Origin of the sequence: Bradyrhizobium sp. (assembly GCF_016219575.1) — a bacterium.
In the GTDB taxonomy this organism is placed as follows: Bacteria; Pseudomonadota; Alphaproteobacteria; order Rhizobiales; family Xanthobacteraceae; genus Bradyrhizobium.
Genome location: NZ_JACRMG010000009.1, coordinates 509,606 through 563,634 on the forward strand (window position 1 = coordinate 509,606; position 54,029 = coordinate 563,634).

Consider the following 54,029-nt stretch of genomic DNA (forward strand, 5'->3'; position numbering starts at 1 on the left):
ACCGATCCTGATCGGTCCGGGGCGTCCCGTGCACATCCTTACCAAGTCGGTGACGGCGCGCGGCATCCTCAACATGACGGCGGTTGCCGCGGTCGAGGCCCAGGAGCGGGCCGGGCGTCAGCAACCGAGCCTGTTTGGCTAAAGAGGGCCGGGATCGGGGAAGGATTGCGGATTCTATTGATGATTTGAAAAGCGGGGACGGAACGCCCATAATCGCCGTCGCGACATCCGCTTTTTTGCATTTGAGGGGACGGTCATGCCAGCGTTGATTATTTTCGGGCGGATATTGTTTGCCGTGCTGTTCATTTACACCGGGGCGAGCAAGCTCGTTGGCATCCAGGCCACCGCCGATTTCATAGCCTCCAAGGTGACGGTTCCGACATTGCTTGCGCCCTATGCGTCCCAGCTCGAGAGCCTGGCTGGAATGAGCACGCCCCAATTGCTGGCGATCGGCGTCGGGGCCTTCGAGGTCATCGCCGGCTTGATGATCGCGGTGAATTTCGGCGCGCGGTTCTTCGCGATCCTGCTCGTCATCTTCGTGATGGCGGCGACCTTCTATTTCCACGATTTCTGGAGCCAGACGCCGGCCGATCCCAAGGCCATCATCGATGCGCTGAAAAATCTCTCGCTGATCGGCGCCCTGTTCATCATCGCCGGCTACGGCAAGGGCCCGCGCTCGGTCGAACCGGCCTACGGGGACGTGTAGCGATCAGCTGCGCCGCCACGGCGTGACACTGACGCCGTCGGCGGGATCGAGCATCGCGGCTTCACCCGGCTTCATTCCGTGCAGGCCAAGAACTTGCTGCGGCGTACGCGGGCCGACGCCGGGAAAGCAGGGCTCGCCGCCCGGCAGGCGCACCCTGGGCGCCACCGACAGCCAGAACGTGTCGTAGCGGTCCATGAACATGTCGAACACGCTGGGGCCGCCGATAATGGCGATGGTTCCGGAAGTGACGCCGGCGCGGGCGCAGGCCGCCTCGAACGGCGCGCGCGCGGGGTTCCAGAGCAGGGCGTTCGGGTTCGACGGATCGGGCTCGACCCCGGCAACCCGGCGGGTCAGGACGATCCGCTTGCGGCCGGGCGAGTTCGGCTGGTCCTCGTGGGAGTTTCGGCCGTGAACGATCAGCGCGGCGCGGTCGAGGGCGGCGGTGAAGAAGCGCTTGTCGCCCTCGAACTTCAGCGCTGCCGGCATGACGTTCTGCGCATCCGCCAGCATGCCATCGTCGGAGACGATGACATAGCCTTCGAAACGCAACGCCGGCACCGCCGTGTTGGTGCTAGTTCGAAACGTCCGTCACCACGCTGCTGAGCGGGCGGGAGCTCATGGTCGGCAGCTTGAGCTCCTTGATGACCGCTTCGTCATATTGTGCGATCGTCTGCACCGGCGCCTTGGCGCGCATCGCGACCACCTTGTAGCCGCCGGCCTTCAGGCGCTTGAGGAGTTCGGGTAGCGTTTCCGCGGTGTTCTTCTGATAGTCGTGCATGAGAAGGATGCCTTTGCCCTTCTTATCGAGCCCCTTCATCACGAGATCCAGCGGCTTCGTGCCGCGGTACTTGAAGTCGAAGGAGTCGATGTCGCAGGAGAAGCTCGCAATGTTGCGCTCGCCGAGATAGGTGAGCATTTCCGGCGGATGCTGCAGCGCCGGGAAGCGGAAGAACGGCGCGGGCGCGACACCGCCCAGCGCCCATTTCACGGCGCTGAAGCCCTTCTCGATCTCCTCCTTGCGCTGGTCCTCGCTCAGCTTCTTGTTGACCAGCGGGATATGCGACCAGGTGTGGGTGGCGATCGTGTGGCCTGCCGCGTACACCTGCTTGATGATTTCCGGGTAGTAGGTCGCGTGCTTGCCAATGGTGAAAAAGATGCCGGTCGTGCACTCCTCGGCAAGCGCCTTCAGCACCGCGGGCGTGTTGTTGAGCCACGGTCCGTCGTCGAAGGTCAGCACCACTTCCTTCTCTTTCAGGAAGTCGAGCTCCTTGAAGTGCTCGAAGCCGAAGCCGGGTCCGCCAGTCGTGTCGATTTCGACGGTGCGGGCGACACCGAGCGCATTCGGGTTGGTGCAAGCCGCGCGCGCAGGCTGTGGCGGTTGGGCTGCTGCTGCGGGAGGAGACGCGGCGGCCGCTGCTGCTGCCGGAGCGGCGGCTGACTTTGCCGGTGGCGTCTGCGACCACGCTACGCTGGAGGCGAGCAGCGAGACCGTGCCCGCAACAATAAGACCTGCCGCAATACGCATGTTCTGTTCCCTGTAGTTTTCCCTGTACCCGTGACTGGCCCTGAAGCCCCGTCCGGGTCAATTCGTGCCCCGTCGGATGATACCCTAGTTGGGGCGGCCCCGCCAACGCAACGACGCCGGGGACACACCGGCGAAATTGTCGCCGGACCGGTTAATTACGGGGCTCTCACGAGGCAGCCAGGGCGCGGGCGATCGCGGTCTTCACGCGCGTGTCCGTTGGCTCGACGCTCTCCGGGAAGGCCTCGGAAATATATCCCCCGCGGCCGATCAGGTATTTGTGGAAGTTCCAGCGCGGAACCTCCTTGGGCCGCGCTTCCGCCGCCCATTTATAGAAGGGATGGGCGTTCGGCCCCTTCACCGCGACCTTGCCAGCCATCGGGAAGGTCGCGCCGTAATGATGTTGCGCCGTCTCCGCGATTTCCTTGGCGCCGCCCGGCTCTTGTCCGCCGAAATCGTTGGATGGCACGCCGATGATGACGAGGCCGCGGTCGCGAAATTCGCGCCACAATTCCTGCAGGCCTGCATATTGCGGGGTGTAGCCGCACTGCGAGGCGGTGTTGACGATCAGCATCGGCCGGCCGGTGAATTCGACAAGCCTGATGTCGTCGCCGGACAGCGCCGGGAAGGAGAACGCGTAGGCCGAGATCTTGCTCATGGCAGCACCTTGCGCCCGCGCTGCGCGGGAGGAACAGCCGGCAACCGCGACCAGCGTTGCCGCCAGGAATATCCTGCGGTCGATCATGGTCATCCCCTTTGGATCGATCGGGCCGGAGCATAGCGCCATCGCCAGGGCGGCGCTTTCAACAAGCCGTTATGACTTGAAGCCGTCAGGATTTGGCCGGGCACCAGGGCAGGGCGAGCAAGGGCATGTAGTAGGTATTCCACTCGCAGATCGACTGCGGGCCAGTCCGCTTGAAGGCGTATTTCACTGGCTCGGCCTGGCCGACGGCGAGATGGAGGCCGAACAGGGTCATCGCGGCGGCGTACGTCCATCTGGCGAGCCGCAGGTCGGACAGGCGATCGAGCAGGATCGCGCCGGACAGGATGATCAGGGGATCGGTGAAGATGAAATATTCCGACTTGAGGCCGCGCCGGACGCCCAGCGTGTCGATCCCGATGGAGGCTAGCAGCAAGGTCAGGGCCTGGAGCGCGGCCAGCCGTTCGCCGCGCCGCCATGCCATGACGATGCCGGGCACGATCAGCCAGGTCAGGAAGACGGTCGGGCGCGGCGAGGAATGCAGCACGAATGTGTAGCGCGCGAGCACCGAGCCGATGCCCTCGACCAGCAATCCGAGGATGCCCAGAATTCCCGGGCCGTTGGCGACATCGCTGGTGACCGTGTCGGCGAAGGTCAGCATCTTCTCGAGGGGATTGGCGATCGCGATGACGTTGCGGCTGTCGTATTCGAGATAAAGCAGGAGCAGCGTCAGCGAGGCGCCGGCCATCATCGCAAACATCGAGGCCAGCGTCTCGGCGGCGCTGACGCGCCAGATCGCGGCATAGGCGATCATGCAGCCACCGATCAGCGCCATCAGGGCCAGCTGGTACACGCCATAGCGTCCCATCACCAGCGGGCGGAATTGCGTGGCGTCGATCAGCGCGCGATCAAAGCCCGTGGCGATCAGCGGCCAGGCCATGCCCACGGCGGCGCCGGCGATGACGGCGGCCGCGGCAGTGACAAGCCATGCGGCCGGGCTGCCGCGCCAGAACGCGATGCTTGCGCTTGCTGAGCTGCCGAATGGCAGGATGACGAGCGGCAGCGTGCCGATCAGCAGGATTGCCTGTACCTTGTTCTCGAGGCCCAGCACGCACAGCACCGCGGCAAGCCCCAGTGCGAGCGGCCGGGCGAGGCTGGCGCGCCGCCCGGCGATGATGAGGATCATCAGCGCGAACACCACCGGAAGAGCGGCAACCAGCTCGCTGCGCAGGATTCTCGAATGCACGGCGATGCCGCCGGAAAACGCGAATGCCAGCACAGCCAGCACCGCAACGCGCCAGTCGCGCACGATGGCGCGCACCAGGCCCGCGAATACGAGCACGCTGCCCGCCGCAATCAGGAACGCGAGGACGCGGCCGGCACGTATCGCATGCGTCATCGCCGTGTCGAAGGCCACGACATCGGAAGCCGCCGGCATCGACGACAGCGACCACGCATCGAGCAGGCCAAGCCCGTGCAGCAGCTTGAACCAGTGCTTGACCGTGAGGATGGTCAGATAGGCGGTGTGGTCGAAGAAGTGCTGCGGCTTGCCGTCGTTCATGGCGAGCGCGTTGTAGATCACCATGAAATCCATGTCGGCATTGCGCCAGTAGATCACGGCGTAACCGAACAGGAAGAACGACAGCGCAAGGCCGGCAATGATGGCGGCCAGTCCCCCGCGCCAGCCGAGGGAGGTCAGCCGGTCGAACGCATCGCGGCGCGGTGAAGCCGTCAGAGCGGGAGAGCGAAGTTCATCCATGGCGGCGGTTTAGCACAGAAGCCGTTGCCGCCGGACGGTGGCTACCGCAGCCTGACGATGAAATCGGTGCCTTCGCCGGTTTCGCCCTGGTTGATGCCCTGATCGGACACGACGATCGAGCCGCCAGTGCTCAGCACTTCCGCGATCCTTGTCAGCGCGTCCTGCGGGATGGTGATGCGGTCGAGCGCCTCGGCCGCGCTGTTGGCAGTCGGCAGGGGCGCCGGCTTGACCGCGGCCGGAACGCTGCCCGCGCCCTTGCGCCGCCGCGTCGCGCGCTCGTCCTCGTCGTTTCTCGGCGCGTAGCGCGCGGTGATGGGCAACGACACCGCAGACCAGCGCAGCGCGTTCGGATCGTTCTTGTCGACTTCGGCGGTGAACACATGCGTGCCGAGCAGCTTGTCGCTCGGCGCGATGGTCACGGGCACGTCGAACACCGGCTTGAAGTTCTGCCGGACATAGAGCTTGCCGTCCTTGCGGCTGATGAAGACCGCGACCTGGCCTTCACGCTTCAGTTCGGGCTTTGCCTTTTCGAGACCCGGCAGGCGGGACACGTCCTTCTTCGCCGGCGTTTCGGTGGCAGCCTTCTCGGTGACAGCCTTTTCAGGAGCAGCCTTTTCAGGAGCAGCCTTTTCGGCGACGGGCTTGGCAGGCTCGGCCGGCTTGTCGGCGGCCTTCTCCGCTGCCTTCGGCTCGTCGGCCTTGACGGCATCTGCCTTCGGCGTGTCTGCCTTCGCAGTCTCCGCCTTGACGTCGGCTGGCTTGGCTTCCGCCTTTGCTTCGGCGCCCGGCTCGACAACGCTGTCCTCGGCCTTCGCACTCACCGAGGTCGGGCTGGACTTGACCTCGCCGGTGACGATGTCATCGGACCCGGATTCTTCCGCCTTGTCGCCGGTTGCCGCCGCTGCCGCCGTGGCAGGCGCGATTTCGGCTTCGGACCTGGTGGGCTCAGACTTGCTGGGTTCAGATTTGGCGGCGGTTTCCGGCTTTGCTTCCTCGGCCTTTAATTCCTCCGCCTTGGCAGCTTCCGCCTTGATCGCCGTCTCGGCGACGCCGGATGCGGCCGCGGGCGAAGCATCCGACATCGTGACCGCCGCGTTGACTGGCAGCACGCCGCTGGCGTCCGCCGTGTGGGTGCGCGCGTGGCCGACGGTGGAGCGGAGCTCGAGCTTCGCCTCGGTCGTCTCGGCGGACTTGCCGACTTCGCGCGCAGCGTCTGCGCCCTTGTCGGATTTGACGCCGAGCGGCGCGTCCACCTGCGGGGTTTCGTCGGCGACGGGCTGCGGCACGGCCTTCTGCGCGACCAGCAGCGGGTGAGAGAAGGGCGCCGGCGTCATGTCGCCCGGCGTGACCAGGACGCGCGCGCCCATCTTGGTCCAGTTCCACATCTTCTGCGCAAACGCCATCGGCATCCGGATGCAGCCATGCGAGGCCGGATAGCCCGGCAGCACACCCTGGTGCATCGCGACACCCGACCAGGTGATGCGCTGCATGTAGGGCATCGGCGCGCCGCTATAGATGTTCGAATGGTGCATCTTGTGCTTCTGGATGATGCTGAAAACACCCATCGGCGTCGGATGAGTCTTGGTGCCGGTCGAGACCGGCCCCTCGGCGAACAATCCGTTTGAATCGTAGACCCGGATCTTCTGCTGCTCGATCGAGATGGAGATGACGAGCGGGCCCTGCGGCTTGGCGCTGGCGGCGGCTTCCTTCTCGGCAGCCTGTGTCTTCTTGTCGACGGCGTTGCGCTTGACCTTCGGCCGGCGCTGCTGCAGCGGCTGGGCCGGGCGGTAATAGCCGGGGTCGTAATCGTTCCAGTAATACAGAGCAGCCTCAGCCTGTGAGGAGCCGGCGACCGCACCGGCCGCGGTCAAGATCACGGCAACGCCGGCAGTGGAAATCCGATGTGCGCTCACGCGTGTATTCCCTAGAATCCCGATCGCAATATTGACGTTTGTTGTCGCAGACGAGAACCGCGTTCACCAGCGTAAGGCTTCAAATCGCTGCGGTTTTCGGGGCAAGCGTAGCAAAAAAGCCTCACATTCGGTTAAACGGCGGCCGGCAAGGGGTGAGCCGGCGGTCTTCCGATGTGGCATTGCAGCACTACATAGGCCGCGAGCATCACCACCGGAGCCTTTCATGCCATTCCAAGCGACGCGCCAACATGACAATTTGCCGGGGACCCGGCGCCGGTTTGCGGCGGTTTTCGCCCTGGCCCTGGCTGCGTTCTCGGTACCGGGATGGGGTACTCCGGCCCTTGCCGCGGACGAGCCGGACCTGATCTTCCGCCGCTCCACCGTGTTCAAGCTGCTCAGCCCGAACGACAAGCTCGCCACCTACGGCGTCGACGACCCCGAGGTGGAGGGCGTGGCTTGCCATTTCACGGTGCCGGAGAAGGGCGGGTTCAAGGGCTGGCTGGGACTGGCGGAGGAGGTCTCGGACATTTCGCTGGCCTGCCGCCAGATCGGGCCAATCCGTTTCAAGAGCAAGCTGGAGCAGGGCGACGACATGTTCCGCAAGCGCCGCTCGCTGTTCTTCAAGAAGATGCAAATCGTCCGCGGCTGCGATCCCAGGCGCAACGTGCTCGTCTACATGGTCTATTCGGACAAGCTGATCGAGGGCTCGCCGAAGAATTCCACCTCCTCGGTGCCGATCATGCCCTGGGGGCCCGCCGACGCCGCGGTGCAGAAATGCGGTGAGTTCATTCAATAGCTTGGGCCCGAACGCGACGATTCCGCTTTAGCGCTGTTGCGGCGCCTTGCGGGTCCAGGGTTCGGCGCGGACCTTGGGGTCGCGGCACCCCACGAGGTGCAGCAGCTGCTGCGGCGACGATACATTGCCGTGGTAGCTGAAGCTGCCCTGCTGCGACATCGCCCCGCAATTGGTCGGTTGCGCTGCCTGCATCTGTTTGATTCCCGCTTCGGAAGAGCCGCTACCCTTCACTTGCTCAACAATCGGCTTGCCTGATTTGCGGGTCGCGTCATTGCCAACATCGATGTTGCCATTGCCCACGACGGCGATCCTTGTGCTGATGAACCGGTCTGCTGACGAACAGGGACTAACGCGCCAACGTCCCAAGAGTTGCGCGCTATTGGTTAAGTCGCCCCGGAATCGGTTTGGGTTCAGGATTGTCCCCTGAAATGAGCCCGGGGCTCGGCCAATGACCGAGCCGCTTCGGCCAGCGACCGACAATGACATGGGTCACACTCCTGGCGCACTGAAATCAAAGGGTTTTCTCGCGCAATGTTTCGTCGCGGCCGCGGCGACGAAACAATTCTCGCCCGCCACGAAACCATTTTCCGCTTGTGGTGCAGATATCCGGAAACAGCGCTTGGTTATCAAGCTGCCCAACAAAACGGCGGCCATGGCCGGACCCGGAGACAGTTCGATGCGGACCTTCAGCTTCATCCTTGCTTTCGCCTTCGTGCTGGCCGGCCCCTCGATGGCCGGGTCGCCGGACAGTTTGCCGGCTGCGGGCAGCTTCGCCTATAACGGCGCGCCCGCCGCCAATTCCGCTCCCGTCGTGCTTGCAGCGATCAAGTAAGAGTCCAAGGCCAACATGCTCCTTCGTTTCTGCACTGCGGCGGTCGCCACGACCCTCCTTCTCATCGGCTCGGCCCAGGCGCAGATGCGCTCGCAGCCGAGGCTTCCCGATCCCCGCGGCGAGTTCGTGCGCCAGTGCGCGCCCCACATGGTGGGCCGCTGGGCGCATCCGGAGTCCGTATGCGGCTGCCTGCACGACTACGCGGCGGCCACCGTCGAAGACAGCGACCTGCGCGAGGCGCTGCTGCGCGGCATCAGCGAGACCGGCGTGCCGACCATCGAGACCCACTGGGTGCCGCCGGCCAAGCAGTCGCAGATCGCGGCGACCTTCACCAAGATCGCCAAGCCCACCCTGCAATGCATGTTCGAGCCGGCGCTGCCGCAGACGCAAGCCAGCTCCGGCGGCTAGTCCGCTCGACACCTCCATCGGCCCTGTTGTAACGGTTTGACCCGACGCCGCCGGAACGCGCGGCCGGAGGGGGAGGCCCGCATGCGGCGGTTGTTGATCCTTGCGCCATTGCTGGCCTTGCTCGCCCCTCCGCTTCCCGGCCACGCCGCTCCGGACGAAGAACTGCTGGGCAAATCCGCGGGCTATCCGCTCGGTACGCCTCAGACCTGGTTCTTTGGCGAGCATGTCCGCGTCGGCTCGTTCAGCCATCTCGACCAAATCCTTCCGCATCACACGCTGAAGCGATCGGCAACGCCGTTGCCGTTGCCGAAGGCGGCGAATGCGCCCGATATCAGCTATCGCTTCGAGGAAAAGGACAATTCGCTCGACGATTTCCTCGCCCGTCAGCGCGTCACGGGATTCCTCCTGGTCAAGGACGGCCAGATACTCGCCGAGCGCTATCAGTACGACCGCACCGCGCAAAACCGTTTCGTGTCGCATTCGATGGCCAAGTCCATCGTCAGCCTGGCCGTCGGCATTGCGCTTGCCGAGAAGAAGATCGCCTCGCTCGACGACACCGTCGCCAAATATGTGCCGAAACTTGCCGGCAACGCCTATGGCGAGACCACGATCCGCAACATCCTGCGCATGGCTTCCGGCGTGGCCTTCAACGAAGTCTATGACGGCAAGGACGACGTCTCGCGCTTCGTTCGCCTGCGGGTGGCCTACGACTCCATCACGGCGCTGCGCGAATTCAACACGCGAGAGGCGGAGCAGGGCACCAGGTTTCACTACGCCTCCAGCGAGACCGTGGTGCTGACGCTGCTGCTGCAAGCCGTGACCGGGACGACGCTGAGCGAATATCTGACGCCGCGGCTGTGGCAGCCGATGGGCGCGGAAGCTGACGCGACCTGGATCAAGCACCCCGACGGTACCGAAGAGGGCATGGGAGCCTTCAACGCGACCCTGCGCTACTACGGCCGGCTCGGCGTTCTCCTCGCCAACGACGGCGCTGTCGGCGGCAAGCAGGTCGTGCCGACGGAATATCTGCTGGAGGCCACCGACTGGCACCGCCAGCCGGATGCGTTCAGGCCGCAGCGCGCGACACCTTACTTCGGCTATGGCTACCAGTTCTGGCCGTTTCCCGGCGAGAAGCGCCGTTTCGCGCTACTCGGCGTCTACGGGCAGTCGATCTTCGTCGATCCCGCGCAGAAGCTCGTGATGGTGGTCACCGCGGCGACGAAGAATGCGAACGTCGTCAAGGAATCCTACGCGCGCGAGCGCGGCGCGCTGTGGCGCGGCATCGTCGAAAAATACGGCGGCTGGTAGCATGCGGCCGTGACGACTGGCTCACCGCGTCTTCGGCCCCAGCCGCGGCACGCATTTGCGGGTGCGCAGCACGCCCGACGCCGTCATCTGCGCGCCCTGGACCTCCTTGATCTGGCCGGCCGGGCAGGAGCCGTCGTCCACCATCACGCGCTGGCCGAGCCGGAGCTCGACGATGTCCTGCTCGCGCGACACGATCTGCTGCTGCGCCGACGCCTGCGTGGACAGGGCAAGGCAGCCGAGCAGCGCGATGACGAGCCGCGGGGCGGTCATGCTCACTTGCTCTGGATCTTCAGGCCATCGGGCCCGACATTGATCTGCAATCCCTCAGGCTGCTTCTTCGCCTGGTAGAGATTGAAGCCGAGCACGCCGACGGCAACGAGCAGCACGCCGATAATGAGATAGAGCACGTTCTTGTTGTCCGATATCCGGTTGTCCGCCATGCGGCCCCTCCGCAGCCTTGCTGCGGCGAATTGTACGGGCACCCCTGTGATTCTGAAAGGCGAGGCGCCTCCACAAGGCCTGCCGAAATATGCTTTGATCGGACCAGGATAGCCACCTCGCGCGGGAGAAGAAACGGAAGTGAACGCCGACATCCAACAGCGAATCCTCGATGCCGTCGATGCCGGCTTCGACGCGCAGCTCGCCACCACCGCCGACTTCGTCGCCATCCCCTCGACCCGCGGCGCGGAGGGACCGTGCCAGGACATGATCGGTGATCTCCTGCGCGAGCGCGGCTATGAGGTCGACGACTGGCATCTCGATCTCGACGACCTGAAAGACCTGCGCGGCTACGGCCCGATCCACCACGACTTTACCAAAGCGCGCAGCGTGGTCGGCACCTACCGGCCCGCCACCAATGCCGGACAATCGCTGATCCTGCAGGGCCATTGCGACGTGGTGCCGGCGGGGCCGCTCGACATGTGGGAGACGCCGCCGTTCTCGCCCGTGATCAAGAACGGCCGCATGTACGGCCGCGGCGCCTGCGACATGAAGTCGGGCACCATCGGCGCGCTCTATGCGCTCGATGCGATCAGGGCGGCCGGCTTCAAGCCGACGGCGCGGATTCACTTCCAGAGCGTGATCGAGGAGGAGAGTACCGGCGTCGGCGCACTCTCGACGCTGCAGCGCGGCTACCGGGCGGACGCCTGCTTCATTCCGGAGCCGACCGGCGGCAGGATGGTGCGCTCGCAGGTCGGCGTGATCTGGTTTCGCCTGCGCGTGCGCGGCATTCCCGTGCATGTGGCCCATGCGGGCTCGGGCTCGAATGCGATCATGGCGGCCTATCACCTGATCCATGCCTTGCAGAAGCTCGAGGTCGAATGGAACGAGCGGGCCAAGGCCGATCGCCATTTCAGGACGCTGACGCACCCGATCAACTTCAATCCCGGGATCATCAAGGGCGGCGACTGGGCTTCCAGCGTGCCGGCCTGGTGCGACGTCGATTGCCGCATCGCCGTGCTGCCGGGCTGGTCGGTCGCCGATTGCCAGAAGGAGATTCTGGCCTGCGTCTCCGCCGCCTCGCGCGATCACCGCTTCCTCTCCAACAATCCGCCCGAGGTCGAGTGGTCCGGCTTCCTGTCGGAAGGCTATGAGCTGAAGGATTCCGCCGCGCCGGAAGCCGCATTCGGCAAGGCGTTTTCCGCCGTCTATGGCGGCAAGGTCGAGGACCTCGTCTTCACCGCGCTGACCGATACGCGCTTCTACGGACTCAACTACGACATCCCGAGCCTGTGCTTCGGCGCCAGCGGCGAGGCGATTCACGGCTTCAACGAATATGTCGACCTGGACTCGCTGCGGAAGTCGACGAAGGCGACCGCGCTGTTCATCGCGGAATGGTGCGGGGTGGAGAAGGGGTAGGTTTGTCCGCGTCATTTCGGCCAATAGACGCCCCTGGCTTGTCATCACCCGCGAAAGCGGGTGATCCAGTACGCCGCGGCCTTTCGACTGGGTCGCCCGGTCAAGCCGGGCGATGACAAGCCAGTATGGTGATAGACATACGCTCTGCCCGGTCTTGGGCTTGACACGATTCCGGTAAACAGAACTGATTTGCCCGTCTGCGCTGAACTTGCAGCACTGGCGCCGTTGGTAGCCCGGCCGTACCGCCGCCGGGGCGGCACAATAAATCGAACAGGGTCTCACCCGCAGCTGGTATTGGTCTCCTATCCGACCTAATGCTACGGTCCGGTAGGAGGAATCGTTGCGCACGCCAGTCGGTGGCTGAAGCGCGCAACAGGGCGTAAGAGCCCGCGTCAACTCAACAGAGAATAGCAGGGAGGCATCGATTCATGGCGGTTTCGATCGCTGTCAGATCGTCGCTGCATGGCCTGCGGGCGGTGCTCTTCTTCGCTGCGCTGCATATATCGGTTGCTGCGGCCGAAGGTACGACGAAGGGCGCCGATTTCGTTCGGGTCGTTCCCGACCAGTTGCACCAGCTCGAGGTGGTGAAGGTCGAATCCCATGCGTTCCTCGATCAGCGATCGGCGATTGGTCAGATCGCATTCAATGAAGACGCCAGCACTCCCGTTCTGACGCCGTTCTCCGGCCGGGTCACCCGCGTGATCGCCAAGGTCGGCGATCAGGTCAGGCGTGGCGACCCACTGCTGGAGATCGACAGCCCCGAGCAGGTGCCGCCACAGAACGAGTTCATCGCCGCTCAAGGCGCAAGAAACAAGGCGATCTCCCAGCTCAACCTGGCGCAGATTGTCGAGAAGCGCACCCGTGATCTGTATGAAGGCAAGGCCGCCCCGTTCAAGGATTTGCAGCAGGCCGAGGCTCAGCTTGCCGCCGCCCGGAACGACATGCGCTCGACCGAAACAGCGTTCGAAGCCGCTCGCATCCGCCTGCGCATCCTGGGTCGCTCCGACGAGGAAATCTCGGAACTCGAGCAGAAGGGCACGATAAGCCGCGTCACCCGGATAACGGCACCGATCGACGGCACCGTCATCTCGCGCAAGGTCGGGCCGGGACAGCACGTCAAGTCCGATTCCGCCGAGGCCTTGTATGTGATCGCCGACGTGTCGACGATGTGGCTGAAGGCGCAGATCTTCGAGCAGGATATCGCGTTTGTGCGAATCGGTCAGGAGATCGAGGCGAAGGTCGCGGCGGCGCCAAACCGGACCTTCACGACTCGTATTGCAAACATCGGCTCGGCTTCAGACCTGACCACGCGCCGTGTCATGGTGCGCTCGGAGATCGACAATCCGGGCGGCGTGCTCAAGTCCGAGATGTTCGCAACGTTCAAGATCGGGATCGCAGAGCCGTCGGTCACACCGGCCGTGCCGGTCGACGCGGTGATCCGCGAAGGCGACCTTGCGACGGTGTGGGTCGAAGCCGAGCCGACGCTGTTCAAGCGCCGCGTGGTCGAGATCGGCGTGCAGCAGAATGGCCTGACGCAGATACGCCGGGGGCTCGCCGCCGGCGAGCGGGTGATCTCGCGCGGCGCGATCTTTGTAGACAACGAATGGCGTCAATGACCCTGCTGGCCGGAGCATTTCGTGCTGCGTAGTTTAATCGCATTCTGCCTGTCGCGACGGCTGCTGGTGATGGTCGCGTTCGCGGCCTTCCTGGGTCTCGGCTACGCTGCCTTTCTGACGCTGAATATCGAGGCCTATCCCGATCCTGCGCCACCAATCATCGAGATCATCGCCCAGCAGCAGGGCCAGTCCCCCGAGGAAGTCGAGCGCTACATCACGATCCCGATCGAGGTCGCGGTTGCCTCTACGCCGGGCCTGAAGTTCATCCGCTCCAACACCGTCTACGGGCTCGGCTTCATCCGTCTGCAGTTCGAATACGGCCGCGACTATCATTTTGTGCGTCAGCAGACCCTCAACCGGCTCAAGGATGCGGTGCTGCCCGCCGGCGTGCTGCCGGTCATCTCGCCCGCCGGCGGCATCAGCGAAATCTTCCGCTACGAGCTGACCGGACCGCCGGGCATGGACGTCATGCGGCTCAAGGCGCTGCAGGATTGGGTGGTCGAACGCAAGCTGCGCATCGTGCCCGGCGTCGCCGACGTCGCGGTGCTGGGCGGAAAAACCAAGGAATTCCAGGCCGAGATCAACCTCGACCGCATGATGGCCTATGGCCTGACGCTGCCGCAGATCATGACCGCGATTTCGGCAGGCAATTCCAATGTCGGCGGTCGCACCATCGCCATCGGCGAACAGTCGGTGAATGTCCGCAGCATCGGCGTCATCACCTCGTTGGACGACATCGGCAATATCGTCCTGGCCCAGCAGGGCGGCGTGCCGGTGCTGGTGTCCGATGTCGCCAAGGTCCAGATCGGTTTCGCACCCAGGCTCGGTCTCGCCGGCCGCGACGAGAGGACCGACGTCGTCACCGGCATCGTGCTGATGCAGAAGCTCGAACGCACCATGGAAGTGGTCAAGCGCGTACGCGTCGCGGTCGAACGGATCAACAGCGACGGATCGCTGCCGCCCGGCGTCAGGATCGTGCCGTTCTACGATCGCGGCGACCTGGTCGCTATCACCGTGCAGACAGTGCTGCACAATCTCCTGTTCGGCGTTGCCCTGATCTTCCTGATCCAATGGGTCTTTCTCGGCGATCTGCGCTGCGCGCTGATCGTCGCGGCGACCATACCGGTGGCGCTGTTTCTGGCTGTGATCATCACGGTGATGCGGGGGGAGTCCGCCAACCTGCTGTCGGTCGGCGCCATCGATCTTGGCATTATCGTCGACGGCACCGTGATCATGGTGGAAAACATCTTCCGCCAGATCGCCCATCATTCGGCGCGGGTGCCGGCGGATCGTCCTGCGAGGCTCAGCGACAAACTCGGCTGGATCCTGACCGGCGCCGTCGAGGTCGACAAGGCGATCTTCTTTTCGGTGATCATCACGATCGCGGCCTTCCTGCCGCTGTTCACGATGCAGGGCGTGGAAGGCCAGATCTTCGGGCCGATGGCGCGGACCTATGCCTACGCGCTGATCGGCGCCGTCATCGCAACCTTCACCGTGACGCCGGTGCTGGCGTCGATCCTGCTGCCGGTGCATGTAAAGGAAGTCGAGACCTTCGTGGTCCGCCATGTCCGCACGCTCTACCAGGCCGTTCTGGTGCGCGCGGTCCGAAACTATCGCCGCGCGGCAGTCATCGCCGCGGTGTTCCTGGTGTTGTGTCTCAGTCTGGGCTTGCGGCTCGGCACCGAATTCCTGCCCAAGCTGGAAGAGGGCAATATGTGGATCCGGGCCGTGATGCCGCCGACCATCACGCTGGAGGCCGGGATGGAAACGGTGGCCAAGATCCGCTCCGTGATCTCGAGCTATCCGCCGGTCCAGACCGTTTTTTCCGAGCAGGGACGCGGCGACGAAGGCACAGATCCCGACGGCTCGTTCCTCGCCGAGTTCTTTGTCCCGCTCAAGCCGGCCGACAGGTGGCCTGCTGGATTGACCAAGGAGCGGATGGTCAAGCAGTTGAGCGAGCGGCTCAACCGCGAATTCGTCGGCGTCGACTTCAATTTCTCGCAATACATCCAGGACAATATCGAGGAAGCCGTCTCCGGCGTGAAGGGCGAGAACTCGATCAAGATCTTCGGCAAGGATCTCGTCGAGCTGGAACGGCTGTCCAAATCGGTGAAGACCGAGCTCTCGGAAGTTCGCGGGGTTGCCGATCCCGCAAGCTTCAATCTGCTCGGCCAGCCCAACCTGATCGTCCGGATCGATCGCGCCAAGGCCGCGCGCTACGGCTTCTCCGTCGCCGACATCAATTCCGTCGTCCAGGCCGCGATTGGCGGCCAGGAAGTTTCCAAGGTCTATGAAGGCGAGATGATCTTCGCGCTGACGGTGCGCCTGGCGCCGGAATTCCGCCGCGATGTCGAAGCCATCCGCACCATCCCGGTAGCGCTGCCGAATTCCGACGCAAAGACTCCGACCGTCTATATCCGGCTTGGCGATCTCGGTGAGGTCAAGCTCGTCAGCGGCGCGGCCTATATCTATCGGGAGAACAGCCAGCGCTTCATTCCACTGAAATACAGCGTCCGCGACCGCGATCTCGGTTCGACCGTGACCGAGGCGCAGGACCGGATCGGCAAGAAGGTCCCGGTTCCCCAGGGATACTCGCTCGAATGGTCGGGCGAATACGGCGCGCTGGTGGACGCCAAGAAGCGGCTTGCCCTGATCGTGCCGTTGAGCCTGCTTCTGATCCTGATGCTGCTGTACAGCCTGTTCAACTCGATACGGGACAGCCTGCTGGCGCTGTCGGGCATCCCGTTCGCGGTAGCCGGCGGAATTCTCGGGCTCTATATCGGCGGCCTGAATTTCAGCGTATCGGCTGCGGTCGGATTTATCTCGTTGTTTGGCGTCTCCGCCATGGATGGCATCCTGCTGATGTCCTACATCCGCCGCGACATCGATGAAGGCATGGGAACGGAAGACGCGATCATCCGCGCCGCCCAAACGCGGATGCGGCAAATCTTCATGACGGGCCTGTCGGCGTGCATCGGCCTGGTCCCGGCGGCGATCTCGACCGGCATCGGCTCACAGGTGCAGCAGCCGCTGGCCTGCGTCATTGTCGGCGGCATGTTGCTGTCGCCGATCTGCAGTCTGCTGGTGATCCCGGTGCTGGCACGACTCTGGATGCCGACGATCAAGAAAACCGGGATTGTCCGGGAGGTGGCGGAACACTGAAGCGTCAGCTTGGTTGAGGCCTGCAAACATCCCTTACCCCCACAACGCCTTGACGATCGCATCGAGCCCGTCCGTAAGCGCCGCAGGTCCCGGTTGCAGGATCAGCGTCGATTTGATCTCGACGATGCGGTTGTTGGCGACGGCCGGGATGTCGCTCCAGCCGGGGCGCGCCCGGATGCGGTCGGGCACGACCTTCTTGCCGCACCATGACGCCAGGATCACGTCGGGCGCGGCGTCGCGCACGGTGTCGGGTGCGACGATGCGGTCCTTGGCCGCCTGCTGCAGGCGCAGCTTCGGCAGCGCGTCCTCGCCGCCGGCGATCTCGATCAGTTCGGACACCCAACCGATGCCGGATATCAGCGGATCGTCCCATTCCTCGAAATAGACTTTTGGTTTTGGCGCCGGCCGTGGCGTCGCGGCGATGCTAACAAGCCGCGCCTCGAAGCCGCGCGCGAGCGCTTCGGCACGCTCGGCCGCGCCGACCATCGCACCGAGCGTGCGGATCATCGCGAGAATGCCGGCGACGTCGCGCTGGTTGAAAACGTGGATGGCGACGCCGGCGCGGACGAGATCGGCGACGATATTGGCTTGCAGATCGGAAAAGGCCAGCACGAGATCCGGCTCGAGCGCCAGGATTTTCGGGATGTCCGCCGAGATGAAGGCCGACACCCGCGGCTTTTCCCGCCGCACCCCAGGGGGCCGCACCGCATAGCCGGAGACGCCCACGATGCGGTCCTGCTCGCCGAGCAGATACAGCGTCTCCACCGTCTCTTCGGTGAGGCAAACGATCCGGCGGGGAGGGAACTGGCGCATCGGCGAGGCTTCCATGGTGCTGGATTGTTCTCTTGACTTGGTCGAATGCGGACTCGGTCCACCTCTCCCCAGCGGCGGGGAGAGGTCGATTTGCACCAGCAAATCGGGTGAGGGGGCGCTGCGCCCATGAGAGACCGTAAGCCCTCACCCGGCGCTTCGCGCCGACCTCTCCCGAAGGGAGAGGTGAAATTCCCGTTGCCGCTTCAGCTCAGTCCCTCGCGCAAGCGCGCTTCGTCACGGCAGCCATTACCTCCGACGTCATTGCCTGATTTACCCGCGCCGTCCATCCTGCGCGCAGGATCAGGCGAACAAGAAGCCGGGAGGAACGATGTCGCTGCTGGAGAAGCTCAATTCGATGAAGATGCCCTTTGCGGAACTGAAGGGCGTCAAATTCGTCGAAGCCGACAAGGACCGCGTCGTCGCCAAAATGGTGGTGCGGCCCGATCTCTGCACGCTGCATCACACGATCCATGGCGGCGCGGTGATGGCGCTGGCGGATTCGGTCGGCGCGGCCGCGACTGTCATCAACCTGCCTGAAGATGCCAAGGGCACCACGACCATCGAGAGCAAGACCAATTTCATCGGCGCGGCGAAAGAGGGCGCTACCGTCGTCGCGACCGCCACCCCGGTGCACCGGGGCAGGCGTACCCAGGTATGGCAAACCCGGCTGGAAACCGAGGATGGCAAGCTGGTTGCGGTGGTCACGCAGACCCAGATGGTGCTCTGATATGGGGTTCCATCCCTGTCACAAAAGATGAATGAATCCTTAATCCAGTTTTGCTGAAAATTCAGGCGGTACAGGGACTTGAATTAAATGTTGCGACGCACAATATTGGCGGTCTAGGGATTCGAACGCCTCCTCGAGGGCTACCCACGAGGAGTTTGGACTATGAAACATACGACCTTGGCCGATCTGACGCGTCCGAGAGGCACCGTCCGCACCTTGAGCCAGCAGGAGGAGCTTCCGCTCCTGCGCGACCACCTCTTGAGGCTGGACCGCACCAGCCGCCATGACCGTTTCCACGGCTTCATGGATGACAGCTTCATCGAGCGCTACGCCGAGAAATGCGCCAATGACGGCACGGTCGTCATCGCCTATCTCGAGGGCGACGCGGTGCGCGGTGCAGCCGAGCTGCATCCGCCGGATCAGTCGGACGATGCCATTCCCGAGATCGCCTTCAGCGTCGAGAGCAAGGTGCGCCGGCAGGGCGTCGGCACCGTGCTGTTTCGCAAGCTGATCGCGGTGGCGCGCGCCAAGGGCTACAAGAGCCTGCGCATTACCACCGGCTCCGGCAACGACGCGATGCGTGCGCTCGCCAACAAGTTCGGGGCGCACCTGTCCTTCAGCCACGGCGAGTCCACGGGGGTCATCGACCTGACGCGGCCGAGCCAGCTCGAGCTCGCGCCGTCGCTGGTGATCACGCCGATCGAGGCCGCCCAGGCGATCGCGAATTTCAACCGCGCCTACTGGCGCATCCTGTTCCGCATGTATGGCTGGGGCCGCAACAAGGCGGCCTGACGGGACTGCACGAAAAAAGGGCCATCCGCCGATGAGGCGAATGGCCCTTTGTTTTTTGAAAGTCGGGCTTCGACGCTTAGGTCGCGACGCGCTTGCGGATGACGCGTCGTTCCACGACGACGGCGCGCTGCACGCCCTGTTCGCCGGCAATCACCCGGGTAGTCGCACCGGAGCGCGCGGCAATCCTGGTGGTCTTCTTCACTTCGGCGAGAACCGGCTCATATTCCATGCCCATCAGCGCCGAGGCGATTTCCGCCTGTGCTTCCTGATCTTCCGTGATGCCGGCGGCAGCGAAAATCGCCTCTTCCAGGGTCGGCGGATCGCGCCGCACGCGCCTTGTGCCGTATTTGGTTTGCCAATCTTCGCTCATCCGGGCCTCGCAAATCGATCCGCGATATCTAGGAATCAATATGTTGCATTGCAATATGAAATTGGCGTGGCAATGCTGCCATGCGCTAGAGCTTGTCTACTTTAGTCGCGTCATAAATCTCGATCGTAGTCGCGGTGTCGGCGAGCGGCTGCAACGCGCGCACAAAGTCGCGCGAAGCGGGAACCGCAAAATGCGCGAGCAGGGCGGCGCGATCGGCCCATTGCTCGACGAAAACCAGTCGCAGCGGGTTCTCGCAATCGACATGCACGGCGTGCGAGATGCAGCCGGGCTCGGCGCGCGAGCGGTGGACGTGCTCGAGGCTTAGCCGTCGCACCTCGTCGAACCTGTCGGGCTTTGCGGTGACGCTGCCGGTGACGACGATCATGGCTCCCCCCGTGCTGCTTCCTATTCCGCTGCCGTTGCGCGCGCCGCCAGGTCGACCGGCTGCTGCGGCCAGCGCTTCAACGCCGCACGCCCGGCATCGGTCAGCACATAGATGCCACGCTCGGCGCGGTCGAACCAGCCATAGACGTTGTGCAGCAGGATCTTGCCGGCATCGGGAAAGTGCGCGCGCAGGTCGCGCACGCGCTGCGGTCCGGCCGACAGCGCCGAGGCGCAGGCCAGCGCCTGCTGGCGATAGGCGGTCATGATCGGTGCGCGCGTGCTGCCGCCCATGGCGGGATCGCCGATGCGCCTGGTGTGCTCGGCCACCAGCTGCGAGCGCTTCTTGGGATCGCGGCGCGGCGCCGAGGTCGGCGGCTTGACGATGACCTCGACGCTGCCGCTGCCGGTGACCGCGAGCATGCCGAAGCCGAGCCGGCGGCAGAGGTTGCGGTAGCGCGCGTCGCTCTCGCGGCCCTTGCCGCGCAGCGAGAGTCTTGCGGCAAGCCATACCTCGTCGGCGGCGCTGGCGCGGTCGACCGCCTGCAGCACCAGTTCGAGATTGAACGACTGCTTCAATTCGCCGATCACGACGATCGGCGGATCGTCGCCGCTCAGCGCCACCAGGTCGCAGCCGCCGACCTCGCCCTTGACGGTGAAGCCGAGCTTTTCCAGGAAGCGTTTGACGGGAAGATAAAGCGCGGTTTCCAAGGCAGGCTCCGGCGGCGGCGCGACTCAGTCGCCGGCGATTTTAGCGGAAATTCCGCGAAGCGCCCGGTCGCATGGGCGGTTACGAGGCTTAGACCCGTCCCGTCACCGGCACCAGCGCGCCGGTCACGGCGCTTGCCGCGTCGCTCGCCAGGAACAGGATCACCTCGGCCAGTTCCTGCGGGCTCACCCATCTGGAAAAATCAGCCTTCGGCATGCTGTCGCGGTTGGCCGCGGTGTCGATGATCGAGGGCAGCACAGCGTTGACGGTGATCCTGCCCTTGTGCTCGGCGGCGAGCGCTTCGGTGAGGCGATGCACGCCGGCCTTGGAGGCGGCATAGGCGCCCATGCCGTTTCCTGCCTGCAGCGCGCCGAAGGCGCCGATATTGACGATGCGCGCGGCGGGACGCCTGAGAAGATGCGGGATGGCGGCGCGCGAGGCGTTGAGCGCGGTGGTGACGTTCAGCGCGTACATGCGCTGCCACGTTTTCGGATCGCCGTCGGCCACCGTCTCGAAGGCAAAACCGCCGGCGATGTTGACCAGCGCATCGATCCTGCCGAAATGCGCCGCCGCTGCATCGATCGCCTTTCTTGCCTGCGCCGCATCGGTGAGGTCGACACCGCCGAGCTCGAGACGCTTGCCGGGCGCTGTGTCCTGCGCGACGGCAAAATCGATCGCGGCGACCCGCGCGTCCCGCGCCAGCGCCGTTTCCGCAACGACCTTGCCAAGCGCGCCGGAAGCACCGGTCACGACGATGACTTTTTCCTGCAGCATGACGGCCCCGGCCAGAGCGTGAGGAGGGCGCACACTATGGCCGCTCAAATCCGATTTGCAATGCTGCAACCTTATGCGGCATCGGCACGGTCGCGCCGGCGGTTCGCCCGCATTTCGATAAAATTGTTCCGATCGATGTAAGCCGACGGCAGAACGAAGCGGATATAGGTCGGGGTCCATCAAGCCAGGGGACTGGAAGCGTCATGATGAGAAATTTGCCCGACCACGGCCTGCCGCTGGTCCAACTCAAGGAGCAGCGCCGCGATCTCGTGGTCGCGTTGCAGAACCGCAATGGTCCTGTCAGCGGCTGGGAGCTGATGCAGATCGCCGCCATCCAGCAGGCGATCCAGGCGTTCGAGGAAGTCATCGCCGACCTCGATGCCGAGCTGGAAGCGGCGGCCTGACACGACAGGCGGCTCGAGCCTCAGGCTTCCAGATAGCGTTCCCGCAAGCTCTCGCGCTCGGCCGGGCCGATGCCGAGGCCATCGCGCAGGTAATTGTGGAGGCCGCCATAGCCGGCATCGATGGTCTCGAAGGCGGCTGCCAGGAACGAGGCCTGCACCGTGCCGAGCACCTGCCTGACATCCTCCGCCAGGTCGGAACTGACGGATGGATCGCGGCGATAGAAGCGGTTGGTTAACAGATAGTCTTCCGCGATCACGTCGTCGGCGACGCCGAGCGTGTGCAGGATCAGCGCGCAGGCAAAGCCGGTGCGGTCCTTGCCGGCGGTGCAGTGGATCACCAGCGGCGCGCGGTCTTGCAGGAGATGGGCAAACAGTGCGCGGAAGCGCGGCGTGTTGTGCTCGACATAGCCGCGGTAGGAATCCCGCATCACCTCCAGCGCGTCTTCCGCCGTCGCCGGCCGGCCCGCAGCATGGATCGCGCGCAGCGCCGCCACCACGGTCGGTTCCACCGGCAGCGAATGCGTCTCGATCTCCTCGACCCCGCACAGCGCCTCGCCGCGCTCATCCCTGCCGCGAAAATCGAAGGCGCTCCTGACGCCAAGCTCGCGCAGCACGGCGATGTCGGCCGCGGTGAGCTGGCCGAGATGGTTGGAGCGGAACAGCTTGCGCCAGCGCACGGCGCGGCCGTCCTGGCCGGCATAACCGCCGAGATCGCGGAAATTGCTGGCGCCGGCGAGGTTGAGATGGCGGGCGGGGGATTCTGACATCGAAAGGGATCTGCTGGATGGTGCGGCGGGGCGCGTGCGGCAATTGTACCGAGCGCTCCGAACTGGTCTATACTCGCTGCTTCAGGGGGAGAATATGAATTTCGGCAAGTCCACCGTTTCCGCCGCGCTGCTCGCGGCTGCCGCCATGTTCGGCGCATCGGCGGCGTCGGCGCAGTCCACGACATGGCAGACCTATCGCTGCGGCGACGGCACCGAGTTTCTCGTCGGCTTCTTCCAGTATGACAAGCGCGCCCATATGCAGGTGGACGGCAAGGCGGTGACGCTGGAGAAGCGGGTGGCGCTGACGGGCTCGCGCTATTCCGGCGGCGGCGTGACACTGCGGGTCACGAAATCGGGCACCACATTCAAGATCGGCAAGCGGCCGGTGACGAGCTGTCAATTGTTGACATGAAAAAGGGACGAAACCTCGTTGTTTCGACCCTTTGTTATCTGGCGTCTCGCGCCTGAAAACCTGCGTGCGGCTCAGGGCATGCTGTCGGGAAATGTGCTGTCGGCATCAGTGGTCACGTACCGGCTTGGAATCTTCGATCGCTGCCTGGTGATACCAGCTGTCGCTGCACAGGGCTTCGTTGGCCCGCGGAGCGATGGCGAGGCTGGGCTTGGCATCGCCATAGCGGCGCCCGCCGAGGGAAGCCCGGCCGCCGGCCGGGAATTGGTAGATCTTTGCAGATCCCTGACTAGAACCTGGATTCAACATTTCGGTCTCTCCTTTCATCGAGACGCTGGTTTGAGTTGATGGTGCGCCCGACTCGTTCGTGAGTGGTTACCGATCTCGATATCGTTTGTGCCCTCCGCCGGCGCAACCTGATGAAGAAGAAGTCACCTGCTGTTCAAATCCTGGGCAGTTCGCCGCCTGCTCTCCGCAGGGCAGAAGCCGGTCGCCTAACGCGCGAGCCATGCCGGGGGTTGCGGGCTGAGCCGAGCCCGGCAAATGGGTGTTTCGGCGGCTGCCGCAGCTTTGAGCGGAAAGGGTGCCTGGGACACCCGGTGCCGCCAAAAGCGGCGGCTTTTGGCCGCAAACGGCGGAATTTCGGCCGCGATATTGCGAGCCAATTGCGCCGCTATGTCGCAGGAAAAATCTTCAGGTGCGGGCCGGCGCGCCTGTGGATGACGGCTGCCGCAGTGCAACGACTGGCATTTTAATTGCTTGGAAAGAGGTGGCCGATGGTGGCCGGGTACACCAGTGGGGGCCAGCGCTTCGGCTCCCACCCAAATCGCTTCATCAACAGGAAGGCTCAATGACCAAGTACAAGCTCGAGTATATCTGGCTTGACGGATATACGCCGACACCGAACCTGCGCGGCAAGACGCAGATCAAGGAATTCGCTTCGTTCCCGACGCTCGATCAGCTCCCGCTGTGGGGCTTTGACGGCTCCTCGACGAATCAGGCCGAAGGCCACAGCTCCGACTGCGTGCTGAAGCCCGTTGCGGTCTATCCCGACGGCGCGCGCACCAACGGCGTGCTGGTCATGTGCGAAGTCATGATGCCCGACGGCAAGACCCCGCATGCGTCGAACACCCGCGCCACCATCCTCGACGATGCCGATGCGTGGTTCGGCTTCGAGCAGGAATATTTCTTCTACAAGGACGGCCGTCCGCTCGGCTTCCCCGAATACGGCTATCCCGCACCGCAGGGCCCGTACTACACCGGCGTCGGCTACAGGTTCGTCGGCGACGTCGCCCGCAAGATGGTGGAAGAGCATCTCGACCTCTGTCTCCATGCCGGCATCAACCACGAAGGCATCAACGCCGAAGTGGCCAAGGGCCAGTGGGAATTCCAGATCTTCGGCAAGGGCTCGCGCACCGCGGCCGACCAGATGTGGATCGCACGCTACCTGATGCTGCGCCTGACCGAGAAGTACGGCATCGACATCGAATTCCACTGCAAGCCGCTCGGCGACACCGACTGGAACGGCTCGGGCATGCACGCCAACTTCTCGACCAAGTACATGCGCGAAGTGGGCGGCAAGGAGTACTTCGAGAAGCTGATGGGCGCCTTCGAGAAGAACCTCATGGACCACATCGCCGTCTACGGTCCGGACAACGACAAGCGCCTGACCGGCAAGCACGAGACCGCTCCCTGGAACAAGTTCAGCTATGGCATCGCTGACCGCGGCGCCTCGATCCGCGTGCCGCACTCCTTCGCCAACAACGGTTACAAGGGTTATCTCGAAGACCGCCGCCCGAACTCGCAGGGCGACCCCTACGCCATCGCTTCGCAGATCCTGAAGACGATCTCCGAAGTGCCGACGGCAGCCAAGTCGGCGGCCGCCTAAGAGAACGACACGGACCGGGGCGGGGGCTCCCGGGACGCAGGATGATCCGCCAGGGATACCCTTGGCGGATCATTGCGTTTTGGCGGCATCGCGCGCTTTTGTGACAGCGCAAGCCGTTTCCCCCTTGGTCTAACCGCGCTATGTACGGTTGTGCCGGAGCATGATCCGGAAAGCGTGAAGCGGTTTTTCGAAGAGAGCATGCTCAAGACAAAGGGGTAAAGCGCGATCACGATCGCGCTTTGGGATTGCCGGGGACACGGCAGGTGTTTGGGGGATTTTATACCGTCAGGTTTCAGCTCAACGATGCGGTGGGCCGCAGCGTGATGTATGTGCATGGCGGCAAGCTGCTCGGCGGCAATTCGGCCTTCGCCCATATCGGCAGCTACGAAGCGAACGGCGACGACGTCGACATCGAGGTCAAGACCGTCCGCCACAATCCCGATCCGAACTACCGCGCCATGGCCGGCACCGACGACGCCACGCTGATCGCGAAGGGTCGGCCGGACGGCGAGCGTTATCGCTTCCGGGGCGCGTTGAAGGAATTGCCCGGCGCCGTATTCCAGTCGGTGATGACGCCGGTTGCGGAGGAGGCGGTGCCGATCGCCGGCGGTGTCGGCGAGGGCGGCATCGTCAACGGGCTCTATTCCATTCACGTGCGCATGCTCGACGGCGTCGAGGGCGGCCTCACCGGCGTGATGCTGCTCAATAACGGCCGCATCCTCGGCGGCGACGCATCGTTCTATTATCTCGGCACCTATACTTCCGAGAACGGCCGCTGGAAGGGACAGATCCTCAACCAGGAGCACACGCCGTCGGTGAGAGAAAACCCGGTGTTCGGCGGCCATGAAGTCGGCATCGGATTTTCCGGCACCTGCGACGGGCGGGGCGCGCTGGTGGAGGCGACCGCGCTCGCCGGCAAGCGCAGCCTGCGCCTCACCGCGGTGCTCAAACTGATGCGGCAGGCTTGACGGCGATGGAAAGCATTCGCGTGCTCTCGACACTGGCGGTGAAGGGCGCCTTCGCCGAACTCGCGGCGCGTTTTCAGGCGGCCGGCGGCGCCCGGATCGAAGCCGATTTCGCGCCGACGCTGGCGCTGCTGGATCGCCTGCGCCGCGGCGAGGCGGCCGACGTCGTCATCCTCACCCGCGAGGGGCTGAGCGAAATGCTCGGGGAGCACCGCGTGGCGGCGGTAAGCTATGTCGATATCGCAAGATCCTGGGTCGGCATCGCGGTGAAGGCCGGCCGCGCGCATCCCGACATCTCGACCGAAGCCGCGCTGCGCACCGCGCTTGTCCGGGCCCGGGCGGTGGCCTATTCGCGCATCGGCGCCAGCGGCATCCTGTTCGCGGAGCTGATCGCCCGGCTCGGGATCGCCCACCTCGTTGACGCGCATGCCGTCGTCGTTCCGTCCGGCCTCACTGCCGAGCGGCTCCTGACCGACGAGGCCGACCTTGCCGTGCAGCAGATCAGCGAGCTCAAGCAGGTTGCCGGGGTAGAGATCGTTGGCCCGATCCCGCGCGAGCTGCAGGTGCCCGCCGTCTTTTCGGCCGGTTGCATGCTGGCCACGGAGAACGTGGTTCCGGCGGAGCGATTCCTGAAATTCCTGCGCTCGGGCGAGGCCATTTCCGTGCTCCGCGAGGCGGGGCTCGAGCCTTGAATTTGCCGGCGCCACGACGCAACCTCGGCCGCATGAGGCGGCTCTTTCGACAAGTGTTGCTCGGTGCAATCGCGGCGCTTGCGGCGCCTGTGTCCGTGCATGCGCAATCGGCCGATCTCGTGCTGTGCGACCGCCTCGCCGCCGATCCCTCCGATCCCGACAAGCCCGCCGACGTCAGGGGTGTGAGCGAGGTCGCCGCGGCCGACATCGCGACCGCCCTCAAATATTGCGCCGTCGCCGGCAAGTCGCAGCGGCGGGCGATGTACCAGCTCGGCCGGGCCTATGCCGCCAACCGGCAGATGACCGAAGCGCTCGCCGCCTGGCGCAAGGCCGCCGACAAGGGTTCGTCGTCGGCGATGGTCGAGCTCGGCGTCGCCTATGGCACCGGCAACGGCGTGGCGCAGGACGATGCGCAGGCACGCAAGCTGTTCGAGCGCGCGGCGGAGGCCGGCAATCCCCGCGGCGTCTCCAATCTTGCGGCGCTCGGCGGCGGCGGGGCGCCAGCCGATCCCGCGCGCTCGCGCGAACTGCTCGGCCGCGCGGCGGAGACCAATGCGGAAGCGCAATATCAACTCGGCATCATGCTGTCGGAAGGCAGCGGCGGCGAGAGGGACGACGTCAAGGCGCGCGCGATGTTCGAGAAGGCGGCGGCGCAAAACCATCCGGCCGCGCTGGAGCGCATGGGCGCCTTCGCCGCCGAAGGCCGCGGCGGCCCGAAGGATTCCTCCGCCGCAAAATCTTATTACGAGCGGGCCGCCGCGCTCGGCGACGAGGACGCGAAAAAAGCACTGGAGAAGCTGCGCTGTCCCTATGTGATCAAGGACAAGCGCGGCGGCGTCGTATCGACGCTGTGCTTCTGAGACGCTGGTCGCGTCAGCTGTTGTAACGAATTCCTGCCGCAGTCATCCCCGGCGCTGGGAAATGCCGGATTCTTGTTGGTTCCATCCGAACTATATTGCCAATCCTTCGTGCGGAATTCCGGCTTCTACTTTAGCCGGGGCCGCGGCCGGGCGGGCGGCAAGATGGGCCTTGTTGCCCTTGCATCCTTTTGCAAAGTATGGGTGATATGCGAAATCCGCGTGGCTCGACGGTTCCAAGAGGCTGTCGGGACAATGCGGCGCGAACGAACGCGCCCGGCGTGTTGCGGATGGAGGGAGAAGAAGGGGCATGTCCGCGGGCGGACCGTTGAATACGTTCCCCAAGCTGCTGCGGCGAAACGCCTCGCAGTTCGGAAGTCATGCCGCGATCCGGCACAAGGATCTGGGCATCTGGCAGACCTGGACCTGGGCACAGGTGCTGGAGATTGTGCGCGCCTATGCGGCCGGCTTGCAACGGCTCGGCCTCAAGCAAGGCGACACCATCGCCATTGTCGGCTCCAACCGTCCGAAACTGTACTGGACCGTGATGGCCGCGCAGATGGTCCGCGCGATTCCGGTGCCGGTTTATTCGGACGCCGTAGCCGATGAATTGTCCTATGTGCTCGGCCATGCCGACGTGAAGTTCGTCGCGGCGCAAGATCAGGAACAGGTCGACAAGGTGCTCTCCGTGCAAGAGCGCGTGCCGCACCTGCAGAAGATCATCTACGACGAGCACCGCGGGATGCGCGACTACGACCATGCCCGCCTGGTGAAGATCGACGACGTGATTGCCGATGGCCGCGCGGCGCTCGCCGGCGACAGCTCGCTTGCCGCGAAGCTCGATGCGCTGATCGATGCCGGCGAGGGGGCCGACACCTCGATCATCCTCTACACATCGGGAACGACCGGCGCCTCGAAGGGCGTGATGCTGTCGGCCGAAAGATGTATCGAGGCCGCGACCGACACCGCGAAATTCGACAAGCTGACCGAAAACGACGTGGCGCTGGCCTATCTGCCGCTCGCCTGGGTAGGCGACCACTATCTGAACTACGCGCAGGGGATCGTTGCGGGCTTCTGCATGGCCTGTCCCGAAGGTCCCCAGACCGTGGAACAGGACCTGCGCGAGATCGGGCCGACCTTCTACTTCGCCCCGCCGCGCGTGTTCGAAACGATGCTGACCCGGCTGATGATCCGCATGGAGGATGCCGCGGCGGTCAAGCGCAGCATGTTCCACTATTTCCTTGCGATCGCGCGCAGGCACGGCGAGGCGATCCTCACCGGCAAGCCGGTACCGCTGTCGGGGCGCCTGCTTTATGCGATCGGCAGCCTGCTGGTCTACGAGCCGCTGAAGAACGTCCTTGGCCTGTCGCGGGTGCGGGTCGCCTACACTGCGGGCGAGGCGATTGGTCCCGATCTGTTCGTATTCTTCCGCTCCATCGGGCTGAACCTGAAGCAGCTTTACGGACAGACCGAGGCGTTTCTCTACGTGACCTGCCAGCCGGACGGCGAAATCTTTGCCGATACCGTCGGCCCGCCGGCGCCCCACGTGGACATCCGCATCGCGGAGAGCGGCGAGGTGCAGTTCAAGTCGCCGGGCATGTTCGTGCAGTATTTCAGGGATGAGGCGAAGACCGCCGAGACGCTGACGCCGGACGGCTATGTGAAGACGGGCGACGCCGGCTTCTTCGATGAAAAGACCGGGCACCTGAAGATCATCGACCGCGCCAAGGACGTCGGACGGCTGAAGGACGGCACGATGTTCGCACCGAAATATCTGGAGAACCGGCTGAAGTTCTATCCCAACATCAAGGAAGCGGTCACCTTCGGCGACGGGCGCGACTTCGTCAGCGCGATGATCAACATCGATCCCACTGCCGTGAGCAACTGGGCAGAGCGCAACAACGTCGCCTACGGCTCGTATCAGGAACTGGCGAGCCATCCACAGGTCTACGAGATGGTCGCAAGGGACATCGCCGAAATGAATGCATCGCTCGCCCAGGAAAAGGTGATGGCCGGCGCGCAGGTGCGGCGCTTCCTGATCCTGCACAAGGAGCTTGATGCCGACGACGGCGAACTGACGCGCACGCTGAAGGTGCGCCGCGGCTTCGTTGCCGACCGCTACGCCGCGTTGCTGAGCGCATTCTACAACGGCTCGAAGGAGGCCGATATCTCCACCGAAGTCACCTTCGAGGACGGGCGCAAGGGACGGATGTCGGCCCGGCTGAAAATTCACGATCTGCCGACGACGCAGGTCGCGTCGGGCCTGGAGAAGGCGGCATGAGGTCACCCGACGTGCAGGAGGTGCTGCTCAGCGTCGAGGGCGTTTCGCTCGCCTTTGGCGGCGTGAAGGCGCTGACCGGCGTCTCGTTCGACGTGCGCAAGGGCGAAATCCGCGCGATCATCGGCCCAAATGGCGCCGGCAAGACGTCGATGCTGAATGTCATCAACGGTTTCTATCATCCGAACCAGGGCTCGATCACCTTCAAGGGCCAGACTCGCGCGCGCATGCGCCCGTTCGAGGCCTCGCGCGGCGGCATCGCCCGCACGTTCCAGAACGTCGCCCTGTTCAAGGGCATGAGCGCGCTCGACAACATCATGGCCGGGCGGACGCTGAAGATGCGCTACGGCCTGTTCTGGCAGGCGCTGCGGTTTGGCCCGGCGCAGCGCGAGGAGGTCGAGCATCGCCACCGCGTCGAGGAGATCATCGACTTTCTCGAAATCCAGGCTATCCGCAAGGTGCCGGTGGCGCGGCTTCCCTACGGATTGCAGAAGCGCGTCGAACTCGGCCGCGCGCTCGCCATGGAGCCGGACCTGTTGCTGCTCGATGAGCCGATGGCGGGCATGAACCTCGAAGAGAAGGAGGACATGTCGCGCTTCATCATCGAGGTGAACGATCACTACGGCACGACCATCGCGCTGATCGAGCACGACATGGGTGTGGTGATGGACCTGTCGAACCGGGTCGTGGTGCTGGATCACGGCGTAAAGATCGCCGACGGCACACCGGACCAGGTGAAGAGGGATCAGGCGGTGATCGACGCCTATCTCGGCGTGGCGCACTGACGACAAGGTGCATTTGAGGAGAGTTGCTTGGTTCTGTTCGGACAATTCCTCGAGATCCTGATCGGCGGTCTGCTGTCGGGCGTGCTCTATTCGCTGGTCGCGCTCGGCTTCGTGCTTATCTTCAAGGCTTCCGGCGTGTTCAATTTCGCGCAGGGCGCGATGGTGCTGCTGGCCGGCCTCGCGCTGGTGCGCTCGCTCGACCTCCTGGTTGCGAATGGATTTCCGTTCTGGACCGCGATTATCCTCGGGCTCGTGTTCGCGGGCATCATCATGGCGGTGACGGCCTGGCTGGTGGAGCGGTTCGTGCTCGGGCCGCTGGTCAATCAGGACGGCCTGACCCTGTTCATGTCGACGATCGGCGCGACCTTCGTGCTCGAAGGCGCATCGCAAATGATCTTCGGTTCGGACGTCTATCCACTGCGGCTGTTTCCGACCGACGCCTGGTTCCTGTTCGAGAGCTCGTTTCCGGGCGGCATCCTGGTCAACAAGCTCGACGTCTGGGGCGGGCTTATCGCGGGCATCCTCGTCGCAGGTCTCGCCATATTCTTCCAGCGCACCAAGACCGGCCGGGCGCTGCGCGCGGTCGCCGACGATCATGCTGCGGCCCAGTCGGTCGGCATTCCGATCTCCTGGATCTGGTTCGTGGTGTGGCTGGTCGCAGGTCTGGTCGCGCTGGTGGCGGCGACCGTCTGGGGCACGAAGCTCGGCGTGCAGTTCTCGATCACGTTCCTGGCGCTGAAGGCGCTGCCGGTGCTGATCATCGGCGGCTTCACCTCGATCCCCGGCGCGATCGTCGGTGGCCTTATCGTCGGCGCCGGCGAGAAGCTCGCCGAAGGGTTCCTTGGGCCGCATATCGGCGGCGGCATCGAGTACTGGTTTGCCTATGTGCTGGCGCTGGCCGTGCTGCTGGTGCGGCCGCAAGGGTTGTTCGGCGAACGCATCATCGAGAGAATCTGAGAGGACGTCACGTGTTCTACCGCGAGGCAGGTCAGTTCAAGACGACCTATTCCGCCGACATGGCGATCTTCCCGATCCGCCAGGACCGGGTGACGCTCGGCGCGCTGCTGGCGTTTGCCTTCATCGGCGTGCCGCTGCTGAGCTACTTTCACGTCTGGCCGTTCGGCCAGGACTACCTGCTGCGCGCGATCCTGCTGCCGTTCCTGATCCTCGCGCTGGCGGCGATCGGTGTGAACATCCTGGTCGGCTACTGCGGACAGATTTCGCTCGGCAGCGGCGCCTTCATGGCGATCGGCGCCTACTCCGCCTACAAGCTCGGCACCGGCGTGCACATTCCGCTCGCGTGGCTCGGTTTCGATATTTCGATCCCGGCGCTGCCGGTGCTGCCGTCGATCCTGCTCGGCGGATTCATGTCGGCACTCGTCGGCATCCTGTTTGGAGTTCCGTCACTGCGCATCAAGGGGCTCTATCTCGCGGTGGCGACGCTTGCAGCGCAGTTCTTTTTCGACTGGGTGTTCCTGCGCGTGCCGTGGTTCACCAACTACGCGCCGTCCGGCTCGGTCAATGCGCCGGAGCTGAATTTCGTCGGCTGGGTGGTCGATACGCCGATCGAGCGTTATATCCTCTGCCTGATCTTCGTGACGGTGTTTGCGCTGATGGCGAAGAACCTCGTGCGCGGCAATATCGGCCGGCAGTGGATGGCGATCCGCGACATGGATATCGCGGCCGAGCTGATGGGTATCCGGCCGCTCTACGCCAAGCTGACCGCGTTCGCCGTCTCGTCCTTCATCATCGGCGTCTCCGGTGCGCTGTGGGCCTTCGTGTACCTTGGTTCGTGGGAACCGCTGGCGTTCGACATCAACCGTTCGCTGCAACTGCTGTTCATGGTTATCATCGGCGGGCTCGGTTCGATCCTCGGGCCGTTCATCGGCGCGGCATTCATCCTGATCCTGCCGATCATGCTGAATTTGGTGCCGAGCGAACTCGGCGTGCCGCTGTCGACCGAGACGATCACTCACCTCGAGTTCATCATCTTCGGTTCGCTGATCTGCTATCTTCTGATCAAGGAGCCGCACGGGTTTGCGCGACTGATTTCGCTTGCCAAGGAGAAGCTCAGGCTCTGGCCTTTCCCCTATTGAGCCAGAAGGACTAGGGCGGAAAGGTCGCAACGCGGAGCGGCGACCTTTGGCCTAAGATGAGTTGTTCAGGTCCGCAGAGTGAAATGCCACGGCAGCTAAGCCGGGCCGAATGAGGAGGAAGTCGCGATGTTGAGCAGGAGACTTTTGTTTGCGGCTGCCGTCGTTTCCGGAGTGGGGGCTGTGACGCCCGCTTCGGCGCAGAACGAGCAGTTCATCCCGATGCTGTCCTACCGGACGGGCGCCTATGCCGTAAACGGCGTGCCGTTCGCCAACGGCATGCACGACTACTATATGATGATCAACGAGCGTGACGGCGGCATCAACGGCGTCAAGCTGCTGGTCGAGGAGTGCGAGACCGGTTACGCCACCGACAAGGGCGTGGAATGCTACGAGCGCCTGAAGGGCAAGGGCCCGACTGGCGCGGCTTTCGTCAACCCGCTGTCGACCGGCATCACCTTCGCGCTCACCGAGAAGACCGCGGCCGACAAGATCCCGATCATCACGATGGGCTATGGCCGCGCGGATTCCAAGAACGGCGCGGTGTTCGCCTACAACTTCCCGCTGCTCGGCACCTACTGGTCGGCGGCCGACATCGCCATCCAGCACGTCGCCAAGGAACTCGGTGGAGCCGACAAGCTGAAAGGCAAGAAGATCAGCCTCGTCTACCACGACAGCCCCTATGGCAAGGAGCCGATTCCGACGCTCGAAGTGCTGGCAAAGAAGCACGGCTTCGAGTTCACGCCGATTCCGGTCACCCATCCGGGTGTCGAGCAGAAGTCGCAGTGGCTGGCGATCCGCCAGAACCGGCCCGACTACGTGTTGTTGTGGGGCTGGGGTGTCATGAACGGCACGGCGGTGAAGGAAGCCGCGGCCGTCGCCTATCCGCGCGACAAGATGATCGGTGTGTGGTGGTCGGGTGCCGAGCCTGACGTGACCCCCGCCGGCGACCAGGCCGCCGGCTACAAGGCGCTGATGCTGCAGCACGGCGCCGGCAAGTACGCGGTGCATGGCGACGTCGAAAAGCATGTCTATGCCAAGGGCAAGGGCCTGTCCGAGCCGGCCAAGGTCGGCGAGGTTCTCTACAACCGCGGCCTTGTCAACGCCATGCTCGGCGTCGAGGCGATCCGCAAGGCGCAGGAGAAGTTCGGCAAGAAGCCGCTCAAGGGCGAGGAGGTCCGCTGGGGCCTCGAGAATCTCGACCTGAGCGCGGCCCGCCTGAAGGAGCTCGGCTTCGAAGGCATGATGAAGCCGGTCAAGATCTCGTGCGCCGACCACGAAGGCGCCCGTGACGGTCGTGTCATGCAGTGGGACGGCAAGGCCTGGAAGGTGATCTCCGACTGGTACACCGCCAACCAGGAAGTCACCGAACCGATCGTCAAGGACGTCTCGGCCAAGTACGCGGCCGACAAGAAGATCGAGCCGCGCGACTGTTCGAAGGCGAGCTGACCGTTTGAAGAATTGCCGGGAGGGCCGTCGGCCCTCCCGGATCGTTTGAAGCATCCTGGGTTTTTTCGGAGACGACCGGTGTCAAGCGCGAACACTGCGGCGGCCACGGAACAGGCGAAACCGTTCCTGTCGATCAACAACATCGAAGTCGTCTACAACCATGTCATTCTGGTCCTCAAGGGCGTGTCGCTGAACGTGCCCCCGGGCGGCATCGTCGCGCTGCTCGGCGCCAACGGTGCCGGCAAGACGACCACGCTGAAGGCGGTGTCCAACCTGCTGCACGCCGAGCGCGGCGAGGTCACCAAGGGTTCGATCGTGTTCGACGGCACCGAGGTGCAGTCGCTGTCGCCGAACGAGGTGGTGCGGCGGGGCTGCATCCAGGTCATGGAAGGGCGGCGCTGCTTCGCTCATCTGACCGTCGAGGATAATCTCATGACCGGCGCGTTCACGCGCCGCGATGGCAAGGCTGCGATCGCTGCCGACCTGGAGCGTGTTTATGCCTATTTCCCGCGCCTGAAGGAGCGGCACGGTTCGACGGCGGGCTACACGTCGGGCGGCGAGCAGCAGATGTGCGCGATCGGCCGCGCGCTGATGTCGCGGCCCAGGATGATCCTGCTCGACGAGCCTTCGATGGGACTCGCACCCCAGATCGTCGAGGAGATTTTCGAGATCGTTCGCGACCTCAACCAGAAGGAGCGCGTGTCGTTCCTGCTTGCCGAGCAGAACACGACCATGGCGTTGCGCTATGCCAATCACGGCTACATCCTGGAGAATGGCCGGGTGGTGATGGACGGCGAGGCCAAGGCGCTGGCGTCGAACGAGGACGTCAAGGAGTTCTATCTTGGCGTCGCCGGCGACAAGCGGAAGTCGTTCCGCGACGGCAAGCACTACAAGCGGCGGAAACGCTGGTTGGCGTGAAATGACGACCGGCCGGGTCTGATCATCACCTCTCGACCGGCCCGGCGCGCTATTTGTAATAATAGGCGACGTCGTTGGCGGCCTGCTGGTAGGTACTTTCGAGAAAGCCCGGATAGTCCTTCCGCGCGAGCGCGACGGCGTGCACGCAACGCCGCCAGTATTCAGCGTCGGTTTCCTCGAAATGCCTGAAGCAGGCGCCTTCGAACTTCACCGCTGTGATGATCGCCTGCCTGATCGCGCCGTCATCCGCGCCCGGATGCGCCCGCTTCAAATGGATGAAGGCGGGGCCGTTATGGGCCTCGTCGCGATCCCGGCGGTACCTAGCCGTAAATTGTTCCGGCGTCAGCGTGCGGTTGATGCGGACCTCCTCGGCGGTCGGGCGGCCCTCCAGCCGGTCCAGCCGGTAGCGCGCCCGCCACAGCGCATAGGCTGCGTCCGGCAGCGGCAACGGTGCCGCTTCCGCGATGATGGCCGCCACCTCTGCGATTTCTTCTTCAGTCATGGCGGTTTGGTCGATCCGGCCGCCGGTCTGGTTCGAGCCCCGGAAGTGGGTCCATTCCACGCGGGACGCGGCGGGAAATTTAATCTGGATCAATGGGCTATCGCCTGGAGTGATCTTAACTGCGGCCGCCAACAGGAGGTCAAATCGTGGTGCCGGAGTTCAGGCTGAATTGGGTTGCCAGCGTGATCGCTATCGCGGTCGCTTGGTTCGTGACGACGGGGCCGGCCATGGCCGAGCGGAAGGTGGCGCTGGTGGTGGGCAACTCGGCCTACCTCAACGTGCCCCGGCTGCCGAACCCGCGCAACGACGCCAGCGATCTGATCGCGCGGCTCAAGTCGATCGGCTTCGAGGTCACGCCGGGCCTCGATCTCGATCGCAACGCACTGCTGCAATCGCTGGCGACCTTCGGGCGGGCCGCCGAGGGCGCCGACGTGGCGTTGTTCTTCTATGCGGGCCATGGCTTGCAGGTGAACGGCCAGAACTATCTGGTCCCGGTCGACGGCAAGGTGGAATACGAGGCGGAGCTGGATATTGCGCTGGTCCCGGTTTCGCTGGTCATGCAGCAGCTGGCGCGCGGCAGCCGGGTCAACCTCGTCTTTCTCGATGCCTGCCGCGACAATCCGTTCGCCAAGGACCTGTCGCGCACGCTCGGGACCCGATCCGCGACCGCGCTTGGGCGAGGGCTAAGCCGAATCCAGACCGCTTCCGGCACCTTCATCGCCTTCGCGACCCAGCCGGACAACGTCGCGCAGGATGGCGACGGAAGGAACAGTCCCTTCACCAAGGCACTGCTCGCCAATATCGAGAAGCCGGGCCTGTCGATTTCCGACCTGATGATCGAGGTGCGCAACGACGTGATGCGCCAGACCAATGGCAAGCAGGTGCCGTGGGATTCCTCGTCGCTGACGGGACGTTTCTTTTTCAGGATCGAGGGCACGGTCACGGTGACGCCGGAGACGGCACAGCCGGGTGCACCGGCCGCCGCGCCCGTCGATCCCAAGGCGCTGGAGCTGGCGGTGTGGCAGGCCATCAAGGACAGCAACGACCGAACGGCGTTCGAAAGGTTCCTGTCGGATTTTCCCAACGGAGTCTTTTCCTCGGCGGCCCGCGCGCGCATTGCCTCGCTGCGCCCGCCCGCCGCAGAAGCGCCGGCCCGCTCGCCTTCGGATCGACCGGATGTCTGCACGGGTCCCGCGGCGATCGACGATGACTTTGTGGCATCGGTGAAGACCGTCGGGGTCGGTTACGGCGTGCAGCTGACCAGGGGGCCGAATGCAGGCGCCAGTTTCTCGCGCCGTCGCGAGAGCCGCATCGTGTATCCCTACGGGGCCAGCAGGCTGCCAAGGTCGGGCACGCTGGAGTGGGTGATCAACGTATCCAGCGGCTATTTCTATTCCGCAGGCAGGCTGACGGAAGGGGCGGGCTGTGCGCTGATCTTCACGACCGACATCCAGAATGGCGACGTCACCTGGCCCGGCAGCGCCTGGCTTTATGTCTGCGGCAATGGCGACATGCGTTTCCATATCGCCGGTGCAAAGTATGAGGCGGGCGGACGGCCCGAATTCCGGCTCGAAGCCAAGGGCACCGATTTCCGCTACGGCCAGTGGCATCGCGTGGGCGTGAGCTATGGCAACATGGGCCGCCAGATCATGCTGGATGGCAGGCTGGTCGCCAGTGACGCCGGCATGACGCAGGAGCTGGGCGCGGGCGGCACGCATCAGGCGGCGATCGACCATCCGACCATCGGCGAGTCGGTGTCGGGATTCTGGCCCAACAACAAGCACGAGGGCGGATTCGAGGGAACGCTGGCGCGTTTCAGGGCTTCCGATCTGCAGGGAAACTGGTGCCTTTCGCGCTGACGCGCCGCTGCCGGCCCGCCACGGGGCAAGAAGAAGGGAGGTCTGCCATGATCCGCAAGCTCAAATCGGGCGAGTATCGGCTCTATTCCCGCAAGGTGAACCCGAAGACGGGCAAACGGCGCAATCTCGGCACCTTCCGGACGCGTGCAGCCGCGGAAAAACACGAACGGGAGGTGCAGTACTTCAAGCGACACTAAACCCTGTTGTACCGGCTTCCCCCGCGATGCTAAGCGATGCCGCAAAACGGCAGGCTCTTGGCGGGTTCCCTTGTTGCTGGACGGACTTTACAAGGTTGAATACGGCGTGAACGACGCGTTCGGCCGCAGCATCATGTGCATGCATGACGGCAAGCTGCTGGGCGGCAACTCGGCTTTCGCGCATCTCGGCAGCTATTATCGGGAAGGTGACGAAGTCGTCGGCGAGATCATCACCGAGCGGCACAACGAGGATCCCAACTACAAGCCGTTGATGGGCACCGACGTTGCCGCGATCAGCGTACGCGGCAGGGAAGGTCCAACCGGCATCCGCTTCGAGGGCAGCGCCGCGCCACGGCCCGGCGCGCTGTTCTGGGCCAACCTGACCCGGCTCGATGACGAGGCCCTGCCGCCGGTCGGCGAGATCGGGCACGGCGGGATCGTCAACGGGCTCTATTCCATCCACATCCGCGCGCTCGACGGCATCAAGGGCGGGCTATCCGGCGTCATGTTGTTGATCGACGGCCGTATCCTCGGCGGCGATGCCTTCTTCTACTATCTCGGCGCCTACAGTTCGGCGGACGGCCGCTGGAAGGGTGAAATCCTCAACCAGGAACACACGCCCGCCAGGGGCGAAAATCCCGTATTCGGCGGCCATGAAGTCGGCATCGGCTTTTCCGGCACCTGTCACGAAGCCGGCGCCGAGCTCGAAGCCATCGCGCTCGCCGGCAAGCGCAGCCTTCGCCTGACCGCGACGCTGAAGCTGATGCGCCGCGCGTAGAGCATGATCCGGAAAAGTGTGAAGCGGTTTTCCGAAAAGATCATGCTCAAGAGATGGCTCAATCCTTCATCAGGACGACGCCGCCGATGATCAGCGCTACGCCGAGCAGGCGCGAAACCGACACCGAATGCTGCGTCAGCCCGAACGCGCCGAAATGATCCATGAGCACGGCCGCCGACATCTGGCCGGCGACGACCAGCGCCAGCAGTGTCGCCGCGCCCAGCGACGGCAGCAGCAGGATCACCAGCAGGATGAAGACGCCGCCGAGGATTCCGCCGCTCCATGCCCACCATGGCGTCGCCGTTATCAGCTTCCATGACGGCATCTGTTCGCGCAGCGCGAGCAGGACGACGATCATGGTCAGCAGACCGCCGAGATAGCTGGCGAATCCGGCCCAGGCCGGCGATTGCAGGGAGACGCGCAGGCTGCCGTTGAGGACTTGCTGGACTGCGACGCTGATGCCGGCGCCGAGCGCCGCCAGATAGAGCAATATGGTTTGCACAGGGAATCTCCGGCCAAATATGGCCTGGAGTATTCTCCGTCCTCGGGGATTGGCAAGGAGCGGCAGCCCGCAATCTCCGGGGGCTTCCAATGCTGCGCTGCATGGAATAAGAGGCCGCTCTAGACTCCTGATTTGACGCGTTTTCTTCACGCGAACCGGTGCCCACGTCGCTCGAAAGCGCCCTACACCCTTTTCCCAGGCAGCAATGATCCGTCTCGATAACGTCTCCAAGCAGGTCGGCCACCAGATCCTCTTCATCGAGGCCTCCGCAGCGCTTCAGAAGGGCGAGAAGATCGGCCTGGTCGGTCCCAACGGCGCCGGCAAGAGCACCCTGTTCCGCATGATCGCGGGCGAAGACCAGCCCGACGAGGGGCAGGTCGCGGCCGATCGCGGCATCTCCATCGGCTATTTCAGCCAGGACGTCGGCGAGATGAGTGGCCGCAGCGCGGTCGCCGAGGTGATGGACGGCGCCGGACCCGTGAGCGCCGTGGCAGCCGAGCTGAAGCAGCTCGAAGCCGCGATGGCCGATCCCGAGCAGGAAGCAGAGATGGAGGACATTATCGCCCGTTATGGCGAGGTGCAGGCGCGCTTCGAGGAGCTCGACGGCTATGCGCTGGAGGGCCGCGCGCGCGAGGCGCTGGCGGGCCTGGGTTTCAGCCAGGAGATGATGGACGGCGACGTCGGCAAGCTCTCCGGCGGCTGGAAGATGCGCGTGGCGCTCGCCCGTATCCTGCTGATGCGGCCCGACGTGATGCTGCTGGACGAGCCGAGCAACCACCTCGATCTCGAGAGCCTGATCTGGCTGGAGCAGTTCCTCAGGGGGTACGAGGGCGCGCTGCTGATGACCTCGCACGACCGCGAGTTCATGAACCGCATCGCCAACAAGATCGTCGAGATCGACGGCGGATCGCTCACCACCTATTCCGGCGATTACGAGTTCTACGAGCAGCAGCGCGCGCTCAACGAGAAGCAGCAGCAGGCGCAGTTCGAGCGCCAGCAGGCGATGCTGGCCAAGGAGATCAAGTTCATCGAGCGCTTCAAGGCGCGCGCCTCGCACGCCGCGCAGGTGCAGAGCCGGGTCAAGAAGCTGGAGAAGATCGAGCGCGTCGAGCCGCCGAAGCGGCGCCAGACGGTTGCGTTCGAATTCCAGCCGGCGCCACGGTCCGGAGAAGACGTCGCCAGCCTGAAGAACGTGCACAAGGGCTATGGCAGCCGCCGCATCTATGCAGGCCTCGACTTCATGATCCGCCGCCGGGAGCGCTGGTGCGTGATGGGCGTCAACGGCGCCGGCAAGTCGACGCTGCTCAAGCTGATCGCGGGCTCGACCGAGCCCGATGTCGGCACCGTCGCCATCGGCGGCAGCGTCAAGATGGGCTATTTCGCCCAGCACGCGATGGACCTGCTCGACGGCGAACGCACCGTGTTCCAGTCGCTGGAAGATTCCTTTCCGCAGGCCGGGCAGGGCAGCTTGCGCGCGCTCGCCGGCTGCTTCGGCTTCTCCGGCGACGACATCGAGAAGAAGTGCCGGGTGCTGTCGGGCGGCGAGAAGGCGCGGCTGGTAATGGCGAAAATGCTGTTCGATCCGCCGAATTTCCTGGTGCTGGACGAGCCGACCAACCACCTCGACATGGCCACCAAGGAGATGCTGATCAACGCGCTCGCCGAATTCGAGGGCACCATGCTGTTCGTCTCCCACGACCGGCACTTCCTCGCCGCGCTGTCGAACCGCGTGCTGGAGCTGACGCCCGAAGGCATCCACCAATATGGCGGCGGCTACACCGAATATGTCGCCCGTACCGGCCATGAGGCGCCGGGCTTGCGGAGCTGAGCGGCTTGATCGATGATCGCTCCCAAAAAGGGAGCGAATGCGCCATGAAGCAGATCAGGATCGGCGACGTCACCATCGATGCCGTCATCGAGCGGGAAGGGCCGTGGCGGCGACCGCAGGATTTCTTCCCGGCCTATGACGATGCCGTTTTCATGCATCACCTGAAGACCATGGAGCCGGAGGTGTTCGACGCGGCATCCGGCCTGATGGTGATCACCTACCAGACGTTTGTGGTCCGGACGCCCCATCACACCATCCTGGTCGACACCTGCACCGGCGAGAACAAGGATCATCCGCCGCCGTTCGACTTTCCCGGCAAGGAGCGCTGGCGCAACGAGCTGTTCGCGCTCGGCGTCAGCTACGAGCAGATCGACTACGTCTTCTGCACCCACCTCCATATCGACCATACTGGCTGGAACACGACGCTGCGCGACGGGCGCTGGGTGCCGACCTTCCCGAATGCGAAATACATCTTCCACAAGCGGGAATACGCGGTGTGGGAGGCGGAATATGCCAAGGGCAGCAATCCGCCCGGCAAGGTGTTTCGGGACAACTGCCTGCCGATCGTCGAGGCCGGGCAGGCGCTATTGGTCGACGACGACTACGCGCTCGACGATCTCATCACGCTGACGCCGACGCCGGGCCATTCGCCCTGCCATTGCTGCGTCAACATCTTCTCGCGGGGACAGCGCGCCGTGGTGGCGGGCGATCTCATGCACCATGTCATCCAGTGCCGCGAGCCGGACTGGTCGGCGCGGCCCGACTGGGATGCCAAGCAATCGGCGGTGTCGCGCCGAAAGTTCTTTGCCGAGGTGGCGGACACCGACACGCTGATCCTGCCGGTACATTTTCCGCGACCCACCGTCGGCCTGTTAAAGGCCGACGGCGACCGCTTCGATTATCGCTTCAGGCGGGACTGATTACGCGCCTTCCTCGCACTTCTTCATGAAGGAGGTCTTGGCAGCGCCCGCCAGCGGCTTGCCGTCGGAGCCGACCGCCTTGGCCGCGCAGGTGTCTTCCTTGCACTTGTTCACGAACGAGGTCTTGGCCGCGCCCGACAGCGCCTTGCCGTCCTTGCCAACCGCCTTGGTTTCGCAGGTCTGCGCCATCGCGGCGGAGCCGAAGGCGAAAGTGGCAAGGACAGTGGCAACAAGAATTCGCTTCATTGGGGTGTCTCCCTAAATCGAGCAACAGCGCGTTGGACAGGAAGTGCCGGGTTGCTCTGGCCGGCCCCTGACGGACATGATGGCCGCCATCGCATGAACGGCAGATGACTGCCGGGCGGCGCCTCACTTGTTCTCCTCGATCATTCGAGCACGCGGGCGGCAAATGTCTCGACCACAAGGGGTTCTGTCAGCACCCGCATCCCCGGGGTGAGCTGGCCGTTGCTGACGCCGGACTTCTCCGCGTAGCCGGTTATGAAGAGCACTTCCAGGTCCGGCCGGATGGTTCGGGCGGCGTCCGCCAACTGCCGGCCGTTCATGCCGCCGGGCTGGCCGGACGCCGCGCGCTTCCCCTGCCTGTCTCGAATATGCCTCAGTCTCGCGCAAATACTGCCGGGGAAATTCCACGAATCCCTCGCAGAATGGGCGCTGTCCAGGGATTTGGGTCCGGGGAACCCGATGGTTCAAGTCAGGATGAGAGCCGACCGGCCATGGCCGCAGCGGCGCGCATCGCCGTCGCGAGCGCTGGCGCTGCTGCTGGCGGCGTTCGGTATCGGCGCGGCAGTCGCCGCATGGGTTGCCGAACCCGGCGACGCGGCGCTGGCGTCTGCCAACGCCGCCCCGTCGCGCGCTCCGGCCAACTCCAGTTTTGACGAGCGCTTCCAGCCGCCGCCGCAAACGCTGACGCGCAACTTCTCCTCGCAATCGCTCGATCGCGCGGCAAGTGCGGCAGCCGACATCCGCGTACTGCAGGCGAGGGAGCAGCTCGCGCGTCAGATGCAATCGCAGAACTGGCGTGCCGTGGCCGACGAGCCGGCCCCGCCGCTCGCCAAGGCATCGGTGCCGTTGCCGCGGGCGCGTCCCTCCGACGCGCGGCTCGAAGCCGCCAGCCGCGCGGCAACACCCGCCGACGGTGGCGCGCAAGGCGACCAGCGCACGCTGCTGCAGAAGCTCTCCGATTTCTTCCCGGGCCGCGTGACGCTGGCTTCGCTCACTTCGGGCGACGGGCTGTTCCGCACCGGTCCCGATCTCGCTTCCCTCGGCTATGACAGTTTCACTGCGGTCTACGACGTCTCGGCGAAAGCGGTTTACCTGCCGAACGGCGTCAGGCTCGAGGCGCATTCCGGCCTCGGCAGCCGCATGGACAGGGTCGACAGCGTCGGCGAGCGCAATGTCGGCGTGACCCCGCCCGGCACCTATGAGCTCAGGCCGCGCGAAAAACTGTTCCACGGCGTGCGTGCGCTCCGCCTCATTCCGGTCGACAGCGAATCCACGCTCGGCCGCACCGGCCTGCTCGCCCACAGCTATCTGCTCGGTCCCAACGGCGATTCCAACGGTTGCGTGTCGATCCGCAACTATGAGCGTTTCCTCAAGGCCTATGGCGATGGCGAGATCACACGCCTCGTCGTGGTGCAAAGCCTCACCGATTCCATCACCGCGTCGCGACGCATGCCGGCGCCGTCATGAGCTCCACCGATCCGGCGCTGCTGTGCGATGTATCGGCCTCGGAGACGCCGTTGCGGACCACCTTCCGCATCAGGCTCAACGGCAAGACGGTTTCGATCGGCACGGTGGGGCAGGCGTTTCGCTTCATCACCAGCCTCAGCGCGATCGAGTGGATGGAGTTCCGCGCGCTGCATGAGGAAGCGCTGCTGTCGTTGCAGCGTGCCGCCGCCAACGCAATGCTGACCGTGCAGGCGACCAACGCGCTGCGCGTGCTGTTCGTGCGGGCGAAGCTGTTGTGACCGCCGTTTTGTCGCGCCGGCCGTAAATCCTCCAAACGCACGATGCCGGCCACGCCGCAGTCTCCTGGCATCACATCGCCGCGAGGTGTGGGGCAGTTCACAGGGCCGATCCGCGACGGGCGCTAATTAGTGCCCTGCGACCACGGCGGGGGTTTCCATTTACGGAGATTTGCCATGATGCGCTTGATTATTTCAGCATTTGTAGCTGTCGCATTGTTTGCCGCGACAACGGTATTGCGGTCTCACTCGATCTCGGGCAACGAGCCTGCGCAAACGGCCATGATGCCGAGCGTGCAGGAATTGCAGCACGCGACGGACACCAGCAGGCTTCCGGACGAGGTGGCGGACGATCGCTCGGTGGTCTATCCGCAACAGCCGGCGCGCTGAGCGGCGATCACTCCAGCGGTTGCACGGGTGGTGCCTTCGACGCCCGCTTCGGCGCGGCCGGAGCGGGCTCGCGCATCGCGGCCTGGCTGTCGCGATAGGTTGGCTGTTCGGCGCTGGCGGTCCTGCGCGACTGGCGCGAGGAAGCGCTGCGGCCGCGTACGCCCCATGAGCGCGAGATCGCCGGGCCTGCAGAATAGCCGATGAACGCGCCTGCAACGGCGCCGATCGGGCCGAGCACGATGGCGCCGGACACTGCGCCAAGCGCTGCGTCGGTCGCACGCTCGCCCGCGACCGCAGCGGTCGAGACCATCAGCGCGACTGCCACGATCGCGATCTGCCGTTTCATGTGAGTCCCCTCCGTCTCTTCCGCCAGACCAAGCCCGAAGAATGCGGCGACAAGAGTGCGGGAGCGCGGTTTAATCCGATTGAAGCTGCGTCGTGTCGTCCCGGTCACAGCGTGATAATGTCTCGATTGTGGCAACGTGATGGTGTGGTCCCATGAGCAATCGCATTCTGGTGTTGTACGGATCCTATCGCTCCGATCGGCTGGGCATTCGCCTTGCGAATTTCGTGGTCGAGGGATTTCGCGCGCGCGGCGACGATGTCGAACTGATCGACGCCAGGGAAGTGAATCTTCCGATGCTCGATCGCATGTACAAGGAGCACCGCAAGGGCGAGGCGCCGGCGGTACTGGAAACGCTCGCCGGAAAAATCCGCGATGCCGACGGGTTCGTGTTCATCACCGGCGAATATAACTGGGGCATGCAGCCCGGCCTGAAAAACCTCACCGATCATTTTCTCGAGGAATGGTTCTGGCGGCCGGCGGCGATCGCGAGCTATTCGGCCGGCCGCTTTGCCGGCGCCCGCGCCGCGGTGATGTGGCACGGCACGCTCTCGGAGATGGGCATGGTGGTGGTGTCCTCCACCATCTCGGCCGGGCCGATCGCGCAGACGCTGTCGGAGGACGCCAAGCCGGTCGGCGACGGCGGCAAGGCGCTGGCAAACGCTTTCCCGCGCTTCGCCGACGACCTCATCTGGTGGGTGGAAGCGGCCAAGGCCCAGCGCGCACGGAAGAACCCGCCATATTGAACACTACGCTTCGATTGCGCCTTCGATCGCGTGAGCCATCGCCTTTGCGGCCGCCGCCGATTTGAGGTCGCCGTCGTTTACCAGCGTGCGCCATGTGAAGAAGCTCAGCGCGAGCCGCAGCATCGCACGCTGCCTTGCGTTGAGCTTCGCGCCAAGCGCCTCGTCGCAGGCCGCCATGAACGGGCCGAATCGCAATTCGCTGATCTCCCGGGTGAGCGGGTGGAATTCCGCATCGCGCAGCACGCAGCCGAGAAGGCCGGCGTTGCGTCCGTACCAGGCGTAGAGCGCGGCGAGGGCGGTCCGCAGCCGCTCCCGCCGGTCGGCGATGGCGCGCCATCCCGATGCATCGGGCAGGGGATCGCGCTCCAGCGCCAGCCCCGAGCAGGCCAGGAACAGGCTGCGCTCGTCCGGAAAATGGGCGTAGAGCGTGTGGCGCTGCACGCCGGCGCGCTCGGCCACCATGCTGAGCGTGGTCAGGGCAGGGCCGAACTGCCCATGCAGCTCGACCGCGGCTTCGACGATGCGCAGCCGCGTCTCCGCCTGCTGCTCGGCGCGGCGCTTGAGGGTGTAGCTTCGGGTCATTAAATCACTGCACAGTGATGTGCATCCATATTGACGGCGTTCCCAACATTCACTACACGTTAATGTACAGTGAAATTGCCTCCACGTCCACCGCCGCGGGACCAGCCGCCGGCGGCAACGCCAGCCCATTGCCCGGAGAACATCATGGAGACCAGGATTTGCGAGATCGCCGATGGCATTTACCGGCTTTCGACCTTCGTGCCCGACATCGCGCCGCCGGCCGGCTTCACCTTCAACCAGTTCCTCATCCTCGGCGACGAGCCGCTGATGTTCCACACCGGCTTGCGCAAGATGTTTGCGACCAATCTGGCCGCGTTGAGCCGCATCATTCCGCCGGCGCAGCTGCGCTGGATCGCGTTCGGCCATTTCGAGGCCGACGAATGCGGCGCGATGAACGAATGGCTTGCGGTAGCACCGCAGGCGCAGCTTGCGCACGGCCATACCGGGTGCATGACGTCGCTGAACGACATGGCCGATCGCGCGCCGCGCGCCCTGGCCGACGGCGAGACGATCGGGATCGGGCAGGGCCGCCGCATCCGCTATATCGATACCCCGCACACCCCGCATGGCTGGGACGCCGGCGTTATCCTTGAAGAGAAGACGGCGACACTGATGTGCGGCGACCTCTTCACGCAGGTCGGCGACGGTCCTGCCCTGACCCAGGGCGACATTGTCGGCCCGGCCATCGCGGGCGAGGATCTTTTCAACTATTCCAGCCTCAGTCCGGGCATGGGCGCGACACTGCGCCGGCTCGCGAAGCTCGCGCCGCATACTTTGGCGCTGATGCACGGGCCGTCATTCGAAGGCGACGGCGCAGCGGCGCTTAGCGCGCTGGCCGACGACTACGACCGCCGCGGCGGGATGCACCGGATCGCCGCCTGAGCGCACCGCTGGCTTGCCCCTTACGGCGGGCTTTATCGCGCCGAAGGAATGTGGTGATTTCTCGCCGAAGACACTTGCCAATCGGCCAGGGAGATCACATGAGCCTGCTGCAAAATCCCTTCGATCCCGCACGCGAGGCGGCGCTGGTGACCGGCGCAGGCAACGGCATCGGCCGCGCGATCGCGCAGGCCCTGGTGGGCGAGGGCGTTCGCACGGTGTTTGCCGATGTCAGCGCGGAGCGGGTGGCCGAGGCCGTGAAATCAGCGCCGCGGCCGGAACTGGCGCTGGGGTGGACCGGCGATCTCGCCGAGCGCGCCGCCTGCGATGCGCTGCTGGCGCATGCGAAGGGCGCGCTGGGGCAGATCACGCATTTCGTGCATTCGGCCTCGCCGCCGCGGCGCGAGGCCGACCATGTGCTTGCCGTGAGCGACGAGACCTGGCGGCAGATGCATGCGGTCAATCTCGAGGCCGGCTTTCATCTGGCGCGCGAACTCTCGCGGCAACTGATCGCGGCCAGGGCGCCGGGCTCGTTCCTGTTCCTCACGTCGCTGCATGCGGGCACGCCGCGTAACCTGCCACATTACTCGACGACGAAGGCGGGCATGGCGATGCTGGTCAAGGAGCTTGCCAAGACGCTTGGCCGCTACAACATCCGCGTCAACGCGCTGGTGCCGGGCGCGATTGCGGCCGGCGGCTTCGTCGCCGATCCCTCGCTGGCAAGGCATATTCCGCTCGGCCGCCTCGGAGTGGCCGCGGATCTTGCGCCGATGGCACTGGCGGTGCTCTCCAACAAGGTGTCGGCCTATGTCACCGGTGCAGCGTTCACCGTCGACGGCGGGCTGTCGCTGACCAACTGGTTCGATCCGCCGGATATCTAGTATCGATCCGAGAGCGGCAATGGCATTGGCGGGCGCACGATCGGCTCGCCATTGGGCTGCGTCGTTGCCTGCGGCGGCGGTGCGTAAGGCTGCGGTGGCGGCTGATAGGCCGGCGGCGGGGCCATGGTGGCGGCAGGGGGCGGCGCGGCCGCAGCCTGCGTCGCCGGTGGATAGGCCGCTCGCTGTGCGGGCGCCACCGGTATCGGCCGCGGCGGAAGCGCTACTCTCTGAGCCGGCGGTTTCGGCGCGGGCGCGCGGGCGACCGGCGGGGCGGGCGCGACGGCGGCTTGCTGGCTTGCCTTGAGCGTTTCAATCTGCGCCTTGAGCAGTTCGACCTGCTGGGTCATGGCGGCGAGGTCGCGCGTCAGCGACTGGATTTGTTGTTCGGCCTCCGGCGGCATTGCTGCCGTACCCGATGCCGTCGGGGCAGCGTGCCGCGTCAAATCCATGGGCTGGACCGGCGGTGCGGGTGGCGCGGCTGGCTCGGCCGGCTCGGCCGCGGGCGATGTGCTGACGCCCGGCAAGGGCACCAGGCCCGCGACCGTCTGCGTTGCAGTGTCGCCGTGATGCGTCCAGACGGCTGCGCCAACCACGCCGATCAGCGCGATAACAAACGCCGTGCCGGCTCGCCTGATCCAGGCGCGCGACGACGAATCCAGTACGGGGGTGGCGTTGACGTCGGTGGCGCGGAACGTGTTGTCGACCTCTGGCGCGGCAGCTTCCGCGGCGTGGCGTATCTCCGCAAACAGCTTTTCGCGGCTGGTGGCGTCGTTCGCAGGGCGAGGCACGCAATCGGCCCAGTCGGCCGGCACGATGTCGGGCGCGATCGGCGCCTGGTGCTGGTCGTCTTCAATATTTCGCAGCGGATGCATCAGGAATCCCCATGCTCGTCGTCCATCCTGCCCGGTGGCAGAAGTCCAGCCGGGTTTGACGGAAGCAAGGCGAGGCGATGGAGAGTCTGGGGCCGAGGGAACCTGCCAGCCGCCGCTGACGCGAAGGCTGGCACCCGCAAGGGAGACAGTAGAATACAAATGCAATGTGCAGATGCCCCGTGAGCAAGCGGGTGTGCAATATATTGCAGCGCCGGGACTGCAACACCGGCGAGAATTCAGCGCGATGCTGCGGTGATCGGCGGCCAAACGGGCTCCCTCAGCCGATAGGGTCCATTTCAGGACTCACTTGGGACATATCGGGGCCGACCATGAAACCCTTGAAGCTGCTTTTCGCCGCTATCGCACTCAGCTCGATTTTCGGGGCCGGAGCAGCTCCCGCTGCCGACCTCGCCGTCAAGGCGGTGCCTGCCGTGCCGGTCTTCAGCTGGACCGGCTTCTACGCCGGTGTCCACGGCGGCGCCGGCGTGCTGTTCGATGCCGGCTATCAGACCGTGATCCTGAACGACAAGCATGGTGTCGGCGGGCTCGCCGGCGGGCAGCTCGGCTTCAACTACCAGACCGGCATGCTGGTGGTCGGCATCGAAGCCGAAGGCTTCTGGTCGGGCATGAAGGTGACCAGCGACGCCTTCAACGCAAACACCTGGTTTGCAACCGCGACCGTCAGGAACAGATGGGACTTCGACATTGCCGGCAGGTTCGGCGTCGCCTTCGACCGCGCGCTGGTCTACGGCAAGGCGGGCTGGGTGTTTGGCGGGTTCGACTGGAACTACAACACCGCCTTTGGCTACAGCAATCGCGCCAGCGCCACGCTGGATGGTCTGTTGATCGGCCTCGGCCTCGAATACGCCTTCCTCAACAACTGGACCGCCAAGTTCGAGTACGACTATCTCGGCTTCGGCGCCAGGAACGTGCACTTCACCGAAGCCTGCACCGGCGGCGGCTGCTTCCTCCTGCCCAACGGCTTCACCCAGAACGTCAGCGCCGACAAGCACATCTTCAAGCTGGGCATCAACTACAAGACCAATTGAGGCGATCGGTTTTCCGATCGGGGAGACGAACATGAATTATTTGAAGTTGATCTGCGCAGCCGTAGCCATTGCGATCAGTGCGATCTGCGGCAGCAGCGCTGCCACCGCAGGCCCCGTGCCTTCGCCGGTCTACAACTGGACCGGCTTCTATGTCGGCGCACATGCCGGTGGCGGCGTGATGTTTGATGCGGGCTACCAGACGCTTGCCGCAGCCGACCGGCATGCCGTTGGCGGGCTCGGCGGCGGCCAGATCGGCTTCAACTACCAGGCCGGCATGTTCGTGGTCGGCATCGAGGCCGAGGGCTTCTGGTCGGGCATGAAGGTGAACCAGGACCAGTTCAACGGCAATACGTTGTTCGCGACGGCCTCGATCCGCAACAAATGGGACGTCGACGTCGCCGGCCGGTTCGGCGTCGCCTTCGATCGTGCGCTGGTCTACGGCAAGGCGGGCTGGGTGTTCGGCGGGTTCGAGTGGAATTACAACAACACATTCGGCTACAGCAACCGCGCCAGCGCCACGCTGGATGGGCTGCTGATCGGCATCGGTCTCGAGTATGCCTTCTTGGGCAACTGGACTGCCAAATTCGAATATGACTATCTCGGATTCGGCGCCAAGAACGTGCACTTCACCGAAGCTTGCGCGGGTGGCGGCTGTTTCATCGGGCCTAACGGCTTTACGCAGAACGTCAGCGCCGACAAGCACATCTTTAAGCTGGGCATCAATTACAAGGTCAACTGACGCGGCGCGGCGGATTACGCTCTCGCCAGTCAGCCCTGCGGATTTCAGGCGGTGACGGCCTGCGCCAGCTTCTCGCGCGCCTTGGCTTCGATCAGCGCGGCATAGCGGCCGAATTCGCTAGCCATCTCCAGCAGCTTTTCTCGCACGACGGCGTCGGTGACACGGTCCGCCATGCGGCGGGCGCGGTCGGCCTGAAAGCGATAGTGGTCAACTTCGAGCATTTTCTTTTCTCCTCTCAGCGACTGCGCTGAAAGTCTCCTCAAGGCTTCAGGCGGCAATCCGGTGGCGGCGAATCTCCAGGAGCCGCATCAGCACGTACGAGCGGTACAGCATGGTGAGAAGCGCCTGCATGATCTAACCCCGTTGTTCGATCACTTGCCCGCAACGCTAGCGGCCTTGCGTTTCCGGACGTTTTTCTCGCAAGCCCAAAATGGTTTCGTCGCAGGGCGGCCAATGTTTCGTCGCGCGGGCGGGCGACAAAATACCGTTCACGAAGCCGCGATCCCGGCCGGGCCGCCAGGGGCCCGCGGCCCCGCAAACGCTCGCTTCCACAGGACCAAGGGGCCAGCAGGCCCCGTTGGGCCGCATTCTGAGCCAAGTTTCCGGTACACTTCCGCCGAATGCCGCAGCGGCTGATTCGGCGGGTAGATTCGGGATATCGCGGGGGGTGAAATGTCATTCTTCAGGCGTGAGCTGGGCCCGGTCGAGCGCTTCGAGAGTGCATTGCGGGAAAAACAGACGGCGCGGCTGAAGCTTTCGGGCAGATCGCGCGCCGCCGACGCAATCGTTGCCGACAAGCGCAAGGCCGCCGAAAAGCTCGCGGTGGCGGGCGCGGCCGACGCCAAGCTGGCACGCGCGGAAAACGAGTTGCGCACTGTCGAGGAACGCGCCAAGACGCTTCGCGCCGAACTCGCCGAATTCGACGAGCAGCTCGTCGCCACCGAGAAGGCGCTTGCCGAAGCCAAGGCGCAGCGCGAGCGCGACCGCATCGCCGACGAGATCGAGGCGATGGCTGCGGCCATCGAAAAGGCCGCGCCGGGATTCGACGCCGGCGCCGCCGGCCTGCTGGCCGCTACCGGCAAGGGCACGCCGCCGATTGCACAGGCGGCACGATTCTCGGCGAGCATCGATGCGGTGCGCCGCGAGGTGTTGTCGGCGGTGGAGTTGATCTGCTGGGAGCTGCGCTCGGCGGCGGCGTCCACGCGCAGCGGCAATGCCAATGCCGGGCAAGGCGCGCTGACCGAGCCGGAGCAGCCGGCGCTGCCGGATATTGCGCGGCAGTTGATCTACACGCTGAACCCGCTGCAATGGCGCGAGGGCGCCGAGCTGAGGCGGGTGCCGGCCTTCGCGGCGGTGGCCTTGCCGAAATACCTGCTGACGGTCGCGCTCGGGCATCAGCATGCCGACCACATGAATGCGCGGCGCGTGCAGACCCTGATGCACGTCCACGGCAACGCTGCAGCCCAAGCCGAGGTCGGCCCCGACGACCCGCGCCTGGTCGATCTCGATGCGCTCGCGGCGGAAGCGCAGGCCAGGCAGGCCGACGTCGCCTGAATGGAACCGGATCGCGCTTCGGCGGTTGTCCCTGACAGTGAACAGGGAGGACCGGCCATGATGTCGGAGATCCAGATCTACACTGTCGCCCGCCAGATGTTCGAACGCCACGGCCAGGTCGCGATCGCCGAGGCCGCGCAGCAGGCCTTGGCCTGCGAGCGCAAGGGCGAGGGCGAGGAGGCGCGCGAGTGGCGCCACATCGAAGCCGCCATGAAGATGATGCGCGGACCCGGGCAGGGCTGACGGGCACGCCGCCGGCCGCGGCTTGGCCAAGCCATAGCCCATCTTTCGCCATCCGGCTTCGCTCTAACGGGCTTCGCCGGACACGGCCCGGCTTCGCCTGAGGGGAGCGGCGCGACATTCCCGTTGCCCGCTGGAAGGGTTCGATGCCGCCAATACGATATCTGCGCCATCTGCTTGCGCCCGTCGCCATCGCCGTCCTGATCTGCACCGCGGCGGGGGCGCAGGAAAATCTCGACGCGGGCAAGCCGGCGAAAAAACTGTTCGCCGAGACCTGTGCCGCCTGCCATCGCAGTCCGCGGGGGCTGGCGAAGGGGCGCTTCAGCTTCACGCTCTATCTCTATTTGCAGAAGCATTATGCGAGCAATTCGTCGTCGGCCTGGGCGCTGACCTCGTATCTGGAGGCGGTCGATGCCGACAAGCGTGGCGTGAAGCGCGCTGCGGCTGCGCCTGCGGCCGCGCCGAAATCGTCGACCTGGTCGGCGGGTTCCTCGCTGCGGCCGCCCGCGCCGATCCCGAACCGCTAGAGCGTTTTCAAGCGAAGTGGGCACCGGTTCGCGTGAAGAAAATGCGTCAAATCAAGAATCTAGAGCTTCGGTTCTGATTTAGTCAGAACCGAAAATGCTCTAGCCACGCCTTTCTCATCTGCGTGCTGCCAAATTTCCTCAGGCCGGCCATCTTTTGGACGCTTGGGCACGCACGATCGGCGGTTGTGCGCGGTGTGTTGTTGCGTGGAGTGCGACCATGGAAGAGTTCGAGGAAAAGCTGGAAAAGTACATGGCGCGGGCCGCCAAATGCGAGGAGCAGGCGCGCGAGGCGACCGACAAGACCCGCCAGGATTTTTACGAGGTGCTGGGGCGCTACTTCCGCCACCTCGCCGACGACTTCAAGCAGATCATCGAGAAGCGCAAGACGGCCTAGTCCCCCCAGGACTTGCGAGCCGGCCTGCGCATGAGCTCGAATGCGCCGAGCGCCAGCAGCAGCACGAGCAGCGCCAGCATCACGCGAACGGGCGTGACGATCGGCTCGGTGCGGCTTGCGTCGGCGGCGAGATCGGCAGGCCCCGCCCTGTCGGCGGCCGCCGGCATGCGCTGGGTGATCTCGACCCAGCGCTCGCGCCAGTCGATGCGAGGCGCGGGCGATGCCGTGACGGCGTCGACGCCGGCCTGCGCGCGTGCGGGAGCCGTCACGCCCTCGAGATCCGCTGGGCTCGCCTTCGACATTGCATCTCGCCATCGGCTGTCGCTTGCCCAGCGGGACGGCTTCTTCTCCTCCGCCGCCTCACGCTCGGCCGGAGCGTCACGCGAGACTGGCTTGGCTTCCCGCGTCTTGTTGCGCTGGGCGAGACGCGCCCGGCTCGGCGGCGTCGCGTCCCAGCAGCGGTTGGGGCCGTGCCACCACAGATGCTCCTTTGGAAACTTCGCGCGTGCCTCGCTCTGCGTCATGCAGGACGGCGAAGCCTGAGACGGTGAAAATGCCGGCGATGACGCCAGCGCAATTACAACAACAATCATCGCGACACGCATAGGGCCGCTCCGCTCGAAAAAGGCCGCCGCCGAATTGTCCGCGCTGTGATTCATCGCCTAAACCCTAGACGTTTAAGCAATGCAAATTGTGGCGTGTTTTAGCGGACAGTGCAGTTAACCCATGCTTTGCGATGTCGCATCTTGGCACGGTTCCGGATTCACGGATGTGGCAGGCGTGTGGCGAAGACGGAGTACGCCGTCCTTGCGAGGAGCCAACGGGTCGCGCGAACGCGCGCCGGTGACAGGCTCCGCGACGAAGTAATCGATGTCTCCACTCGCGGCGCGATAGATTGTCTTACGTCGCTCGCAATGACGGGGGAGGACGAGACAGCGTGAATCAGAATTCCTGTAAAGCGAAATGCCTTCGGATCTGGGGACAGATTATGTAAACCAGAAGCGGTGATTTGCCCGTCGGCAACGGTTCGCGGCAGTCGCGCCCCTGAAGCCCGCAACAAGCGGCGGCTGCGAATGCGTTGCAAATGCGTTCTCATCTGTTCCGATTTGCCGATTTTTGATAGGCGAACGCAACGGAACGTTCATGGAGTTGCACTATTCCGCATGCGGGGCTGTTTTAATTTTGGGGGCAACGATGCCTGTTCACCTGACCATTTCGCGCGCCATCGTCATTTTCGGAATTGCAGCCCTCGTCGGACTTGCCGCGATCATCGGCACCAGCAATTTCGCGCTTCAGCAGCTCAAGATCGGCGGGCCGCTTTACGACCGGATCAAGCTCGGCAACGATCTGGTCGCGGACATCCTGCCGCCCCCGGAATACGTGATCGAGGCCTATCTCGAGGCGACGCTCGCCGTGCGCGATCCTGCTTCGCTCGCCGAGCGCCGCGACCGACTGACCCAGCTCAGGAAGGATTACGACGAGCGATGGGAGTTCTGGAAAAAGTCCGATCTCGATGCCGCGCTGAAGTCCATGCTGGTCGAGAAATCGGACGCCGAGGTCCGCAAGTTCTGGAAGGCGGTCGAGGAGGGGCTGTTGCCGGCGCTTGCTGCGG

General features: G+C 64.7%; 64 protein-coding genes and 1 pseudogene (2 of these 65 running past the window's edge). 41 read left to right on the plus strand and 24 right to left on the minus strand.

Annotated elements, in window-relative coordinates; genetic code table 11:
* Together HZB49_RS07435 and HZB49_RS07440 are read left to right on the plus strand one after the other, a co-directional pair.
* A protein-coding gene (locus tag HZB49_RS07435) for an NADP-dependent malic enzyme (RefSeq protein WP_291609859.1) crosses the window boundary here: on the plus strand, nt 1-142 show its end. 2,168 nt of this gene lie to the left of the window's left edge; 142 of the gene's 2,310 nt are visible here — the last part of the coding sequence; its start codon lies off the left edge, out of view; it ends in the stop codon at nt 140-142.
* Nucleotides 143-256: 114 nt separating this feature from the next.
* A complete protein-coding gene (locus tag HZB49_RS07440; protein WP_291609860.1) occupies nt 257-706 on the plus strand; it encodes a DoxX family protein in 450 nt (149 codons plus the stop codon).
* 3 nt (nt 707-709) lie between these two features.
* Here the strand turns inward: HZB49_RS07440 and HZB49_RS07445 are convergent, their stop codons facing one another.
* From HZB49_RS07445 to HZB49_RS07465, 5 genes are all read right to left on the minus strand, one after another.
* A complete protein-coding gene (locus HZB49_RS07445; RefSeq protein WP_291609861.1) occupies nt 710-1,264 on the minus strand; it encodes a dihydrofolate reductase in 555 nt (184 codons plus the stop codon).
* 13 nt (nt 1,265-1,277) lie between these two features.
* A complete protein-coding gene (locus HZB49_RS07450) occupies nt 1,278-2,231 on the minus strand; it encodes a polysaccharide deacetylase family protein (protein WP_291609862.1) in 954 nt (317 codons plus the stop codon).
* Between the two features lie 166 nt (nt 2,232-2,397).
* The gene (locus HZB49_RS07455; protein WP_291609863.1) at nt 2,398-2,973 is read right to left on the minus strand and encodes a glutathione peroxidase; all 576 of its coding nucleotides are present in this window, start codon (nt 2,971-2,973) and stop codon (nt 2,398-2,400) included.
* An 85-nt stretch (nt 2,974-3,058) separates the two neighbouring features.
* A complete protein-coding gene (locus HZB49_RS07460; protein ID WP_291609864.1) occupies nt 3,059-4,687 on the minus strand; it encodes a hypothetical protein in 1,629 nt (542 codons plus the stop codon).
* Nucleotides 4,688-4,728: 41 nt separating this feature from the next.
* Entirely contained in the window at nt 4,729-6,600 is a 1,872-nt protein-coding gene (locus HZB49_RS07465; protein ID WP_291609865.1) for a L,D-transpeptidase family protein, read from the minus strand.
* Between the two features lie 223 nt (nt 6,601-6,823).
* Here HZB49_RS07465 and HZB49_RS07470 point away from each other — a divergent pair, with 223 nt between their 5' ends.
* The gene (locus tag HZB49_RS07470) at nt 6,824-7,396 is read left to right on the plus strand and encodes a CreA family protein (RefSeq protein WP_291609866.1); all 573 of its coding nucleotides are present in this window, start codon (nt 6,824-6,826) and stop codon (nt 7,394-7,396) included.
* A gap of 27 nt (nt 7,397-7,423) precedes the next feature.
* Here HZB49_RS07470 and HZB49_RS07475 read toward each other — a convergent pair whose 3' ends face one another.
* Nucleotides 7,424-7,696, minus strand: coding sequence for a hypothetical protein (locus HZB49_RS07475; protein WP_291609867.1), 273 nt, complete (start codon nt 7,694-7,696; stop codon nt 7,424-7,426).
* A gap of 148 nt (nt 7,697-7,844) precedes the next feature.
* Between HZB49_RS07475 and HZB49_RS07480 the strand changes: the two genes are divergently transcribed.
* From HZB49_RS07480 to HZB49_RS07490, 3 genes are all read left to right on the plus strand, one after another.
* On the plus strand, nt 7,845-8,228 hold the full coding sequence (locus tag HZB49_RS07480; protein ID WP_291609868.1) for a hypothetical protein: 384 nt from the start codon (nt 7,845-7,847) through the stop codon (nt 8,226-8,228).
* A 15-nt stretch (nt 8,229-8,243) separates the two neighbouring features.
* Complete coding sequence (locus tag HZB49_RS07485; RefSeq protein ID WP_291609869.1) at nt 8,244-8,636, plus strand: hypothetical protein; 393 nt, start codon at nt 8,244-8,246, stop codon at nt 8,634-8,636.
* An 81-nt stretch (nt 8,637-8,717) separates the two neighbouring features.
* Entirely contained in the window at nt 8,718-9,944 is a 1,227-nt protein-coding gene (locus HZB49_RS07490) for a serine hydrolase (RefSeq protein ID WP_291609870.1), read from the plus strand.
* Between the two features lie 21 nt (nt 9,945-9,965).
* On the opposite strand, the gene HZB49_RS07495 is transcribed toward HZB49_RS07490, so the two are convergent.
* On the minus strand, nt 9,966-10,214 hold the full coding sequence (locus HZB49_RS07495) for a DUF6719 family protein (RefSeq protein ID WP_291609871.1): 249 nt from the start codon (nt 10,212-10,214) through the stop codon (nt 9,966-9,968).
* 2 nt (nt 10,215-10,216) lie between these two features.
* Nucleotides 10,217-10,384, minus strand: coding sequence for a hypothetical protein (locus HZB49_RS07500; RefSeq protein ID WP_291609872.1), 168 nt, complete (start codon nt 10,382-10,384; stop codon nt 10,217-10,219).
* Between the two features lie 139 nt (nt 10,385-10,523).
* On the opposite strand from HZB49_RS07500, the gene HZB49_RS07505 reads away from it, so the two are divergent.
* The 3 genes from HZB49_RS07505 to HZB49_RS07515 all read left to right on the plus strand — a co-directional run bounded on the left by HZB49_RS07505 (nt 10,524) and on the right by HZB49_RS07515 (nt 16,579).
* Complete coding sequence (locus HZB49_RS07505) at nt 10,524-11,801, plus strand: ArgE/DapE family deacylase (protein WP_291609873.1); 1,278 nt, start codon at nt 10,524-10,526, stop codon at nt 11,799-11,801.
* Nucleotides 11,802-12,229: 428 nt separating this feature from the next.
* Nucleotides 12,230-13,417, plus strand: a complete 1,188-nt coding sequence (locus HZB49_RS07510; protein ID WP_291609874.1) for an efflux RND transporter periplasmic adaptor subunit — start codon at nt 12,230-12,232, stop codon at nt 13,415-13,417.
* 24 nt (nt 13,418-13,441) lie between these two features.
* Complete coding sequence (locus tag HZB49_RS07515; protein ID WP_291611131.1) at nt 13,442-16,579, plus strand: CusA/CzcA family heavy metal efflux RND transporter; 3,138 nt, start codon at nt 13,442-13,444, stop codon at nt 16,577-16,579.
* Between the two features lie 33 nt (nt 16,580-16,612).
* On the opposite strand, the gene HZB49_RS07520 is transcribed toward HZB49_RS07515, so the two are convergent.
* Complete coding sequence (locus HZB49_RS07520) at nt 16,613-17,392, minus strand: cobalamin-binding protein (RefSeq protein WP_291609875.1); 780 nt, start codon at nt 17,390-17,392, stop codon at nt 16,613-16,615.
* 328 nt (nt 17,393-17,720) lie between these two features.
* Here HZB49_RS07520 and HZB49_RS07525 point away from each other — a divergent pair, with 328 nt between their 5' ends.
* Nucleotides 17,721-18,119: a PaaI family thioesterase gene (locus HZB49_RS07525; protein WP_291609876.1), complete on the plus strand. Its 399-nt coding sequence runs from the start codon at nt 17,721-17,723 to the stop codon at nt 18,117-18,119.
* Between the two features lie 162 nt (nt 18,120-18,281).
* Nucleotides 18,282-18,911: a GNAT family N-acetyltransferase gene (locus tag HZB49_RS07530; protein ID WP_291609877.1), complete on the plus strand. Its 630-nt coding sequence runs from the start codon at nt 18,282-18,284 to the stop codon at nt 18,909-18,911.
* A 76-nt stretch (nt 18,912-18,987) separates the two neighbouring features.
* On the opposite strand, the gene HZB49_RS07535 is transcribed toward HZB49_RS07530, so the two are convergent.
* The 4 genes from HZB49_RS07535 to HZB49_RS07550 all read right to left on the minus strand — a co-directional run bounded on the left by HZB49_RS07535 (nt 18,988) and on the right by HZB49_RS07550 (nt 21,142).
* Nucleotides 18,988-19,281, minus strand: coding sequence for a hypothetical protein (locus tag HZB49_RS07535; RefSeq protein ID WP_291609878.1), 294 nt, complete (start codon nt 19,279-19,281; stop codon nt 18,988-18,990).
* Nucleotides 19,282-19,366: 85 nt separating this feature from the next.
* Nucleotides 19,367-19,666: a putative quinol monooxygenase gene (locus tag HZB49_RS07540; RefSeq protein ID WP_291609879.1), complete on the minus strand. Its 300-nt coding sequence runs from the start codon at nt 19,664-19,666 to the stop codon at nt 19,367-19,369.
* 20 nt (nt 19,667-19,686) lie between these two features.
* Nucleotides 19,687-20,373 carry a DUF2161 family putative PD-(D/E)XK-type phosphodiesterase gene (locus HZB49_RS07545; RefSeq protein ID WP_291609880.1) on the minus strand — a complete coding sequence of 229 codons (687 nt, stop codon included), beginning with the start codon at nt 20,371-20,373 and terminating at the stop codon, nt 19,687-19,689.
* A gap of 88 nt (nt 20,374-20,461) precedes the next feature.
* The gene (locus HZB49_RS07550) at nt 20,462-21,142 is read right to left on the minus strand and encodes an SDR family oxidoreductase (RefSeq protein ID WP_291611133.1); all 681 of its coding nucleotides are present in this window, start codon (nt 21,140-21,142) and stop codon (nt 20,462-20,464) included.
* A gap of 206 nt (nt 21,143-21,348) precedes the next feature.
* On the opposite strand from HZB49_RS07550, the gene HZB49_RS07555 reads away from it, so the two are divergent.
* Nucleotides 21,349-21,549, plus strand: coding sequence for a hypothetical protein (locus HZB49_RS07555; RefSeq protein ID WP_291609881.1), 201 nt, complete (start codon nt 21,349-21,351; stop codon nt 21,547-21,549).
* 20 nt (nt 21,550-21,569) lie between these two features.
* On the opposite strand, the gene HZB49_RS07560 is transcribed toward HZB49_RS07555, so the two are convergent.
* Entirely contained in the window at nt 21,570-22,316 is a 747-nt protein-coding gene (locus HZB49_RS07560) for a tyrosine-protein phosphatase (RefSeq protein WP_291609882.1), read from the minus strand.
* Between the two features lie 94 nt (nt 22,317-22,410).
* On the opposite strand from HZB49_RS07560, the gene HZB49_RS07565 reads away from it, so the two are divergent.
* Nucleotides 22,411-22,728: an MliC family protein gene (locus tag HZB49_RS07565; RefSeq protein WP_291609883.1), complete on the plus strand. Its 318-nt coding sequence runs from the start codon at nt 22,411-22,413 to the stop codon at nt 22,726-22,728.
* A gap of 105 nt (nt 22,729-22,833) precedes the next feature.
* Here HZB49_RS07565 and HZB49_RS07570 read toward each other — a convergent pair whose 3' ends face one another.
* Nucleotides 22,834-23,034 (minus strand): DUF2735 domain-containing protein, encoded by a 201-nt coding sequence (locus tag HZB49_RS07570; protein WP_291609884.1) that lies wholly within the window; start codon nt 23,032-23,034, stop codon nt 22,834-22,836.
* Nucleotides 23,035-23,575: 541 nt separating this feature from the next.
* Between HZB49_RS07570 and HZB49_RS07575 the strand changes: the two genes are divergently transcribed.
* From HZB49_RS07575 to HZB49_RS07620, 10 genes are all read left to right on the plus strand, one after another.
* Nucleotides 23,576-24,613, plus strand: coding sequence for a glutamine synthetase beta-grasp domain-containing protein (locus HZB49_RS07575; protein ID WP_291609885.1), 1,038 nt, complete (start codon nt 23,576-23,578; stop codon nt 24,611-24,613).
* A gap of 263 nt (nt 24,614-24,876) precedes the next feature.
* Nucleotides 24,877-25,581 (plus strand): GrlR family regulatory protein, encoded by a 705-nt coding sequence (locus tag HZB49_RS07580; protein ID WP_291609886.1) that lies wholly within the window; start codon nt 24,877-24,879, stop codon nt 25,579-25,581.
* A gap of 5 nt (nt 25,582-25,586) precedes the next feature.
* Entirely contained in the window at nt 25,587-26,270 is a 684-nt protein-coding gene (locus HZB49_RS07585; RefSeq protein ID WP_291609887.1) for a substrate-binding domain-containing protein, read from the plus strand.
* Between the two features lie 56 nt (nt 26,271-26,326).
* Entirely contained in the window at nt 26,327-27,130 is an 804-nt protein-coding gene (locus tag HZB49_RS07590) for a tetratricopeptide repeat protein (protein ID WP_291609888.1), read from the plus strand.
* A gap of 307 nt (nt 27,131-27,437) precedes the next feature.
* Complete coding sequence (locus HZB49_RS07595; protein ID WP_291609889.1) at nt 27,438-29,408, plus strand: AMP-binding protein; 1,971 nt, start codon at nt 27,438-27,440, stop codon at nt 29,406-29,408.
* Nucleotides 29,405-30,190, plus strand: coding sequence for an ABC transporter ATP-binding protein (locus HZB49_RS07600; RefSeq protein ID WP_291609890.1), 786 nt, complete (start codon nt 29,405-29,407; stop codon nt 30,188-30,190). Before HZB49_RS07595 ends, HZB49_RS07600 begins: the two co-directional genes overlap by 4 nt.
* A 27-nt stretch (nt 30,191-30,217) precedes the next feature.
* The gene (locus tag HZB49_RS07605) at nt 30,218-31,147 is read left to right on the plus strand and encodes a branched-chain amino acid ABC transporter permease (RefSeq protein ID WP_291609891.1); all 930 of its coding nucleotides are present in this window, start codon (nt 30,218-30,220) and stop codon (nt 31,145-31,147) included.
* A gap of 11 nt (nt 31,148-31,158) precedes the next feature.
* Entirely contained in the window at nt 31,159-32,286 is a 1,128-nt protein-coding gene (locus HZB49_RS07610) for a branched-chain amino acid ABC transporter permease (RefSeq protein WP_291609892.1), read from the plus strand.
* A gap of 180 nt (nt 32,287-32,466) precedes the next feature.
* Nucleotides 32,467-33,732, plus strand: a complete 1,266-nt coding sequence (locus HZB49_RS07615) for an ABC transporter substrate-binding protein (RefSeq protein ID WP_291609893.1) — start codon at nt 32,467-32,469, stop codon at nt 33,730-33,732.
* A 78-nt stretch (nt 33,733-33,810) separates the two neighbouring features.
* Nucleotides 33,811-34,650 carry an ABC transporter ATP-binding protein gene (locus HZB49_RS07620; protein ID WP_291609894.1) on the plus strand — a complete coding sequence of 280 codons (840 nt, stop codon included), beginning with the start codon at nt 33,811-33,813 and terminating at the stop codon, nt 34,648-34,650.
* A 49-nt stretch (nt 34,651-34,699) separates the two neighbouring features.
* Here HZB49_RS07620 and HZB49_RS07625 read toward each other — a convergent pair whose 3' ends face one another.
* Nucleotides 34,700-35,284 (minus strand): hypothetical protein, encoded by a 585-nt coding sequence (locus HZB49_RS07625; protein ID WP_291609895.1) that lies wholly within the window; start codon nt 35,282-35,284, stop codon nt 34,700-34,702.
* 14 nt (nt 35,285-35,298) lie between these two features.
* Here HZB49_RS07625 and HZB49_RS07630 point away from each other — a divergent pair, with 14 nt between their 5' ends.
* From HZB49_RS07630 to HZB49_RS07640, 3 genes are all read left to right on the plus strand, one after another.
* Complete coding sequence (locus HZB49_RS07630; protein ID WP_291609896.1) at nt 35,299-37,011, plus strand: caspase domain-containing protein; 1,713 nt, start codon at nt 35,299-35,301, stop codon at nt 37,009-37,011.
* Nucleotides 37,012-37,058: 47 nt separating this feature from the next.
* On the plus strand, nt 37,059-37,208 hold the full coding sequence (locus HZB49_RS07635) for a hypothetical protein (RefSeq protein WP_291609897.1): 150 nt from the start codon (nt 37,059-37,061) through the stop codon (nt 37,206-37,208).
* 73 nt (nt 37,209-37,281) lie between these two features.
* A complete protein-coding gene (locus tag HZB49_RS07640; RefSeq protein WP_291609898.1) occupies nt 37,282-37,986 on the plus strand; it encodes a GrlR family regulatory protein in 705 nt (234 codons plus the stop codon).
* A 58-nt stretch (nt 37,987-38,044) separates the two neighbouring features.
* On the opposite strand, the gene HZB49_RS07645 is transcribed toward HZB49_RS07640, so the two are convergent.
* The gene (locus HZB49_RS07645; protein ID WP_291609899.1) at nt 38,045-38,488 is read right to left on the minus strand and encodes a DMT family transporter; all 444 of its coding nucleotides are present in this window, start codon (nt 38,486-38,488) and stop codon (nt 38,045-38,047) included.
* A 205-nt stretch (nt 38,489-38,693) separates the two neighbouring features.
* On the opposite strand from HZB49_RS07645, the gene HZB49_RS07650 reads away from it, so the two are divergent.
* Both HZB49_RS07650 and HZB49_RS07655 read left to right on the plus strand, forming a co-directional pair.
* Nucleotides 38,694-40,316 (plus strand): ABC-F family ATP-binding cassette domain-containing protein, encoded by a 1,623-nt coding sequence (locus HZB49_RS07650; RefSeq protein WP_291609900.1) that lies wholly within the window; start codon nt 38,694-38,696, stop codon nt 40,314-40,316.
* Between the two features lie 44 nt (nt 40,317-40,360).
* Nucleotides 40,361-41,236, plus strand: a complete 876-nt coding sequence (locus HZB49_RS07655) for an MBL fold metallo-hydrolase (RefSeq protein WP_291609901.1) — start codon at nt 40,361-40,363, stop codon at nt 41,234-41,236.
* On the opposite strand, the gene HZB49_RS07660 is transcribed toward HZB49_RS07655, so the two are convergent.
* Complete coding sequence (locus HZB49_RS07660; RefSeq protein WP_291609902.1) at nt 41,237-41,482, minus strand: hypothetical protein; 246 nt, start codon at nt 41,480-41,482, stop codon at nt 41,237-41,239. It abuts the gene before it with no gap.
* A 140-nt stretch (nt 41,483-41,622) separates the two neighbouring features.
* Nucleotides 41,623-41,814, minus strand: a pseudogene (locus HZB49_RS07665) (hypothetical protein); the annotation flags it as partial.
* A 124-nt stretch (nt 41,815-41,938) separates the two neighbouring features.
* On the opposite strand from HZB49_RS07665, the gene HZB49_RS07670 reads away from it, so the two are divergent.
* The 3 genes from HZB49_RS07670 (at nt 41,939) to HZB49_RS07680 (ending at nt 43,611) form a co-directional block, all read left to right on the plus strand.
* Nucleotides 41,939-42,946, plus strand: coding sequence for a tlde1 domain-containing protein (locus tag HZB49_RS07670; RefSeq protein WP_291609903.1), 1,008 nt, complete (start codon nt 41,939-41,941; stop codon nt 42,944-42,946).
* A gap of 20 nt (nt 42,947-42,966) precedes the next feature.
* Nucleotides 42,967-43,224 (plus strand): hypothetical protein, encoded by a 258-nt coding sequence (locus HZB49_RS07675; protein WP_291611136.1) that lies wholly within the window; start codon nt 42,967-42,969, stop codon nt 43,222-43,224.
* A gap of 174 nt (nt 43,225-43,398) precedes the next feature.
* Nucleotides 43,399-43,611: a hypothetical protein gene (locus HZB49_RS07680; RefSeq protein ID WP_291609904.1), complete on the plus strand. Its 213-nt coding sequence runs from the start codon at nt 43,399-43,401 to the stop codon at nt 43,609-43,611.
* A 7-nt stretch (nt 43,612-43,618) separates the two neighbouring features.
* On the opposite strand, the gene HZB49_RS07685 is transcribed toward HZB49_RS07680, so the two are convergent.
* Entirely contained in the window at nt 43,619-43,957 is a 339-nt protein-coding gene (locus HZB49_RS07685) for a DNA-directed RNA polymerase subunit N (protein ID WP_291609905.1), read from the minus strand.
* A 152-nt stretch (nt 43,958-44,109) separates the two neighbouring features.
* On the opposite strand from HZB49_RS07685, the gene HZB49_RS07690 reads away from it, so the two are divergent.
* Nucleotides 44,110-44,700: an NADPH-dependent FMN reductase gene (locus HZB49_RS07690; RefSeq protein WP_291609906.1), complete on the plus strand. Its 591-nt coding sequence runs from the start codon at nt 44,110-44,112 to the stop codon at nt 44,698-44,700.
* Between the two features lie 3 nt (nt 44,701-44,703).
* Here the strand turns inward: HZB49_RS07690 and HZB49_RS07695 are convergent, their stop codons facing one another.
* Entirely contained in the window at nt 44,704-45,282 is a 579-nt protein-coding gene (locus HZB49_RS07695; protein WP_291609907.1) for a TetR/AcrR family transcriptional regulator, read from the minus strand.
* 144 nt (nt 45,283-45,426) lie between these two features.
* Between HZB49_RS07695 and HZB49_RS07700 the strand changes: the two genes are divergently transcribed.
* Together HZB49_RS07700 and HZB49_RS07705 are read left to right on the plus strand one after the other, a co-directional pair.
* The gene (locus tag HZB49_RS07700; protein ID WP_291609908.1) at nt 45,427-46,164 is read left to right on the plus strand and encodes an MBL fold metallo-hydrolase; all 738 of its coding nucleotides are present in this window, start codon (nt 45,427-45,429) and stop codon (nt 46,162-46,164) included.
* 98 nt (nt 46,165-46,262) lie between these two features.
* Nucleotides 46,263-47,042 (plus strand): SDR family oxidoreductase, encoded by a 780-nt coding sequence (locus tag HZB49_RS07705; protein ID WP_291609909.1) that lies wholly within the window; start codon nt 46,263-46,265, stop codon nt 47,040-47,042.
* Here the strand turns inward: HZB49_RS07705 and HZB49_RS07710 are convergent.
* Nucleotides 47,039-47,914 (minus strand): hypothetical protein, encoded by an 876-nt coding sequence (locus HZB49_RS07710; RefSeq protein WP_291609910.1) that lies wholly within the window; start codon nt 47,912-47,914, stop codon nt 47,039-47,041. The two genes, HZB49_RS07705 and HZB49_RS07710, sit on opposite strands and share 4 nt — an antisense overlap.
* A gap of 329 nt (nt 47,915-48,243) precedes the next feature.
* Here HZB49_RS07710 and HZB49_RS07715 point away from each other — a divergent pair, with 329 nt between their 5' ends.
* Together HZB49_RS07715 and HZB49_RS07720 are read left to right on the plus strand one after the other, a co-directional pair.
* Entirely contained in the window at nt 48,244-48,963 is a 720-nt protein-coding gene (locus tag HZB49_RS07715; protein WP_291609911.1) for an outer membrane beta-barrel protein, read from the plus strand.
* Nucleotides 48,964-48,994: 31 nt separating this feature from the next.
* A complete protein-coding gene (locus tag HZB49_RS07720; RefSeq protein WP_291609912.1) occupies nt 48,995-49,702 on the plus strand; it encodes an outer membrane beta-barrel protein in 708 nt (235 codons plus the stop codon).
* 44 nt (nt 49,703-49,746) lie between these two features.
* Here HZB49_RS07720 and HZB49_RS07725 read toward each other — a convergent pair whose 3' ends face one another.
* Nucleotides 49,747-49,923 carry a hypothetical protein gene (locus HZB49_RS07725; protein WP_291609913.1) on the minus strand — a complete coding sequence of 59 codons (177 nt, stop codon included), beginning with the start codon at nt 49,921-49,923 and terminating at the stop codon, nt 49,747-49,749.
* A 451-nt stretch (nt 49,924-50,374) separates the two neighbouring features.
* On the opposite strand from HZB49_RS07725, the gene HZB49_RS07730 reads away from it, so the two are divergent.
* The 4 genes from HZB49_RS07730 (at nt 50,375) to HZB49_RS07745 (ending at nt 52,417) form a co-directional block, all read left to right on the plus strand.
* Nucleotides 50,375-51,256 carry a hypothetical protein gene (locus HZB49_RS07730; RefSeq protein ID WP_291609914.1) on the plus strand — a complete coding sequence of 294 codons (882 nt, stop codon included), beginning with the start codon at nt 50,375-50,377 and terminating at the stop codon, nt 51,254-51,256.
* 57 nt (nt 51,257-51,313) lie between these two features.
* Nucleotides 51,314-51,499, plus strand: coding sequence for a hypothetical protein (locus HZB49_RS07735; protein ID WP_291609915.1), 186 nt, complete (start codon nt 51,314-51,316; stop codon nt 51,497-51,499).
* A gap of 143 nt (nt 51,500-51,642) precedes the next feature.
* Nucleotides 51,643-52,023, plus strand: a complete 381-nt coding sequence (locus HZB49_RS07740; RefSeq protein ID WP_291609916.1) for a hypothetical protein — start codon at nt 51,643-51,645, stop codon at nt 52,021-52,023.
* 217 nt (nt 52,024-52,240) lie between these two features.
* The gene (locus HZB49_RS07745) at nt 52,241-52,417 is read left to right on the plus strand and encodes a hypothetical protein (protein WP_291609917.1); all 177 of its coding nucleotides are present in this window, start codon (nt 52,241-52,243) and stop codon (nt 52,415-52,417) included.
* Here HZB49_RS07745 and HZB49_RS07750 read toward each other — a convergent pair.
* Nucleotides 52,414-52,941: a hypothetical protein gene (locus tag HZB49_RS07750; protein WP_291609918.1), complete on the minus strand. Its 528-nt coding sequence runs from the start codon at nt 52,939-52,941 to the stop codon at nt 52,414-52,416. The genes HZB49_RS07745 and HZB49_RS07750 overlap by 4 nt on opposite strands.
* Before the next feature lie 670 nt (nt 52,942-53,611).
* Here HZB49_RS07750 and HZB49_RS07755 point away from each other — a divergent pair.
* Nucleotides 53,612-54,029 carry the 5' portion of a HAMP domain-containing methyl-accepting chemotaxis protein gene (locus HZB49_RS07755; RefSeq protein ID WP_291609919.1) on the plus strand. The gene runs 1,271 nt beyond the window's last position, so 418 of the gene's 1,689 nt are visible here — the first part of the coding sequence; the start codon lies at nt 53,612-53,614; its stop codon lies off the right edge, out of view.

Excerpts from the sequence above, each read along its gene's own strand:
- HZB49_RS07575 (WP_291609885.1), top strand. The coding sequence starts at position 23,576 with ATGACCAAGTACAAGCTCGAGTATATCTGGCTTGACGGATATACGCCG.
- HZB49_RS07720 (WP_291609912.1), top strand. The coding sequence starts at position 48,995 with ATGAATTATTTGAAGTTGATCTGCGCAGCCGTAGCCATTGCGATCAGT.
- HZB49_RS07725 (WP_291609913.1), bottom strand. The coding sequence starts at position 49,923 with ATGCTCGAAGTTGACCACTATCGCTTTCAGGCCGACCGCGCCCGCCGC.
- HZB49_RS07560 (WP_291609882.1), bottom strand. The coding sequence starts at position 22,316 with ATGTCAGAATCCCCCGCCCGCCATCTCAACCTCGCCGGCGCCAGCAAT.
- HZB49_RS07600 (WP_291609890.1), top strand. The coding sequence starts at position 29,405 with ATGAGGTCACCCGACGTGCAGGAGGTGCTGCTCAGCGTCGAGGGCGTT.
- HZB49_RS07670 (WP_291609903.1), top strand. The coding sequence starts at position 41,939 with ATGGTTCAAGTCAGGATGAGAGCCGACCGGCCATGGCCGCAGCGGCGC.
- HZB49_RS07455 (WP_291609863.1), bottom strand. The coding sequence starts at position 2,973 with ATGATCGACCGCAGGATATTCCTGGCGGCAACGCTGGTCGCGGTTGCC.
- HZB49_RS07695 (WP_291609907.1), bottom strand. The coding sequence starts at position 45,282 with ATGACCCGAAGCTACACCCTCAAGCGCCGCGCCGAGCAGCAGGCGGAG.
- HZB49_RS07535 (WP_291609878.1), bottom strand. The coding sequence starts at position 19,281 with ATGAGCGAAGATTGGCAAACCAAATACGGCACAAGGCGCGTGCGGCGC.
- HZB49_RS07710 (WP_291609910.1), bottom strand. The coding sequence starts at position 47,914 with ATGCATCCGCTGCGAAATATTGAAGACGACCAGCACCAGGCGCCGATC.
- HZB49_RS07570 (WP_291609884.1), bottom strand. The coding sequence starts at position 23,034 with ATGTTGAATCCAGGTTCTAGTCAGGGATCTGCAAAGATCTACCAATTC.
- HZB49_RS07655 (WP_291609901.1), top strand. The coding sequence starts at position 40,361 with ATGAAGCAGATCAGGATCGGCGACGTCACCATCGATGCCGTCATCGAG.
- HZB49_RS07715 (WP_291609911.1), top strand. The coding sequence starts at position 48,244 with ATGAAACCCTTGAAGCTGCTTTTCGCCGCTATCGCACTCAGCTCGATT.
- HZB49_RS07480 (WP_291609868.1), top strand. The coding sequence starts at position 7,845 with ATGACCGAGCCGCTTCGGCCAGCGACCGACAATGACATGGGTCACACT.
- HZB49_RS07490 (WP_291609870.1), top strand. The coding sequence starts at position 8,718 with ATGCGGCGGTTGTTGATCCTTGCGCCATTGCTGGCCTTGCTCGCCCCT.
- HZB49_RS07635 (WP_291609897.1), top strand. The coding sequence starts at position 37,059 with ATGATCCGCAAGCTCAAATCGGGCGAGTATCGGCTCTATTCCCGCAAG.
- HZB49_RS07520 (WP_291609875.1), bottom strand. The coding sequence starts at position 17,392 with ATGCGCCAGTTCCCTCCCCGCCGGATCGTTTGCCTCACCGAAGAGACG.
- HZB49_RS07555 (WP_291609881.1), top strand. The coding sequence starts at position 21,349 with ATGATGAGAAATTTGCCCGACCACGGCCTGCCGCTGGTCCAACTCAAG.
- HZB49_RS07750 (WP_291609918.1), bottom strand. The coding sequence starts at position 52,941 with ATGACGCAGAGCGAGGCACGCGCGAAGTTTCCAAAGGAGCATCTGTGG.
- HZB49_RS07735 (WP_291609915.1), top strand. The coding sequence starts at position 51,314 with ATGATGTCGGAGATCCAGATCTACACTGTCGCCCGCCAGATGTTCGAA.
- HZB49_RS07530 (WP_291609877.1), top strand. The coding sequence starts at position 18,282 with ATGAAACATACGACCTTGGCCGATCTGACGCGTCCGAGAGGCACCGTC.
- HZB49_RS07525 (WP_291609876.1), top strand. The coding sequence starts at position 17,721 with ATGTCGCTGCTGGAGAAGCTCAATTCGATGAAGATGCCCTTTGCGGAA.
- HZB49_RS07650 (WP_291609900.1), top strand. The coding sequence starts at position 38,694 with ATGATCCGTCTCGATAACGTCTCCAAGCAGGTCGGCCACCAGATCCTC.
- HZB49_RS07470 (WP_291609866.1), top strand. The coding sequence starts at position 6,824 with ATGCCATTCCAAGCGACGCGCCAACATGACAATTTGCCGGGGACCCGG.
- HZB49_RS07690 (WP_291609906.1), top strand. The coding sequence starts at position 44,110 with ATGAGCAATCGCATTCTGGTGTTGTACGGATCCTATCGCTCCGATCGG.
- HZB49_RS07685 (WP_291609905.1), bottom strand. The coding sequence starts at position 43,957 with ATGAAACGGCAGATCGCGATCGTGGCAGTCGCGCTGATGGTCTCGACC.
- HZB49_RS07565 (WP_291609883.1), top strand. The coding sequence starts at position 22,411 with ATGAATTTCGGCAAGTCCACCGTTTCCGCCGCGCTGCTCGCGGCTGCC.
- HZB49_RS07450 (WP_291609862.1), bottom strand. The coding sequence starts at position 2,231 with ATGCGTATTGCGGCAGGTCTTATTGTTGCGGGCACGGTCTCGCTGCTC.
- HZB49_RS07485 (WP_291609869.1), top strand. The coding sequence starts at position 8,244 with ATGCTCCTTCGTTTCTGCACTGCGGCGGTCGCCACGACCCTCCTTCTC.
- HZB49_RS07440 (WP_291609860.1), top strand. The coding sequence starts at position 257 with ATGCCAGCGTTGATTATTTTCGGGCGGATATTGTTTGCCGTGCTGTTC.
- HZB49_RS07745 (WP_291609917.1), top strand. The coding sequence starts at position 52,241 with ATGGAAGAGTTCGAGGAAAAGCTGGAAAAGTACATGGCGCGGGCCGCC.
- HZB49_RS07500 (WP_291609872.1), bottom strand. The coding sequence starts at position 10,384 with ATGGCGGACAACCGGATATCGGACAACAAGAACGTGCTCTATCTCATT.
- HZB49_RS07595 (WP_291609889.1), top strand. The coding sequence starts at position 27,438 with ATGTCCGCGGGCGGACCGTTGAATACGTTCCCCAAGCTGCTGCGGCGA.
- HZB49_RS07660 (WP_291609902.1), bottom strand. The coding sequence starts at position 41,482 with ATGAAGCGAATTCTTGTTGCCACTGTCCTTGCCACTTTCGCCTTCGGC.
- HZB49_RS07540 (WP_291609879.1), bottom strand. The coding sequence starts at position 19,666 with ATGATCGTCGTCACCGGCAGCGTCACCGCAAAGCCCGACAGGTTCGAC.
- HZB49_RS07495 (WP_291609871.1), bottom strand. The coding sequence starts at position 10,214 with ATGACCGCCCCGCGGCTCGTCATCGCGCTGCTCGGCTGCCTTGCCCTG.
- HZB49_RS07740 (WP_291609916.1), top strand. The coding sequence starts at position 51,643 with ATGCCGCCAATACGATATCTGCGCCATCTGCTTGCGCCCGTCGCCATC.
- HZB49_RS07705 (WP_291609909.1), top strand. The coding sequence starts at position 46,263 with ATGAGCCTGCTGCAAAATCCCTTCGATCCCGCACGCGAGGCGGCGCTG.
- HZB49_RS07730 (WP_291609914.1), top strand. The coding sequence starts at position 50,375 with ATGTCATTCTTCAGGCGTGAGCTGGGCCCGGTCGAGCGCTTCGAGAGT.
- HZB49_RS07680 (WP_291609904.1), top strand. The coding sequence starts at position 43,399 with ATGATGCGCTTGATTATTTCAGCATTTGTAGCTGTCGCATTGTTTGCC.
- HZB49_RS07700 (WP_291609908.1), top strand. The coding sequence starts at position 45,427 with ATGGAGACCAGGATTTGCGAGATCGCCGATGGCATTTACCGGCTTTCG.
- HZB49_RS07460 (WP_291609864.1), bottom strand. The coding sequence starts at position 4,687 with ATGGATGAACTTCGCTCTCCCGCTCTGACGGCTTCACCGCGCCGCGAT.
- HZB49_RS07510 (WP_291609874.1), top strand. The coding sequence starts at position 12,230 with ATGGCGGTTTCGATCGCTGTCAGATCGTCGCTGCATGGCCTGCGGGCG.
- HZB49_RS07585 (WP_291609887.1), top strand. The coding sequence starts at position 25,587 with ATGGAAAGCATTCGCGTGCTCTCGACACTGGCGGTGAAGGGCGCCTTC.